Source organism: Streptomyces roseolus (assembly GCF_014649855.1).
GTDB classification, from domain to species: domain Bacteria; phylum Actinomycetota; class Actinomycetes; order Streptomycetales; family Streptomycetaceae; genus Streptomyces; species Streptomyces roseolus.
The window spans coordinates 17731-72657 of record NZ_BMTV01000025.1 but is presented as its reverse complement, the minus strand read 5'-3'; the positions used below and the strand labels follow the sequence as shown (position 1 = coordinate 72657).

General features: G+C 72.1%; 56 protein-coding genes and 1 pseudogene (1 of these 57 only partly in view). 29 read left to right on the top strand and 28 right to left on the bottom strand.

The window, feature by feature from the left end:
- The 6 genes from IE245_RS27095 to IE245_RS27070 form a co-directional block, all read right to left on the bottom strand.
- Positions 1 to 417: the start of an AMP-dependent synthetase/ligase gene (locus IE245_RS27095; protein WP_189952237.1), read on the bottom strand. The gene continues 1467 nt to the left of window position 1, outside the view; only the first 417 of its 1884 coding nucleotides appear in the window; it begins with the start codon at positions 415 to 417; the stop codon falls past the left edge of the window.
- 102 nt (positions 418 to 519) lie between these two features.
- The gene (locus tag IE245_RS27090) at positions 520 to 1137 is read right to left on the bottom strand and encodes a TetR/AcrR family transcriptional regulator (RefSeq protein WP_229851563.1); all 618 of its coding nucleotides are present in this window, start codon (positions 1135 to 1137) and stop codon (positions 520 to 522) included.
- Between the two features lie 89 nt (positions 1138 to 1226).
- Positions 1227 to 2720 carry an IS607 family element RNA-guided endonuclease TnpB gene (tnpB, locus tag IE245_RS27085; protein WP_229851549.1) on the bottom strand — a complete coding sequence of 498 codons (1494 nt, stop codon included), beginning with the start codon at positions 2718 to 2720 and terminating at the stop codon, positions 1227 to 1229.
- Between the two features lie 160 nt (positions 2721 to 2880).
- Positions 2881 to 4218 (bottom strand): dicarboxylate/amino acid:cation symporter, encoded by a 1338-nt coding sequence (locus tag IE245_RS27080; protein WP_189952143.1) that lies wholly within the window; start codon positions 4216 to 4218, stop codon positions 2881 to 2883.
- Between the two features lie 408 nt (positions 4219 to 4626).
- A complete protein-coding gene (locus tag IE245_RS27075) occupies positions 4627 to 5172 on the bottom strand; it encodes a GntR family transcriptional regulator (protein ID WP_189952142.1) in 546 nt (181 codons plus the stop codon).
- Between the two features lie 30 nt (positions 5173 to 5202).
- A complete protein-coding gene (locus tag IE245_RS27070) occupies positions 5203 to 5469 on the bottom strand; it encodes a DUF4229 domain-containing protein (RefSeq protein ID WP_189952140.1) in 267 nt (88 codons plus the stop codon).
- A gap of 195 nt (positions 5470 to 5664) precedes the next feature.
- Here IE245_RS27070 and IE245_RS27065 point away from each other — a divergent pair, with 195 nt between their 5' ends.
- Positions 5665 to 6198 (top strand): GNAT family N-acetyltransferase, encoded by a 534-nt coding sequence (locus IE245_RS27065; protein WP_189952138.1) that lies wholly within the window; start codon positions 5665 to 5667, stop codon positions 6196 to 6198.
- Between the two features lie 78 nt (positions 6199 to 6276).
- Positions 6277 to 7152, top strand: a complete 876-nt coding sequence (locus IE245_RS27060) for an AraC family transcriptional regulator (protein WP_189952136.1) — start codon at positions 6277 to 6279, stop codon at positions 7150 to 7152.
- A 48-nt stretch (positions 7153 to 7200) separates the two neighbouring features.
- On the opposite strand, the gene mqnE is transcribed toward IE245_RS27060, so the two are convergent.
- Positions 7201 to 8364 carry an aminofutalosine synthase MqnE gene (mqnE, locus tag IE245_RS27055; RefSeq protein ID WP_189952233.1) on the bottom strand — a complete coding sequence of 388 codons (1164 nt, stop codon included), beginning with the start codon at positions 8362 to 8364 and terminating at the stop codon, positions 7201 to 7203.
- A gap of 92 nt (positions 8365 to 8456) precedes the next feature.
- Positions 8457 to 8912, bottom strand: coding sequence for an Lrp/AsnC family transcriptional regulator (locus IE245_RS27050; RefSeq protein WP_128976305.1), 456 nt, complete (start codon positions 8910 to 8912; stop codon positions 8457 to 8459).
- 125 nt (positions 8913 to 9037) lie between these two features.
- Between IE245_RS27050 and IE245_RS37810 the strand changes: the two genes are divergently transcribed.
- A complete protein-coding gene (locus IE245_RS37810) occupies positions 9038 to 9163 on the top strand; it encodes a hypothetical protein (RefSeq protein WP_267883599.1) in 126 nt (41 codons plus the stop codon).
- Here the strand turns inward: IE245_RS37810 and IE245_RS27045 are convergent.
- Genes IE245_RS27045 through IE245_RS27035 form a run of 3 tightly spaced genes read right to left on the bottom strand, consistent with a single transcriptional unit; the run spans position 9160 to position 12216 of the window.
- Complete coding sequence (locus IE245_RS27045) at positions 9160 to 9849, bottom strand: UbiX family flavin prenyltransferase (protein WP_189952135.1); 690 nt, start codon at positions 9847 to 9849, stop codon at positions 9160 to 9162. The two genes, IE245_RS37810 and IE245_RS27045, sit on opposite strands and share 4 nt — an antisense overlap.
- 10 nt (positions 9850 to 9859) lie before the next feature.
- The gene (gene mqnP / locus IE245_RS27040; protein ID WP_189952133.1) at positions 9860 to 10762 is read right to left on the bottom strand and encodes a menaquinone biosynthesis prenyltransferase MqnP; all 903 of its coding nucleotides are present in this window, start codon (positions 10760 to 10762) and stop codon (positions 9860 to 9862) included.
- Entirely contained in the window at positions 10759 to 12216 is a 1458-nt protein-coding gene (locus IE245_RS27035; protein WP_189952131.1) for a menaquinone biosynthesis decarboxylase, read from the bottom strand. Before IE245_RS27035 ends, mqnP begins: the two co-directional genes overlap by 4 nt.
- A gap of 105 nt (positions 12217 to 12321) precedes the next feature.
- Between IE245_RS27035 and IE245_RS27030 the strand changes: the two genes are divergently transcribed.
- Together IE245_RS27030 and IE245_RS27025 are read left to right on the top strand one after the other, a co-directional pair.
- Positions 12322 to 12804 carry a PLD nuclease N-terminal domain-containing protein gene (locus IE245_RS27030; protein ID WP_373305406.1) on the top strand — a complete coding sequence of 161 codons (483 nt, stop codon included), beginning with the start codon at positions 12322 to 12324 and terminating at the stop codon, positions 12802 to 12804.
- A 64-nt stretch (positions 12805 to 12868) separates the two neighbouring features.
- Positions 12869 to 13750 (top strand): LysR family transcriptional regulator, encoded by an 882-nt coding sequence (locus tag IE245_RS27025; protein WP_189952127.1) that lies wholly within the window; start codon positions 12869 to 12871, stop codon positions 13748 to 13750.
- Here IE245_RS27025 and IE245_RS27020 read toward each other — a convergent pair.
- Complete coding sequence (locus IE245_RS27020) at positions 13662 to 14594, bottom strand: DMT family transporter (RefSeq protein ID WP_189952125.1); 933 nt, start codon at positions 14592 to 14594, stop codon at positions 13662 to 13664. The two genes, IE245_RS27025 and IE245_RS27020, sit on opposite strands and share 89 nt — an antisense overlap.
- A gap of 179 nt (positions 14595 to 14773) precedes the next feature.
- Here IE245_RS27020 and IE245_RS27015 point away from each other — a divergent pair, with 179 nt between their 5' ends.
- From IE245_RS27015 to IE245_RS26980, 9 genes and pseudogenes are all read left to right on the top strand, one after another.
- Entirely contained in the window at positions 14774 to 15394 is a 621-nt protein-coding gene (locus IE245_RS27015; protein WP_189952123.1) for a flavodoxin family protein, read from the top strand.
- 108 nt (positions 15395 to 15502) lie between these two features.
- Positions 15503 to 16243: a DUF6879 family protein gene (locus IE245_RS27010; RefSeq protein WP_189952121.1), complete on the top strand. Its 741-nt coding sequence runs from the start codon at positions 15503 to 15505 to the stop codon at positions 16241 to 16243.
- Entirely contained in the window at positions 16240 to 16872 is a 633-nt protein-coding gene (locus IE245_RS38140; RefSeq protein ID WP_373305405.1) for a helix-turn-helix domain-containing protein, read from the top strand. Before IE245_RS27010 ends, IE245_RS38140 begins: the two co-directional genes overlap by 4 nt.
- A 142-nt stretch (positions 16873 to 17014) precedes the next feature.
- Positions 17015 to 17224, top strand: a pseudogene (locus IE245_RS37270) (GntR family transcriptional regulator); the annotation flags it as partial.
- An 81-nt stretch (positions 17225 to 17305) separates the two neighbouring features.
- On the top strand, positions 17306 to 17758 hold the full coding sequence (locus IE245_RS37265; RefSeq protein ID WP_229851560.1) for a nucleoside deaminase: 453 nt from the start codon (positions 17306 to 17308) through the stop codon (positions 17756 to 17758).
- A 160-nt stretch (positions 17759 to 17918) separates the two neighbouring features.
- On the top strand, positions 17919 to 19979 hold the full coding sequence (locus IE245_RS26995; RefSeq protein ID WP_189952117.1) for a hypothetical protein: 2061 nt from the start codon (positions 17919 to 17921) through the stop codon (positions 19977 to 19979).
- A gap of 4 nt (positions 19980 to 19983) precedes the next feature.
- Positions 19984 to 21516: an ABC transporter substrate-binding protein gene (locus IE245_RS26990; protein WP_189952114.1), complete on the top strand. Its 1533-nt coding sequence runs from the start codon at positions 19984 to 19986 to the stop codon at positions 21514 to 21516.
- 181 nt (positions 21517 to 21697) lie between these two features.
- Entirely contained in the window at positions 21698 to 22852 is a 1155-nt protein-coding gene (locus tag IE245_RS26985; RefSeq protein WP_229851548.1) for an FUSC family protein, read from the top strand.
- Between the two features lie 73 nt (positions 22853 to 22925).
- A complete protein-coding gene (locus tag IE245_RS26980; RefSeq protein WP_189952111.1) occupies positions 22926 to 24404 on the top strand; it encodes an MFS transporter in 1479 nt (492 codons plus the stop codon).
- Here the strand turns inward: IE245_RS26980 and IE245_RS26975 are convergent.
- From IE245_RS26975 to hemL, 8 genes are all read right to left on the bottom strand, one after another.
- Entirely contained in the window at positions 24401 to 24928 is a 528-nt protein-coding gene (locus tag IE245_RS26975) for an SRPBCC domain-containing protein (RefSeq protein WP_189952108.1), read from the bottom strand. The genes IE245_RS26980 and IE245_RS26975 overlap by 4 nt on opposite strands.
- A gap of 37 nt (positions 24929 to 24965) precedes the next feature.
- Complete coding sequence (ccsB, locus tag IE245_RS26970) at positions 24966 to 26048, bottom strand: c-type cytochrome biogenesis protein CcsB (RefSeq protein WP_189952107.1); 1083 nt, start codon at positions 26046 to 26048, stop codon at positions 24966 to 24968.
- On the bottom strand, positions 26045 to 27796 hold the full coding sequence (gene resB / locus IE245_RS26965; RefSeq protein ID WP_189952104.1) for a cytochrome c biogenesis protein ResB: 1752 nt from the start codon (positions 27794 to 27796) through the stop codon (positions 26045 to 26047). Before resB ends, ccsB begins: the two co-directional genes overlap by 4 nt.
- Positions 27797 to 27799: 3 nt before the next feature.
- Positions 27800 to 28537, bottom strand: a complete 738-nt coding sequence (locus IE245_RS26960) for a cytochrome c biogenesis CcdA family protein (RefSeq protein ID WP_189952102.1) — start codon at positions 28535 to 28537, stop codon at positions 27800 to 27802.
- Positions 28538 to 28541: 4 nt separating this feature from the next.
- Complete coding sequence (locus IE245_RS26955) at positions 28542 to 29156, bottom strand: TlpA family protein disulfide reductase (protein ID WP_189952101.1); 615 nt, start codon at positions 29154 to 29156, stop codon at positions 28542 to 28544.
- Positions 29157 to 29233: 77 nt separating this feature from the next.
- On the bottom strand, positions 29234 to 30490 hold the full coding sequence (locus IE245_RS26950; RefSeq protein WP_189952099.1) for a polysaccharide deacetylase family protein: 1257 nt from the start codon (positions 30488 to 30490) through the stop codon (positions 29234 to 29236).
- A 195-nt stretch (positions 30491 to 30685) separates the two neighbouring features.
- Positions 30686 to 31387, bottom strand: a complete 702-nt coding sequence (locus tag IE245_RS26945; protein ID WP_189952097.1) for a histidine phosphatase family protein — start codon at positions 31385 to 31387, stop codon at positions 30686 to 30688.
- Positions 31384 to 32691: a glutamate-1-semialdehyde 2,1-aminomutase gene (hemL, locus tag IE245_RS26940; RefSeq protein WP_189952095.1), complete on the bottom strand. Its 1308-nt coding sequence runs from the start codon at positions 32689 to 32691 to the stop codon at positions 31384 to 31386. The genes IE245_RS26945 and hemL overlap by 4 nt, the downstream gene beginning before the upstream one ends.
- Positions 32692 to 32958: 267 nt before the next feature.
- Between hemL and IE245_RS26935 the strand changes: the two genes are divergently transcribed.
- A complete protein-coding gene (locus IE245_RS26935; RefSeq protein WP_189952093.1) occupies positions 32959 to 33558 on the top strand; it encodes a hypothetical protein in 600 nt (199 codons plus the stop codon).
- 207 nt (positions 33559 to 33765) lie between these two features.
- Positions 33766 to 34158: a MerR family transcriptional regulator gene (locus IE245_RS26930; RefSeq protein ID WP_189952231.1), complete on the top strand. Its 393-nt coding sequence runs from the start codon at positions 33766 to 33768 to the stop codon at positions 34156 to 34158.
- Positions 34159 to 34424: 266 nt separating this feature from the next.
- Here IE245_RS26930 and IE245_RS26925 read toward each other — a convergent pair whose 3' ends face one another.
- A complete protein-coding gene (locus tag IE245_RS26925; RefSeq protein WP_229851547.1) occupies positions 34425 to 35294 on the bottom strand; it encodes an ABC transporter substrate-binding protein in 870 nt (289 codons plus the stop codon).
- 266 nt (positions 35295 to 35560) lie between these two features.
- Here IE245_RS26925 and IE245_RS26920 point away from each other — a divergent pair, with 266 nt between their 5' ends.
- Both IE245_RS26920 and IE245_RS26915 read left to right on the top strand, forming a co-directional pair.
- Positions 35561 to 35803 (top strand): hypothetical protein, encoded by a 243-nt coding sequence (locus tag IE245_RS26920; protein ID WP_189952091.1) that lies wholly within the window; start codon positions 35561 to 35563, stop codon positions 35801 to 35803.
- A 266-nt stretch (positions 35804 to 36069) separates the two neighbouring features.
- Positions 36070 to 36663, top strand: a complete 594-nt coding sequence (locus tag IE245_RS26915) for a GNAT family N-acetyltransferase (RefSeq protein ID WP_189952089.1) — start codon at positions 36070 to 36072, stop codon at positions 36661 to 36663.
- On the opposite strand, the gene IE245_RS26910 is transcribed toward IE245_RS26915, so the two are convergent.
- The gene (locus IE245_RS26910; RefSeq protein ID WP_189952087.1) at positions 36647 to 37087 is read right to left on the bottom strand and encodes a GNAT family N-acetyltransferase; all 441 of its coding nucleotides are present in this window, start codon (positions 37085 to 37087) and stop codon (positions 36647 to 36649) included. The two genes, IE245_RS26915 and IE245_RS26910, sit on opposite strands and share 17 nt — an antisense overlap.
- Positions 37088 to 37218: 131 nt before the next feature.
- On the opposite strand from IE245_RS26910, the gene IE245_RS26905 reads away from it, so the two are divergent.
- On the top strand, positions 37219 to 37953 hold the full coding sequence (locus IE245_RS26905) for a Mut7-C RNAse domain-containing protein (protein WP_189952085.1): 735 nt from the start codon (positions 37219 to 37221) through the stop codon (positions 37951 to 37953).
- Between the two features lie 108 nt (positions 37954 to 38061).
- Here IE245_RS26905 and IE245_RS26900 read toward each other — a convergent pair whose 3' ends face one another.
- On the bottom strand, positions 38062 to 38622 hold the full coding sequence (locus IE245_RS26900) for a TetR/AcrR family transcriptional regulator (RefSeq protein ID WP_189952083.1): 561 nt from the start codon (positions 38620 to 38622) through the stop codon (positions 38062 to 38064).
- Between the two features lie 101 nt (positions 38623 to 38723).
- Here IE245_RS26900 and IE245_RS26895 point away from each other — a divergent pair, with 101 nt between their 5' ends.
- Entirely contained in the window at positions 38724 to 40175 is a 1452-nt protein-coding gene (locus tag IE245_RS26895) for an FAD-dependent oxidoreductase (RefSeq protein ID WP_189952081.1), read from the top strand.
- A 25-nt stretch (positions 40176 to 40200) separates the two neighbouring features.
- Here IE245_RS26895 and IE245_RS26890 read toward each other — a convergent pair whose 3' ends face one another.
- The gene (locus IE245_RS26890; RefSeq protein ID WP_189952079.1) at positions 40201 to 40731 is read right to left on the bottom strand and encodes a hypothetical protein; all 531 of its coding nucleotides are present in this window, start codon (positions 40729 to 40731) and stop codon (positions 40201 to 40203) included.
- Positions 40732 to 40815: 84 nt separating this feature from the next.
- Between IE245_RS26890 and IE245_RS26885 the strand changes: the two genes are divergently transcribed.
- The 3 genes from IE245_RS26885 to IE245_RS26875 all read left to right on the top strand — a co-directional run bounded on the left by IE245_RS26885 (position 40816) and on the right by IE245_RS26875 (position 42934).
- Complete coding sequence (locus IE245_RS26885; RefSeq protein WP_189952077.1) at positions 40816 to 41151, top strand: YnfA family protein; 336 nt, start codon at positions 40816 to 40818, stop codon at positions 41149 to 41151.
- Between the two features lie 57 nt (positions 41152 to 41208).
- Positions 41209 to 41964 carry an SDR family NAD(P)-dependent oxidoreductase gene (locus IE245_RS26880; RefSeq protein ID WP_189952075.1) on the top strand — a complete coding sequence of 252 codons (756 nt, stop codon included), beginning with the start codon at positions 41209 to 41211 and terminating at the stop codon, positions 41962 to 41964.
- A gap of 145 nt (positions 41965 to 42109) precedes the next feature.
- On the top strand, positions 42110 to 42934 hold the full coding sequence (locus IE245_RS26875; protein WP_189952074.1) for an LAGLIDADG family homing endonuclease: 825 nt from the start codon (positions 42110 to 42112) through the stop codon (positions 42932 to 42934).
- Between the two features lie 50 nt (positions 42935 to 42984).
- On the opposite strand, the gene IE245_RS26870 is transcribed toward IE245_RS26875, so the two are convergent.
- Positions 42985 to 44178: an RtcB family protein gene (locus IE245_RS26870; RefSeq protein ID WP_189952072.1), complete on the bottom strand. Its 1194-nt coding sequence runs from the start codon at positions 44176 to 44178 to the stop codon at positions 42985 to 42987.
- Positions 44179 to 44352: 174 nt separating this feature from the next.
- Between IE245_RS26870 and IE245_RS26865 the strand changes: the two genes are divergently transcribed.
- From IE245_RS26865 to IE245_RS26855, 3 genes are all read left to right on the top strand, one after another.
- On the top strand, positions 44353 to 45285 hold the full coding sequence (locus IE245_RS26865) for a DUF3558 domain-containing protein (protein ID WP_229851546.1): 933 nt from the start codon (positions 44353 to 44355) through the stop codon (positions 45283 to 45285).
- A gap of 163 nt (positions 45286 to 45448) precedes the next feature.
- Positions 45449 to 46186, top strand: a complete 738-nt coding sequence (locus IE245_RS26860) for a DUF3558 domain-containing protein (RefSeq protein ID WP_189952070.1) — start codon at positions 45449 to 45451, stop codon at positions 46184 to 46186.
- A 171-nt stretch (positions 46187 to 46357) separates the two neighbouring features.
- Entirely contained in the window at positions 46358 to 47686 is a 1329-nt protein-coding gene (locus tag IE245_RS26855; protein ID WP_189952068.1) for a DUF2637 domain-containing protein, read from the top strand.
- Between the two features lie 70 nt (positions 47687 to 47756).
- Here IE245_RS26855 and lysS read toward each other — a convergent pair whose 3' ends face one another.
- Positions 47757 to 49478 (bottom strand): lysine--tRNA ligase, encoded by a 1722-nt coding sequence (lysS, locus tag IE245_RS26850; protein WP_189952054.1) that lies wholly within the window; start codon positions 49476 to 49478, stop codon positions 47757 to 47759.
- Between the two features lie 243 nt (positions 49479 to 49721).
- Between lysS and argS the strand changes: the two genes are divergently transcribed.
- A complete protein-coding gene (gene argS, locus IE245_RS26845; protein ID WP_189952052.1) occupies positions 49722 to 51485 on the top strand; it encodes an arginine--tRNA ligase in 1764 nt (587 codons plus the stop codon).
- A 19-nt stretch (positions 51486 to 51504) separates the two neighbouring features.
- Here argS and IE245_RS26840 read toward each other — a convergent pair whose 3' ends face one another.
- Positions 51505 to 52731, bottom strand: coding sequence for a helix-turn-helix domain-containing protein (locus IE245_RS26840; RefSeq protein ID WP_189952050.1), 1227 nt, complete (start codon positions 52729 to 52731; stop codon positions 51505 to 51507).
- Positions 52732 to 53019: 288 nt separating this feature from the next.
- On the opposite strand from IE245_RS26840, the gene IE245_RS26835 reads away from it, so the two are divergent.
- Positions 53020 to 53715, top strand: a complete 696-nt coding sequence (locus tag IE245_RS26835; protein WP_189952048.1) for a DUF4232 domain-containing protein — start codon at positions 53020 to 53022, stop codon at positions 53713 to 53715.
- 18 nt (positions 53716 to 53733) lie between these two features.
- Here the strand turns inward: IE245_RS26835 and IE245_RS26830 are convergent, their stop codons facing one another.
- Positions 53734 to 54006: a DUF1876 domain-containing protein gene (locus IE245_RS26830; RefSeq protein ID WP_189952224.1), complete on the bottom strand. Its 273-nt coding sequence runs from the start codon at positions 54004 to 54006 to the stop codon at positions 53734 to 53736.
- A gap of 510 nt (positions 54007 to 54516) precedes the next feature.
- Here IE245_RS26830 and IE245_RS26825 point away from each other — a divergent pair.
- Entirely contained in the window at positions 54517 to 54759 is a 243-nt protein-coding gene (locus tag IE245_RS26825; RefSeq protein WP_189952046.1) for a hypothetical protein, read from the top strand.
- Positions 54760 to 54927 lie beyond the last annotated feature (168 nt).

The following is a 54927-nucleotide window of genomic DNA, read 5'->3' as shown; positions in this document are numbered from 1 at the left end:
GCCGGAGTCCTGGAGGATCCAGCGCGCCTGGAAGGCGGAGGAGGTCGGGTAGAGGGGGACGGTGACGAGCCCGGCGGCCCAGGCGGCGAAGTCGACGAGCGTCCACTCGTAGGTGGTGCGGGCCATCAGCGCGAGCCGGTCGCCGGGGCGCAGCCCGTGGGCGATGAGCCCCTTGGCGACGGAGTGCACGTCGGCGGCGAAGCGGCCGGCGGTGACGTCCCGCCAGTTCCCGTCCTCGTCCTTCCGGGAGAAGACGACGGCGTCGGGTTCCTGCCGGGCGTTGTCGTACGGAAGGTCGGCGAGCGAACCGCGCTCGACGCGGGGCACGAGCGCGGGCGCGGAGACCTCCCGCACCCGTCCGTCGACGCGGAGGAAGGCGAGCTCGGTCGACACGGGCGGCTCCTCGGTCTGCGCGATGGACGAAGGTCGTACGTCGTGGAGCAGAAGTGCGGGCCGTGCGGGGGCCGGGTCCGGGGACCCGAGGCGTGACTAGCCGGTAACCTTACTGTGCGGTAAGGCTCAACGGGGAGACCAGCGCTCGTTTTTCATGAGGTTCCCGAGCCCGGACCAGGCGAAGTTCATCAGGGTGGCCGCCGCCTCCCGGGCCGTCGCCCCCGGCGTCTCGTTGGCCCAGGTCGCCAGCGACTCGGCGGACCCCACCAGCGCCTGCGCCAGCGCCGCCACGTCCCGCTCGCCGATCTCGACCGGTCCGTGCGCGGCGCGCGCGGCCTCGCCGATGAGCCCGGTGACGAAGTCGGCGATCTCCTCCCGCATCCGCGCCGCCTCGGTCGCGAAGGGCTCGCCCTGGGTGCGGGCGTGCCGGCTGAGCACGGCCCACGCGTCGGGGTGGTCGGCGGCGTGCCCGAAGAAGGCGAGGAGTCCCGCCCACAGCCGCTCGTCCGGCGGCGCGGACCCGTCGGCCACGGCCTCGGCGACGGCCGCGAGCAGGGCCTGGGCCTCCCGCCGGATGCAGGCGGTGAAGAGCTCCTCCTTGGAGTTCAGGTACAGGTAGACGAGCGGCTTGGACACGCCCGCCAGCTCGGCGATCTCGTCCATCGAGGCCGCCTGGTACCCCTGCCGCGCGAAGCACGTCACGGCGGCGTCCATCATCTGCCGCTCGCGCACGGCCCGAGGCAGCCTCTTGGTCCCCGCCACGCGTCTCTCCGCCCCGCTTCCACGATCGATCGTCCGCCCGGGAAGCCTACGTGCTGTTGCCGGGGCCACCGTCAGGTCTCGGCATTCCGGGCATCACTGCCCGGAAGGTCCGTCTCGTCACCAGAGCGCGAGGGCTTCGGTTCGGGTACGGTCTCTCGTTTCCTTCCCGCACGCGGCAGGGATCGCGCCGCCTGCCCGCCCCGCCTCCGTCTTGCGACGGGGCGGGTGATGCGGGTCTTCTGGTCGGCTCCACGAGGCTTCGACACCGCTGGGGTGTCCCGGTCTCCGGCCACCCCGGTACCGTTCGTGCCAGTCGCCGCGAGGGCGACGAGATTGAGTCCGGCGTTGTCGTCCCGGTCGATGACCAGGCCGCACAGGTCGCACTCATAGGTCCGGATGTGCAGCGGCAGTTTGGCTTTCACCGCGCCGCAGCCGGAACAGGTCTTGGAGGACGGATACCAACGGTCGGCCATGATGAGGCGGGTGCCGTGCCGTCGCCGGGTCTTGTAGGTGAGCTGCCGTCGGATCTCGCCGAACCCGGCATCGGCGATCCGGCGGGCCAGGCGCCGGTTGCGGAGCATTCCGGCGACATTGAGGTCTTCGATCACGATGGTGCCGTACTCGGCCGCCAGCGCGCTGGTGAGCTTGTGCAGGGCATCGGCCCGGAGGTTCGCCACGCGGTGGTGCACCTTGTTGCGGGCCGCGTCGGCCCTCTCCCACCGCCTGGACGCCTTCCGGCCGGTACGGCGGTCCGGTCCCCGACGGCGGGACACCGCGGGGGAGGCCCTGCGCAGCAGCTTCAGCGCCTGGTCGTAGTGCCGGGGGTTGGGCACGGTGCGGATCTCGCCCGCACTGTCGGCCAGCACCGCCAGAAACCTCACCCCGAGGTCCACCCCTACAGCGGCTTCGGGGCGGGTGACACGGACCAGTTCCCGCTTCACCTCGGCCTGGAAGGAGACGAACCAGCGCCCGCGCTCGTGCCGCACGGTCGCGGACAGGACGCGCGCTGTCCCGGTCCGCACGCGCGCGAGAAGGTTGACGGTGGGCTCATGAGTGCGGATCGTGCCCAGCCTCGGCAGCGTCACATGCCGACCGTCCTCGACGCGGATCGTGCCGGTGGTGAACCGACAGGCCGGACGGGCCTTCCGCTTCGCCTTGAACCGGGGTGCGCCCATTCTCCTGCCGCGCCGCTTGCCGTTCTTCGACCCGGTGTAGTTGTCGAACGCGGCGGCGGCGTTCGACAGGCCGGTGCCGTACGCCTCCTTGGAGTTCTCCTCCCACCAGTCGGCGAACCTCGGGTCGGTCTTCTTGGCCTCGTTGAACGCCTTCCGGAGGGAGGGCAGCGACCACGGTCGCCATGGCGTCAGCTCCCCCTCGGGGATGCCGTACGTCTTCTCGGCCCCGCGCTGCCTCCATGACGCGGTCACCCACGCCACGGCCCAGTTGTACGCGGCACGGGCTGCGCCGCAGTGCGAGCGGAGCGCCTGTTCCTGGCCGGCGTTCGGGTCCAGCGCGAACCGGAACGCCTGCACCACGAACCCGGGTCGCTGCCGGAATTTGTTCACTCCACAGCCTCGCCGGTCCCGGCAGGACGCGCCCGCCCCGAAAGCGTCACGGGAAGCAGGATGACCGGCTGGAGGCGGCCGAGAACAGAGAGAACGCCTGTAGCAGCCGTCACCCTCGCCCGGACGGGACGAGGGTGACGAAGACTTCCGGAGAGACGGGTCAGGCCGCGACCGCGACCTTCTCCGGGGCCGCCTCGCGGGCGTCCTCGGGGCCGTCGATCGGGGACGCCGAGGCGTTCTCGTACGCGGTCAGGTCGAGGATCTTCTCGCGGGCGGAGACGATCACCGGGACGAGCGCCTGGCCGGCGACGTTGGTGGCGGTCCGGATCATGTCGAGGATCGGGTCGATCGCCATGAGCAGGCCGACGCCCTCCAGCGGGAGGCCCAGGGTGGAGAGGGTCAGCGTCAGCATGACCGTGGCGCCGGTGAGGCCGGCGGTGGCGGCGGAGCCGATCACCGAGACGAAGGCGATGAGCAGGTACTCCTTGACGCCGAGCTGCACGTCGAAGATCTGCGCGATGAAGATCGCGGCGAGCGCCGGGTAGATCGCGGCGCAGCCGTCCATCTTGGTGGTGGCGCCGAACGGGACGGCGAAGGAGGCGTACTCCTTCGGGACGCCGAGGCGCTCGGTGACGCGCTGGGTGACCGGCATGGTGCCGACCGAGGAGCGGGAGACGAAGGCCAGCTGGATGGCGGGCCAGGCGCCCTTGAAGAACTGGACCGGGTTCACCTTGGCGACGGTCGCGAGGAGCAGCGGGTAGACGCCGAAGAGGACCAGGGCGCAGCCGATGTAGACGTCGGCGGTGAAGGTCGCGTACTTGCCGAGGAGGTCCCAGCCGTAGTTGACGATCGCCTTGCCGATGAGGCCGGCGGTGCCGATCGGGGCGAGGCGGATGACCCACCACAGGGCCTTCTGGAGCAGCTCCAGGATCGACTCGGAGAGGGAGAGGATCGGCTGGGCCTTCTCGCCGAGCTTGAGGGCGGCGATGCCGGCGACGGCGGCCATGAAGACGATCTGGAGGACGTTCAGCTCGGTGAAGGGCGTGATGACGTCCGTCGGGATGATGCCGGTGAGGAAGTCGATCCAGCTGCCCTGGCCCTCGGGGGCCTTGCCGTCGGCGGGGGTGAGGCCGGTGCCGGCGCCGGGGTTGGTGACCAGGCCGATCGTGATGCCGATGGCGACCGCGACGAGCGAGGTGATCATGAACCAGAGGAGGGTCTGGGCGGCGAGGCGGGCCGCGTTGTTGACCTTCCGGAGGTTGGTGATCGAGACGAGGATCGCGAAGAACACGAGCGGGGCGACGGCCAGCTTCAGCAGCTGGACGAAGATGCCGCCGACCTGGATCAGGGTCTCCTTCAGCCAGGCGACGTCCTGGCTCCGGGCGATCCAGCCGAGCAGGACGCCGAGGACGAGACCGGCGACGATCTGGGCCCAGAAGGGGATCTTGGGTATCCGGGACGAGGGCTTGGCCTCGGTGGCGGACGCGGACGCGGACACGAACACACTCCACTGATGCGTATCGGGGAATACGGAATGGGGGGTGCGGCACACTCACGCGCTCTCGCGCGGGGCGCCGCTGCATGCTGCCGGGGAGGCCGGGGCCTCAGGACTCGCGGCGACAACAGGCCGCGGACATACAGCGGCAGAGATCGACGTGCAGGCGCGCCACGAGCGGGGTGCCCGCGGCGTCGAGGAGGCGCTCTGCTGTCGTCATGGTCGATACGTTAACACTTGAACTTTGAGAACCTCAAAGCCCTTCTTTGAGACGAAGAACCGGCCACCTCCGGCCGAAACGCCAACACCCCTGGTGAGAGCCGTCCGGCTCACACCAGGGGTGCCCGATCTGTGAGGTACCTTACGCGGCCCCTACATCTCCCCGCCCTCCACGGAGAGCCGGTACCGCCCTCACGCGTCCCGCCTCCCGAGCCGGTAGGTGAGGTGCCTGCCGTCCGGCATGACCATCAGGGCCGCTTCCATGGGCGTCCCGTCGGCGGTCCGCGTCAGCCGCAGCAGCCGGAGGACGGCACTCCCCTCGGCCAGCCCGAGGTGCTCGCGCTCCTCCCCGGCGGCCAGCCCGGCACTCACGTCCTCGACGACCTCCGCCCCGACGTACCCGAGCTCCTCGAGCAGGGTGACGGCACCGCCGGGCACCTTGCGCGGCTCGGCCAGGGAGGTGCCGGAGGCGACGGAGAGGGGGTAGTACGAATCGGCCAGCTCGACGGGCCGGTCGTCCAGCAGGATCAGCCGGCGCCGCACGACCGCCCGCTCACCGACGGACAGCCCGAGGGCCGCCCGCACGGCCTCGGGGGCCTCCACCTCACCCGCGTGGAGAAGCCGCTGCCCGCCCCGGCGCCCGCGGCGAGCGGCCTCGTCGGTCCACGCGTCACTCTGCCCGGCCTCGCGCGGGGCCAGGTACGGCGCGGCCTCGCCGATCCACGCATCGTCCGCCATGTACGTGCCTCCGGGCGGAGCCGGCTCGTCCTAGACCGCGTCCTCGCGGGTGCGGTTGTCGTGGAGGCGGTTCTTGGCGCGGTCGACCTTCTCGACGATCTCGGTGCTCAGGTCGTCGCGCTGCCTGCGGAGCAGGACGAAGCTCAGGGGGGCCGAGACGACGATGGAGAGGAGCAGGACCCACAGGAGGTTGGAGTCGCCGAGGCCGCGCGGGAGCGCGCCGACGTAGACGAGGCCCCACAGGGCGAGGAAACACCCGGCGAAGATGCCGAGGCGCATCAGCGAGTAGCGGAGCATGACCCACTCTTTCGTTCCGAGGTTCCGGGGTTCCGGGGTGCCGAACCTTCCCATTACGGGACGAGCGTCCCCCAGTGAAGCACGGGGAGGGGCGCCCGCCGGAGGCGGGGGCCGGTTACGCCCGCCCCGGCCGACGGGCGTCCGAGGGGCGGAATCCCCTTGAGGCACGCCGCGAGTAATAGATACAGTCCATTTATGACCCTTACTTTCGAGGCTGATCCGGCCGTCGACCCGGCCCTGACCGACGGCATCCTCGCCCTCTGGGCCGACGTCTCCAACGCCGGCGGCGCCGTCGGCTTCGTCCCGCCCGTCACCGCCGAGGAGATCCGTCCCGCCCTCCGCACCCACCTCGCCGCCATGGTCCAGGGCACCACCCGGCTCCTGGTCGGGCGCGACGAGGACGGGGAGGTCGCCGCCACCGCCTTCTTCACCTTCAACGCCCACCGCCTGATGACCCACTGGGTGTGGCTGTACACGGTGATGGTCCACCCGAAGCACCAGGGCAAGGGGTACGGTCGCGACCTGATGGCGGCCGTCGAGCACACCGCCCGCACCGCCCCCGGCTTCGAGGCGATCGAGGCCATCCGGCTCAGCGTCCGCGGTGGCACCGGCGTGGACGCCTTCTACGCGAAGGCCGGGTACAAGGAGGTCGGGCGCGTCCCCGGCGCCATCCGCGTGGCTCCCGGCGACGACCGCGACGACATCACCATGCTGCTGCCCCTGACCTGACCGGGCACGGATTGTCGGGTGCCGCCCCGCCGCCCGTTCCTACGGTGGGGGCATCGCAGGAAACAGGAAGGACCCACCGTGCTGGACGGACTGAACCGGGCTCTCGACCACATCGAGGAGCGCCTCGACGGCGACCTCGACCCGGCCGAGCTGGCCCGGATCGCCACGACGTCCGAGTACCACTTCCGGCGGCTCTTCTCCGCCCTCGCGGGGATGCCGCTGTCGGAGTACGTGCGGCGCAGGCGGCTCACCGTCGCCGGCGCCGAGGTGCTCGCCGGCGAGCGGACGCTCCTGGAGATCGCCGTCCGGTACGGCTACGGCTCCGGGGAGGCGTTCGCCCGCGCGTTCCGCGCCGTGCACGGCGTCGGGCCCGGCGAGGCCCGCCGCGCGGGCGCCGTGCTCACCGCCCAGCCGCGCATGTCCTTCCGCCTCGTCGTCGAAGGGAACAGCAGCATGAAGTACCGCGTCACGACCCGGGACGCCTTCCGGATCACCGGCAGCAGGGCCCGGGTCCCGCTCGTCCACGAGGGCGAGAACCCGGCGATCGCCGCGCAGATCCGGGGGCTCGGCCGGGAGACCCTGGACCGGCTCGCCGGCCTCTCGGCCGGAGCACCCCCCGGACTCGTCTCCGCCGTCGTCCACCTCACCGACAGCCGCGAGGAGGGCGTGGAGCTCGACCACTGGTACGGCGCGGTCACCGGCCCCGAGGAGACGGAGGCGTCGGAGGCGTACGAGAGCCTCCGCGTCCCCGCCGGCACCTGGGCCGTCTTCGAGAGCGAGGGCCCCTACCCGCAGGCGCTCCAGTACCTCTGGCGGGACGTCTTCACCGAGTGGTTCCCGTCGAACCCGTACCGGAGCCGCCCCGGCCCCGAGATCCTCTCGGTCCGCCCGGCGGAGGACTGGAAGACCGCGGCGGCGGAGCTGTGGATCCCGGTGGAGCACACCGGGGCATGAGAGAAGGGCCGGCGGGGATCCCGCCGGCCCTTCCTCCGTGGACGGACGTCAGACCCGCATCGCCTGCGGCGTCTCCCGCCGCCCCGCGTCCGGGCCCGGGTACTCGCGGATGATCTCGTACCGGGTGTTCCGCTCGACCGGCCGGAAGCCGGCGTCGCGGATCAGTTCCAGCAGGTCGTCGCGGGTGAGCTTGTTCGGCGTGCCGTAGTTGTCGGCGTCGTGCGTGATCTTGTACTCGACCACCGAGCCGTCCATGTCGTCGGCCCCGTGCTGGAGCGCGAGCTGGGCGGTCTGCACGCCGTGCATGACCCAGAAGACCTTGACGTGCGGCACGTTGTCGAAGAGGAGCCGGGAGACCGCGAAGGTCTTCAGGGCCTCCGCGCCGGTCGCCATCGTCGTCCGCGCCTGGAGCTTGTTGCGGACCTTGCCGTCCTGCATGTCCACGAAGTCGTGCTGGTAGCGCAGCGGGATGAAGACCTGGAAGCCGCCGGTCTCGTCCTGGAGTTCCCGCAGCCGCAGCACGTGGTCGACGCGGTGGCGCGGCTCCTCGATGTGCCCGTACAGCATCGTCGAGGGGGTCTTCAGGCCCTTCTCGTGGGCGAGGCGGTGGATCCGGGACCAGTCCTCCCAGTGGGTGCGGTGGTCCACGATGTGCTGCCGGACCTCCCAGTCGAAGATCTCGGCGCCGCCGCCGGTCAGCGACTCCAGGCCCGCCTCGATGAGCTCGTCGAGGATGTCGGAGGCCGACAGGCCCGAGATGGTCTCGAAGTGGTGGATCTCGGTGGCGGTGAAGGCCTTGAGGGAGACGTTCGGCAGCGCCTTCTTCAGCTCGCTCAGCGACCGGGGGTAGTACCGCCAGGGCAGGTTGGGGTGGAGCCCGTTGACGATGTGGAGCTCGGTGAGGTTCTCGTTCTCCATCGCCTTGGCGAGGCGGACGGCCTCCTCGATGCGCATCGTGTACGCGTCCTTCTCGCCCGGCTTGCGCTGGAAGGAGCAGTAGGCGCAGGAGGCGGTGCAGACGTTGGTCATGTTCAGATGCCGGTTGACATTGAAGTGGACCACGTCGCCGTTCTTGCGGGTCCTGACCTCGTGGGCCAGCCCGCCGAGCCAGGCGAGGTCGTCGGAGTCGTAGAGGGCGATGCCGTCCTCACGGCTCAGCCGCTCACCGGCGAGCACCTTCTGCTCCAGCTCCCGCTTGAGCCCCGCGTCCATGCGGCCGCCTCCCATGTATCCGACGAAATCAGGCTTCACCCACCGTACTCCCCCACCCTTCGGGCGGGAGGCACCCCCATTGCCGCTCCGCGTCAGGCCTCTTCGGGCAGGTCCCCGACCCGGTTCTCCCACTTGGTGGAGAGCACGATCGTCGTCCGGGTCCTCGACACGCCCTTGGTGCCGGAGAGGCGGCGGATGGTCTTCTCCAGGCCGTCGACGTCGTTGGCGCGGACCTTGAGCATGAAGGAGTCGTCGCCGGCGATGAACCAGCAGTCCTCGATCTCGGCGAGGTCCTTCAGGCGGCGGGCCACGTCCTCGTGGTCGGCGGCGTCGGAGAGGGAGATGCCGATGAGGGCGGTGACGCCGAGACCGAGCGAGGCGGCGTCGACGGTGGCGCGGTAGCCGGTGATGACCCCGGCCGCCTCCAGGCGGTTGATGCGGTCGGTGACGGAGGGCCCGGAGAGCCCCACGAGCCGGCCCAGCTCGGCGTACGAGGCGCGGCCGTTCTCGCGCAGGGCCTGGATGAGCTGCCTGTCCACGGCGTCCATAGGTATACGACCTTCCATTGTCCAGCGATACCGCAAGTTTAGGTGTAGAATCTAAGGCATGCAGGGGTTTTGAGCCTGCGAATCTTTCAACAGATCAAAGACGATCTTTCAGGAGTGAGAACACCGTGTACACGATCGAGATGGCCTACGCCCGTATGCGCGAGCTTCAGGACCTGGCCAACCGCTCGCGTGCCCACCAGACCGCCTCCGCCTCGAAGCGCGCCCCGAAGAAGGCCGCGAAGAAGCGCTAACCGGCACGGGGAACCCCCGGAGCTCCTCCTCCGAGTTCCCCCCGCCACCGGCGGTACAGCCCGTGCGGCACCCCTGCCGCGTCGAGCACCCGCCCGGCGACGAAGTCCACCAGGTCCTGGATGTGCGTCGCCCCCGCGTAGAACGCCGGAGAGGCGGGCAGCACCACGGCGCCCGCCTCGTCCAGCGCCACCATCTGCTTCAGCGTCTGCCCGCTCAGCGGGGTCTCCCGCACCGCGACGACCAGCGGACGCCGCTCCTTGAGCGTCACGCTCGCCACCCGCTGCAAGAGGTCCTTCGACAGACCGAGCGCCACTCCCGCCACCGCGGCGGTCGAGGCCGGCACGATCAGCATCCCCTTCGCCGGGTACGACCCCGAGGACGGCCCCGCCGCCAGGTCGCCGGCCGCCCAGTACCGCACGCCGTCCAGAGCGTCCACCGGCACGTCGTACGCGTCCGGCTTCCCGTCCGCGCCCCGCGCCAGCCACGCCGCCAGGTCCTCGCGCCAGTGCGCGTCCCGGAAGCCGATCCCCGTCTCGTCGAGCAGCGTCAGCCGCGAGGCCCGCGAGACGATCAGGTCGACGCCCTCCCCCGCGGCGAGCAGCCCCCTCAGCACGGAAGCCGCGTACGGCGTCCCCGACGCCCCGGAAACCCCCACGACCCACGGGGTGCGCTTGCCGTCGTCCATGTCCCGGAGCCTAGAGGGTGAGCCCGCGGACCAGCAGGTCGAGCAGGGCGCAGAGGAAGAGCGAGATCCCGATGAAACCGTTCGTCGTGAAGAACGCCCGGTTCAGCCGCGACAGGTCGTGCGGCTTCACGATCGAGTGCTCGTAGCAGAAGGCCGCGACGACGATCACCAGGCCGATCCAGAAGAACAGGCCCGCGTCCGTGGCCAGCGCGTACCAGACCAGCAGGCCCGTGGTGACGACCGCGGAGGCGCGGGCGCCCCACAGCGCCGCCGGGATCCCGAAGCGGGCCGGCACCGACATCACGCCGTGCGCCCGGTCCGCCTGCACGTCCTGGCAGGCGAAGATCAGGTCGAAGCCGCCGATCCAGACGCCGACCGCGAGGCCCAGGATCACCGCGTCCCAGGACCACTCCCCCGTCACCGCGAGCCAGGCCCCGAGGGGCCCTATGGCCTGGGCGAGGCCGAGGATCGCGTGCGGGAAGTTCGTGAACCGCTTGCCGTACGGGTAGACCACCATCGGGACGACGGCGAGCGGCGCGAGCGCCAGGCAGAGCGGGTTCAGCAGGGCGGCGGCGCCGAGGAAGACGACCACCGCGATCCCGGCCCCGGTCCACGCCGACCGCACCGACACCGCGCCCGTGACCAGCTCGCGGCCCGCCGTGCGCGGATTACGCGCGTCGATCTCGCGGTCGATGATCCGGTTGCAGGCCATGGCGAAGGTCCGGAGCCCCACCATGCAGACGGTGACGAGGAAGAGGGTCCACCAGTCGATCTTCCGGTCGAGCCGGTACATGGCCGTCAGCGAGGCGATGTAGGCGAAGGGCAGCGCGAAGACCGAGTGCTCGATCATCACGAGCCGCAGGAAAGCCCTCGTACGCCCTGGCTGCGCGCCCGGGACGGCGGCCGTGGTCACAGGCCGTACTCCTTCCAGCGGCGGTCCACCAGGGCCGCCGTCGCCGGGTCCGACTCCACCATGTCCGGCCAGCCGCCGTCCCGGGTGTAGCCCTCCTCCGGCAGCTTCCTCGTGGCGTCGATGCCCGCCTTGCCGCCCCAGAACTGCTGGTACGAGGCGTGGTCCAAGTGGTCCACCGGACCCTCGACGACCGTCAGGTCGCGGGCGTAGTCGGTGTTCCCGAGGGCGCGCCAGGAGACCTCGTGGAGGTCGTGCACGTCGCAGTCCTTGTCCACCACGACGATCAGCTTGGTCAGCGACATCATGTGGGCGCCCCAGATGGCGTGCATGACCTTCTGCGCGTGCTTCGGGTACTTCTTGTCGATCGAGACGATCGCGCAGTTGTGGAAGCCGCCCGACTCCGGCAGGTGGTAGTCGACGATGTCCGGAATGATGATCTTGAGGAGCGGCAGGAAGAAGCGCTCCGTCGCCCGCCCGAGCGGCCCGTCCTCGGTCGGCGGCCGGCCGACCACGATCGACTGGAGCAGCGGGCGCTTCCGCATGGTGACGCAGTCGATCTTCAGCGCGGGGAACGGTTCCTGCGGGGTGTAGAAGCCGGTGTGGTCGCCGAAGGGGCCCTCCGGCAGCATCTCGCCCGGCTCCAGCCAGCCCTCGACGACGACCTCGGCGTTCGCCGGGACCTGGAGCGGCACGGTCTTGCAGTCGACCATCTCGATCCGCTTGCCCTGCACGAAGCCGGCGAAGAGGTACTCGTCGATGTCGCCGGGGAGCGGGGCGGTGGAGGCGTACGTGACGGCCGGCGGGCAACCGAAGGCGATCGCGACCGGCAGCCGCTCGCCGCGCTCGGCGGCGACCGCGTAGTGGTTCCGGCTGTCCTTGTGGATCTGCCAGTGCATGCCGATGGTGCGCTTGTCGTGCCGCTGGAGCCGGTACAGGCCCAGGTTCCGCACGCCGGTCTCGGGGTGCTTGGTGTGGGTGAGGCCCAGGTTGAAGAAGGAGCCGCCGTCCTTGGGCCAGGTGAAGAGCGCGGGCAGCAGGTCGAGGTCGACGTCGTCGCCGGTGAGGACGACCTCCTGCACGGGCGCGTCCGAGGACTTCACCTTCTTCGGCGGCACGTGGACCATCGAGCCCAGCTTGCCGAAGGCCTCCCGGACGCCGATGAAGCCCTGCGGAAGCTCGGGCTTGAGCAGCCCGCCGATCTTCTCGCTGATCTCCCCGTACGACTTCAGGCCGAGCGCCTTGAGGAGCCTCCGGTCCGTGCCGAACACGTTCATCGCGAGCGGCATGGCGGAGCCCTTCACGTTCTCGAAGAGAAGCGCGGGCCCTCCTGCCTTGTTCACCCGGTCGACGATCTCCCCGACCTCCAGGTACGGGTCGACTTCGGCCTTGATGCGCTTGAGGTCGCCTTCACGCTCCAGGGCCCTGAGCAGCGAGCGGAGATCGTCGTAAGCCATACGGGCAAGTATCGGTCACCGGCTACGCTGGAGGTGTCACCGGGGCCGACTCGACGCGCCCCCGCCACCGCTTCCAGGGGGCTGCTCCACATGCTTCGGGCATTGATGTACATCCTGCCGCTGGCGCTGACGATCTATGCCTTCATCGACTGCCTGAACACCCCCGAGGACGAGGTCAAGCACCTGCCCAAGGTGGCCTGGGTCATCATCATCCTGCTGTTCTGGATCGTCGGCCCGATCGTCTGGATCTTCGCGGGCAAGGCCCGGCGGATCACGGCGGGCGACGGGCGCGGCGGCTGGGGAGGGCGCGGCGGCAGGGGCGGCTGGGTGGCGCCGGACGACAATCCCGAGTTCCTGAAGTCCCTGTCGGACGAGCGGTCGGCGGGGAAGCCCGCGGAGAAGCCCGCGGACAGGTCCCCGGAGAAGCCGGCGGACACGTCCCCTGAGGAGTCCTCGGAGAAGTCCCCGGAGAAGAAGGACCAGGACGACGCCCTGTTCGAGGACTGGGAGGCGGACCTGCGCCGCCGCGAGGACGAACCGAAGCGCCGCGAGGGCCGCGAAGAGGGCGACGGGGAGAAGGACGCGTGAGCCGCACCCGCGCCCGCTCCGGTTCCCGCTCCGGTTCCGGCTCCCGCCCGGGGAGGCCCGCCTGATGGAGCTGCGGCTCCTCGCGACCTTCGAGAAGGTCGCCGAAGTCCTCTCCTTCACCCGCGCCGCCGCCGAACTCGGCTACGCCCAGTCCAGCGTGACCTCGCAGGTCAAGGCGCTGGAGACGGCCCTCGGCACGGAGCTGTTCGAGCGGCTCGGCGGCCGCATCCGGCTGACCGGGGCCGGTGAGCGGCTGCTGCCGTACGCGCGCCGCATGGCCGAGCTCGCCGAGGAGGCGCGGGCCGCGGTCGCCGCCGGGGAGGCCGCCGGGACGATCACCATCGGGACGATGGAGTCGCTGACCACCTACCGGCTCCCGCCGCTCCTGGAGTACGTCCACCACCGGCACCCGGCCGTCCGCCTGTCCCTGCGGCCCACGCTCGGCGACGCGACGCGGCAGGCGCTGCGCCGGGGCACGTACGACCTGGGTTTCCTCATGGAGGCGGAGACCGCGCACGAGGGCCTGGAGACGGAGGTCCTGGCGCCGGAGCCGCTGGTCCTGGTGGCCGCCCCGGGCCACGCCCTCGCGGGCCGTACGGGACTGGCCGCGGCCGATCTCGCGGGCACCGCCCTGGTGGGCACCGAGCCGGGCTGCGCGTACCGCGACCTCTTCGAGGCGGAGCTGGCGGGGGCGGGCGGGTCGCGGCCGGAGTTCCTGGAGTTCGGGACGATCGAGGCGAGCAAGCGGGCGGTGGCGTCCGGGCTCGGGATCGCGCTGCTGCCCCGGATCACCGTCCAGGAGGAACTGGCGTCCGGGGCGCTGGTGGCGCTCGGCTGGAAACCGCCGTTCACGCTCTTCACGCAGCTCGCGTGGCGGCGGGGGAAGCGGCTTCCGGCGCACGTGCGGCTGTTCGTGGAGCAGGCGCGGCGGCTCGCGCGAGAGTGACCTTCAGGCTGGCGAGGACGATCAGCGGGACGCCGAGCGCCTGGACGAGCCCGATGTGGTGCCCGTAGACCGCCCAGTCGACGACCATCGCGACCGCCGGGTAGGTGAAGGCGAGCACGGCGATCTTCGGGGTGGGCAGCTTGGCGTAGGCGGCGTACATGAGGACGTACATAAGCCCGGTGTGGACGAGGCCGAGCCCGGCCAGCCATCCCCACCCGGCGCCGAGCCCGGCGACCGCCCCGAAGTCGGCGAACGGCAGCAGCAGCGGCACGCCGGCCACCACCTGCACGAGGGCGATCAGATGCGGCCGTACGCCGCCGATCCGCTTGGTCACGAAGGTGGCGAGCGCGTACAGCACGGCGGCGGCGAGCGCGTACCCGAGCCCCTCGAGGGAGGCGGTGTCCCCCGGCCGCACGCCGGAGACGAGGACGAGCCCGGCGAAGGCGACGGCGAGCCACCCCACCTTCCCCGCGGGGATCCGCTCCCGCAGGAAGAGGGCGCTGAGCAGCACGAGGAAGAACGGCTGCGTGTGGTAGACGACGGTGGCGAGCGAGATGGACGAGGCGGCATAGGCCTCGAAGAGGAACACCCAGTTGAAGACGATGAACACGCCGCCGAGGAGGGCGAGCCCGAAGGACCGCGCGGTGAAGCCGTGCCCGGTGAAGTGGCCCCGCGCCAGGCCGTACAGCCCGAGGGCGGCCGCCCCGAAGAGGCACCGGAAGAACACCACCTCGAAGGGCGAGGCGCCCGACTCCACGACGAAGACGCCGAGGGTGCCCGACAGCACCATGGCGAGGGTCAGTTCGAGGGTTCCCCTGGCTTCGTTCCCGGTCTCGTTTCTCATGCCGTCGACGCTACGAACGGGGGCGGGGGCGGGTCCACGGCCCACTGGGGCGTCCTTCCGATGGGCCCCATCGGAAAACGCGATGGGCGGGAGCGGAATACCCGCGTGCGAAGGCTAGTTGGCAGGGAGTACCGGCCCCGGCCGCCCCGCCCGTGCGCACCCACGAACCTGGAGCACCCATGTCCCCCGACGCGACCCCCGGCTCGGACCGCTCGTTCCTCTTCGTCCTCGGCAGCTCCCGCGCCGACGGCAACTCCGAGATCCTGGCCCGCGAGGCCGCCGCCCACCTGCCCGCCGGCACCCCGCAGCGCTGGGTGGACCTGAACGCCCTGGAGCTGCCGGACTTCCAGGACGGCCGCCACGAGACCGCCGCCCACCGCATGGGCGAGGTCGAGGCGGACCTGTGGAAGGCCACCCGGGAGGCCACGGACGTCGTCATCGTCTCCCCCCTGTACTGGTACACCTTCTCCGCCCAGACCAAGCGCTACCTGGACTACTGGTCCGGCTGGCTGAACCTCCCGGACTCCGACTTCAAGCAGCGCATGGCGGGCGGCACCCTGTGGGGCGTCACGGCCCTGTCCCACGAGCACCACGTGGTCGCGGACGGCCTCACCACCGCCCTCCACAACTCCGCCGCCTACCTCCGCATGCGCTTCGGCGGCGTCCTCCTGGGCACCGCCTCCCGCCCCGGCCGCGTCCGCGCCGACGAACAGGCCCTCATCCGCGCGAAGACCTTCTTCGCGACCGAGGCGCAGCCGGCCCTGTTCGCGTACGAGGAGGAGGCGGCGGACGCGATGTGACGCCCCCGAGGACGGACCGCCCGCGCAATCCGGCGCAATCCGGCCCCGCGCCGTCCCACGGCCACGCATCCTGGATGCCCCCCACCACCTGCCCAGGGAGGCCCGGACATGGCGCTCAGGTTCCTCGGTACGACCAGCGAGGACGGCGACTGCCCCACCCTGTACGAGGTCGAGTCCACCGGCGACATCCTCGTGCAGGGGGAGCGCGTCACCGACCCCGCCCAGCTGGCCGCGTTGCGTGACGTCAAGGAGTCCGAGACGTTCGTGACCGTGCCCCGCGAACTGTTGACGCGCTTCGCCCCGCGCGCCGAGGCCGGCGCCATGGTTCCGTTCACGGACGTGAGCGGCCTCTTCGCCGGGTTCGAGCACACGGCCTGGCGTCTGGAGACCCGGCGCGGCTACGCGACCGATCGCAACAGCCCGAAGTGGGCCCGTTGGAAGGCGGGCGCCGACATCTCCGCCGAACCACCCAACGCCTGGCGCGAGAACGTCCGGAGGCAAGTGGCCGCCGGAAAGCGCTTCGAGCGGGTGCGCCTGGTCGATGAACCGCTCACCGAGGGTCAGGAGTTCCTCCTGGCCACGGGGCTGGGGAACGTCGCGTCCGGCGAGGACATCCGGAACCTCACCCGCGCGAAGGCGGCACAACTGCGGCTCCCCGACTACGACTTCTGGCTCTTCGACTCCCGCACCCTCGTCCGTTTCGTCTTCGACGCGGACGACACCACTCTCGGCGTCGTCGTCTCGGAGGACCCGTCCGAGGTCGCCGCCGCCTGCCAGGTACGGGACGCCGCATGGCACCACGCCGTACCCACCGCCGACTACGCGAAGCGAGTACGTTCCTCGGCGTGAGCGGTACCGACTTCCAGTCCGGCCGGGAGGCCCTCGGCGCGCGACTGCGCGAACTGCGCGCCGAGGCAGGCCTGAACGGGAAGGAGCTCGCCCAGCGACTCGGTTGGGCCGCGTCCAAGGTGTCACGGCTCCAGGCGGGGAAGCAGACCCCGTCCGCCGACGATCTGGAGGCGTGGGCACACGCGGTGGGGCGGCCCGGAGTCGTCGTCGAACTCAAGGCACGCCTCGCCGGCCTTGAGACCACCTACCGATCATGGGGGCGGCAGCTCGTGGCGGGCCACCGCGCCCGCCAGGAGCAGGGCATCGCCGAGACCGCAGCGACCACCCTCACCCGCGCGGTCGCGGTGCAGGCCGTCGTGTCCGACGGCGAGGACGCGGACCGAGCCACCCCACACGGGGCGGACGACCTCCGCGACCGCGTACACGGACCGCCGGGCCCCGCAGCGGCTCATCGGGCGGCTCCGGCATGGATGTTCCGGCGGTCGAGGTCCACGCCGACGGTGGCCAGCCAGAGCGTCCACCGACGCCGCCGTGGCGCCGCCGGCGTGAGCAGCCGGAGGAGGAGAGGGAGGAAGGGGATCAGGGCATGCGCGATAAGGTTCCGCACGTCATCAACTCCGTTGGGTTAGTTGGTGGCCGCGCCCCGGGAGGTCTAGCCACCTCGCCGGGGTCTTCTGTGCGCCTCACCGTAGTGCGTACTACACCTTGCTACATCACTACATAGCTAGATCCATCCAAACGTGTCTTTGTATGACTACCTACTGTTGACGCATGAGCCTTGACTCGCAGTCGGGACGCCCGCTGTACAAGCAACTGGCAGACGCGATCGCGGCGAAGATCGCGAGCGGCGAGTACGCCCCCGACCGGATGGTCCCGGCACCGACCCGCCTCGCCGAGGAGTACGGCATCGCCGTACTGACCGCCCGCCGTGCCATACGGGAGCTCGCCGAGCACGGACTCGTCTACACCGTGCCCGGCAAGGGGTCCTACGTCACGCCCTCCGGGGACGCCGGCCACCGCGCCCCGGGTGGACCCGGCACCTCGCCGGGGAAGGCTCCCCGCATGGACCAGCAGCAGGCGCGCCGATGGCTCCGCACCGCCCTCGCGGAGGCCCGCGCCGGGCGGGAGGAGGGCGGGGTGCCGATCGGCGCCGCGCTCTTCGGGGCCGACGGGACGCCGCTCGGGCGGGGGCGGAACCGGCGGGTGCAGGACGGGGACCCGTCCGCGCACGCGGAGACCGCCGCGTTCCGGGACGCCGGGCGGCAGCGCTCGTACCGGGGGACGACGATGGTCACGACGCTGTCGCCGTGCTGGTACTGCTCCGGGCTCGTGCGGCAGTTCGGGATCTCGCGGGTGGTCGTCGGGGAGGACCGGACCTTCCGCGGCGGGCAGGAGTGGCTCGCCGCGCACGGGGTCGAGGTCCTCGTGCTCGACGATCCCGGCTGCGTGGAGCTGATGCGCGCCTTCATCGCCGACCGCCCCGCCCTGTGGAACGAGGACATCGGCCGGGACTGACACCGCGCGACTCCCCGCCCCGGCCTCCGATGCCGCGCGGCTCGACGCGATCGCCACGGACCGACGACGCTTCGGCAACAGTCCCGAAAAGGCGTTCCCGTTCCCTCCTGTTCCCAACACGCCGTCGTTATCCTGGAGTTCACTGCGACGGGGGTGGCGGGTGGACAGAGAGCTGTACGGCCGCGAGGCGGTCCTGGATCCTCGCGGACTGGCCGCGCGGCTCGTCGGGCTCGGACCGTACGGCCAGGGGCGGGTGCCCTTCGAGCACGGCGACGACCCGCCCGTCACCGTCTTCACCGGCGGGCGCGGCATGGGCAAGACCGTGCTGCTCAAGGAGATCCGCAACCGCTACCGCGACGTCACCCCGCTCGCCCTGCTCGACTGCGCCCGGATCGAGGAGCCGGCCGATCACGGGGCCGGCTGGTCGCCGGTGACGGGCGCGCTGGCGGAGCTCTCCGTGCAGCTGGGGCGGAAGACCGACGCCGTCAGGGCCGTCCCGTTTCCGCGGCTGGCGCTCGGACTCGTGGCCGTCACCTCGGTCGGCTGGACCCGGGAGGACGACGAGCGGGCCCGGCGCGACCTGTTACGCCTCGGGCCGCTGCTCGCCACCGTCGACGCCGGGCGCGCGGCCGCCGCCGCCTGGGTCGGCCGGGTGCTCGCCAAGCTCGCCGGCACCGCCGCCGAGGCCGGCGCGCCCTTCGCCGGGCTGGTCGCCGAGGCCACCGTCGAGACGGTCATCGAGGAGTTCTTCCACCGCTTCAGGAAGGCGCCCGAGGAGTGGTTCGGCGGCTACCGCAACGCGGGCGGACGCGGCCGCTCCGGGCTCCAGCAGCTCGCCGTCGACTTCGCGCAGGGCGGACCGCGCCGCGAGGAGGCCGAGGCCTTCCTCGTCCTCACCCTCACCGAGGACCTGCTCCGCGCCTACACCGGGCTGCGCCGCGGCAGCCGCGTCGGCCGGCCCCTGATCCTCCTCGACAACGCCCACGAGCTCGTGGGCCGCTCCCTGGTCGAACCGATTCTGCGGGCCCGTTCCGACGGCCGCCGCGACCACACCGTCGTCCTCGCCGCCTCCCGGCTGCGCGAGCACGAGGCGCTGCGCCACGCCACCCGCGTCCGGCTGCCCGAGACCGCCCACCAGGCGCCCTGCCCCCGCACCGGACGGGTCGGCTCCGGTCTCCTCGCCGTCGAGCTGACCCCGCTCACCCCCACCCAGACCCGCGCCGCCTTCGACCGCCACGACCCGGCCGGCACCGCCCCCGCCACGCTCTCCCGGGCCGTCCACCGGCTCACCGGCGGCCGTCCGCTCGGCGTCGACCTGCTCGCCCGCGCCGCCGGCGAGACCCCGCCCGCCGACCGGGCCCGCCTCACCCCCGGCGGGCTCCTCGACCGGACCGTGGAGCTCCGCGAGGACTCCGCGCCCGTGCCCGTCGCCCCCGCCCTCCTCGACGCCCTGCTTCCGGTGCCCAGACCGGGGCCGTACGCGGTCCTCGCCGCCGCCCACGACGAGGACTCGGCCCGCCGCCTCGCCCAGGCCCGGCTCGCCGCAGAGTCCCTCGACGGCGACGTCGCCCTCCGCGTCCGCGACCGGCTCCGCGCCGAGCACTGGGCCGAGCACCCCGGCCACTTCGTCGGCGACCCGCTGCTGCGCTCCCTGCTGCTGCACCGGCTCCGCTTCGAGGACGCCGACCACCCGCAGTACTCCGCCTGGCGGGCCGTCCACGAGACCCTCCGCCGGCACTACGGGCCCCAGCCGGGACCGCACCGGCTCCACCACGACCTGGCGCTCGGCGACACCGCCGAGGCCGTCGCCCACCTCCGCCTCACCTTCCCCGGCCCCGACGTCCTCGGCTGGCTCGGCCTGCTGCGGTTCGTCGCCGCCGCCCCCCACCCGCGCGAGCGGGGCAGCGCCGGGCCCGACCCGCGCCGGGCCGTCGCCCTCGGCCAGGAGGCCGCCCCGGCGCTGCCCGACGGCCTCGGCCCCGACGCCGCCGAACTGCACTTCTCCGTACGGCGGCTGCTGCACGCCGTATGGCTGCTCACCGATCCGCTCGCGCTGCCCGACGAGGAGGTCGCCGACCGGCTCGCGTACGAGCTGCGCCGGCTCTCCGGCCGTCACCTCACCGGCAGCGGTCCACTGTGGGACGCGGCCGGGCACTGGCCGCGGGACATCCGCGCCTGGCGGGAGCTGTCGCTGCCGCCGGGGCGCGAGGACGGAGTCTGACGCCATGTTCGACCGGCTGCGCCGCCGCTTCTTCTGGACGCCCCGGCAGAAGCTCCTCACCGTGCTCCTCGCGACCGCCCTCGTCGCCGGCCTCGGCGGCTGGGGCCTGGTGCGGATCCTCCAGCCGGAGGACCGTTCCTGTGCCGCCGGCGTGCAGCGGCCCTCCGGCAGCGGGGAGTGCGTCGGCGTGAACGGGGACGGCCACTCCTTCGGCGTCCCCGCCCTCGCCGCGGTCACCGGCGCCATCGGGCGCGAGAACGCCACCCTCAAGGCCGGCGAGTACGCCACCGTCGCCGTCCTGCTCCCGATCACCGCCACCGACCCCGGCACCCGGGAGAAGATCCTCCGCGAACTCCAGGGCGCGTACGCCTACCAGTACCGGGCCAACCACGAGTCCAACAGCGAGACCCCCAAGATCCGGCTCGTCCTCGCCAACACCGGCAACAAGAACGCCCACTGGCGCACGGTCGTCGACCGGCTCGTCGCCATGACCGGCGCCCCGGACCGGCTCCGCGCCGTCTCCGGCGTCGCCACCTCCTCCGCCGAGGTACGGGAGGCGGTCACCGCCCTCACCGGCGCGGGCATCGCCGTCGTCGGCACGACCATCACCGCCGACGACCTCGCCAACGGCCCCGGCCGCGACCCCTTCCCCGGCCTCGCCCGGGTCTCCCCCACCAACAGCGACGAGGCACGGGCCCTCGCCGACTTCGGCAGGGTCGACGCGGCCCGCGCGATCCTCGTCCAGGACTCCCGCACCGGCGACCACTACATCGACACGCTGCGGACCGCCTTCGCCGAGTCCCTCAAGGGCGCCCCGTACGAGCCGCAGCTCTACACCTCGCCGAAGGACAACACCGAGGAGGGCACCACCGCCAACACCTTCCGCCAGATCACCCACCTGATCTGCGACACCCGCGCCGAGACCGTCTTCTTCGCCGGCCGCCACACCCAGCTGCGCCAGTTCATCAACGCCCTCGGCTCCCGCGGCTGCGCCGACCGCGCCTTCACCGTCCTGACCGGCGACGAGGGCTCGTACCTGGGCGCCGACGAGAAGCTGAACCGCGCGGCCCTCGGCAAGAAGCTGACCGTCCGGTACGCGGCGCTCGCCCACCCCGACGCCTGGAAGCCCGCCCCGGGCCGGCGGGTGCCGACGACCGGCGGCTCGGTCGTCGCCTTCGAGACCTTCCTCACCGACATCGCCCGCGCCGACCCCGAGCCGATACCGCTCCGGGACGGGCAGGCGATCATCGCGTACGACGCGATGGCGACGGCCGTCCACGCGATCCGCCAGGCCACCCCCGCGAACGCCCCCTACCCGGAGCTCGCCGACGTCGGCACCCAGTGGCCGCAGGTCAAGGGCTCGCTGCGGGTCCAGGGCGCGAGCGGCTGGATCTGCCTCGACAACCACGGCAACCCGTACAACAAGGCCGTCCCCATCGTGGAGCTCGCCCCCGACGGAACCCAGCGCTTCGTCCAGACCGCCTGGCCGGAGGGCGAACCCCCGACGGCCTCGTGCCTGCCCCCGAAGCGGGGGTGATCCCGCGTCCGCCCGGCCGTATCCGCGCATGAGTCCGCGGCCGGCCGGGCAGGCGGTCGTCCAGAGAGCCCCCTCCGGGGCGGGCGAGGCCGACGGGACGAGGTGGGACGTGGCGCGCGGCGGAACGGGACGGGGCCGGGGGGAGGGCGCGGCGGCGCGGCTCCGCAGGGATCCGTTCGTCGTGCAGACCGTACGGTCCACGGCGGCGGCCACCCTCAGCTACGTCGTCGCCCTGCGGCTCAGCAGCGAACCGGTCCCGCTCACCGCGCCCCTGACCGCGCTCCTGGTCGTCCAGGTCACCCTGTACTCCACCCTGACCACCAGCCTCCGGCGGGTGAACTCCGTCGTCGTCGGCGTCCTCATCGCCATCGCGTTCAGCGTCGTCGTCGGCCTGTCCTGGTGGAGCCTCGCCCTGGTGATCCTGGCCTCCCTGCTCGTCGGCCGGCTCGTCCGGGTCGAGGAGTTCGTTCCCGAGGTCGCCATCAGCGCCATGCTCGTCCTCGGCGTCACCCAGGTCTCCGACACCGCGTGGGACCGCGTCCTGGAGACCCTCATCGGCGCCGTCGTCGGCATGCTCTTCAACCTGTTCCTCGCCCCGCCCGTCTGGGTCGACACCGCGGGCGAGTCCATCGAGGACCTCGCCCGGCGCATGCGCCTGCTGCTCCTGGACGTGGCGGACGAGTTCACCGGCGCGCCGCCCGTCGAGCGGGCCGCCGCCCGGCTCCACGAGGCCCGCCGCCTCGACAACGACGTCGCCGACGTCGACGCGGCCCTGCGCACCGCCGAGGACAGCCTGCGGTTCAACCCCCGCGTCAAGGAGGGCCTGCTCCACCGGGTGGTGCTCCGCACCGGCCTCGACACCCTGGAGATCAACGCCGTCGTCCTGCGGGTCCTCGCCCGCACCCTCACCGACCTGGCGAAGCGCCGCGACGGGCAGGAGCTCCTGCCGGACCGGGCGGCCCTCGCCGTCCGGGAGACCGCCCAGTACACCGCCGACTCCCTCGTCAGCTTCGCGGTCCTCGTCACCGCCCGGGGCAGCGAGGCCGCCGAGGCGGCGGAGAGCCGGCTTGCGGGCGAGCTGCGGGCGGCCAGGGCCTGCCGGGACGACGCGGCCGACCGGCTCCTCGCCCTCGCCCTCGCCGATCCCGGCACCTGGCAGCTGTACGGGGCGATGCTCGCCGAGATCGACCGGATCCTCGACGAGCTCGACCCCGAGCACCGGGGCCGGAGGCTGATGGAGGAGCTGGACCGGCAGGCCGCCGAGCGCCGGGCGCGCCGCGCCCGCCTCACCCGCCGCGACCGCCTGCGCCTGCGCCGGTCCCGCGCCGAGGGCTGACCGGACGGAGACCGCGCCGACGGCCCGCCGGAGGGGCGGAGGGGGCGTGCGAGACACCTACGAGAGGAGAACCATGAGCGCGCCGTCGTCTTCCGCGGGCGCCGGGACGGGAACGGTGACCACGGCCGTACCTGCCCGGCTGGACCGCCTTCCCTGGTCCCGCTGGCACTGGATGATCGTCATCGGTCTGGGGACCGTCTGGATCCTCGACGGTCTGGAGGTCACCATCGTCGGCAACGTCGCCGGCCGGCTGGCCGAGGAGGGCAGCGGCCTCGACATCACCGCCGCCCAGGTCACCGGGGTGGCCGCCGCGCTCTACGTGGCGGGCGCCTGCTCGGGCGCGCTGTTCTTCGGGTGGCTGACCGACCGCTACGGCCGCAAGAAGCTCTTCATGATCACCCTGGCCGTCTACCTCGGTGCCACGGCGATGACGGCGCTGTCCTTCGAGTCCTGGTGGTTCTTCCTCTTCCGCTTCCTCACCGGCTTCGGCATCGGCGGCGAGTACGCGGCCATCAACTCCGCGATCGACGAGCTGATCCCGTCCCTCTACCGGGGGCGCGTCGACCTGATCATCAACGGCAGCTACTGGCTGGGCGCCGTCGGCGGCGCCCTGCTGTCGGTGGTCATGCTCGACACCGACATCTTCCCGCAGGACCTCGGCTGGCGGCTCAGCTTCGCCCTCGGCGTCGTCCTCGGCCTGGTCATCCTGCTGGTGCGCCGGCACGTACCGGAGAGTCCGCGCTGGCAGTTCATCCACGGTCACGGCGAGGAGGCCGAGAAGCTGGTCTCCTCCGTCGAGCGGGAGATCGAGGCGGAGAAGGGCGCGGCGCTGCCGCAGCCGGCCGGCGAGATCACCATCCACCAGCGCAAGAGCATCGGCTTCGGCCTGATCGCGAAGACCGTCTTCGGCCGCTACCCCCGCCGCGCCGTCCTCGGCCTGGCGCTCTTCATCGGCCAGGCGTTCCTGTACAACGCGATCACCTTCGGCTTCGGCTCGATCCTCATCACCTTCTTCGACGTGCCGACCGGCAGCACCGGCTACTACTTCGCGGTGATCGCGGCGGGCAACTTCCTGGGGCCGCTGCTGCTCGGCCGGCTCTTCGACACCGTCGGCCGCCGGATCATGATCTCGGGCACGTACCTGCTCTCGGGCCTGCTGCTCTTCGGCACGGCGTGGCTCTTCGACCGGGGTTCGCTGTCGGCGACGACCCTGACGGCCTGCTGGTGCGTGGTGCTGTTCTTCGCCTCGGCCGGAGCGTCCAGCGCCTATCTGACCGTCTCCGAGATCTTCCCCATGGAGACCCGCGCCATGGCCATCGCCTTCTTCTACGCGCTCGGTACGGCGGCCGGCGGCATCAGCGGCCCGCTGATCTTCGCCGAGCTGACGGAGTCGGGCGTGGTCGGCGACACGGTGCTCGCCTTCCAGATCGGAGCGGGCCTGATGTGCGCGGCGGGCCTGGTGGCGGCCTTCCTCGCGGTGAACGCGGAGCGCCGCTCGCTGGAGGACATCGCCGAACCGCTCTCGGCGGTCCGGCCGGACAGGGCCCCCTAGGGCACCCACTTGGGCCAGCGCGCGGTGTCCTGGGCGTACAGCTCGCGCAGCTCGCTCCAGCGCTCGGTCGTCCACTGGCGCCAGTCCGTCGGACGGCCGTCCAGCGCGTCCCTGAGCCGCTCGAAGTGATCGTGCCAGCCGGCCAGGCAGTCGAGCAGCAGGTCCCGGTCGCCGCGGAACTCGTTGGTGAAACGCAGGACGGTCGACGCCCCGCCGGCGTCCGGTTCCAGATGGAACCGGATCCGTCCGTGCGGGGCGCCGACCGTGTACTCGGCGACGTGGTCCGGGTCCCAGGCGGTCACCCGCCCGGAGACCTCGGTCTCGCCGTTCAGCCAGCGGAGGGTGATCGCCCCGCCCAGTCTCGGCTCCAGCGGGTCCGCCGCGCAGAGCCAGGAGGGCAGCCCCTCCGGCGAGGCGACCTTCTCCCACACCACCGCCTGCGGGTGCGGGAGCTCGACCACGTACCGCAGCAGGTGCGTGTCGCCGTCGTGGGTCTCGCTCCTGCCCCGGGGTATCTCGCTCATACCTCCAGCGTGGCCCCGCGCGGGGGCCGGTGCCAGCTCAGACGCCCGCGTACGAGTGCTTGCTGCTGACGAAGATGTTCACGCCGTAGTAGTTGAAGAGGAAGCAGCCGAAGGCGATGAGCGCGATGTAGGCGGCCTTGCGGCCCTTCCAGCCGGCCGTGGCCCGGGCGTGCAGGTAGGCGGCGTAACCGACCCACGTGATGAAGGACCAGACCTCCTTGGCGTCCCAGCCCCAGTAGCGGCCCCACGCGTCGCCGGCCCAGATGGCGCCCGCGATGATCGTGAAGGTCCAGAGCGGGAAGATCGCCGCGTTGACCCGGTAGGCGAACTTGTCGAGGGTGGCGGCGGCGGGCAGCCGCTCCAGGACGGAGCGGGCGAAGCCGCTCGGCGTGCCGCCGTTCGCGAGCTTGTTCTCGTACGAGTCGCGGAAGAGGTACAGCAGGGTGGCGACGGCGCCCAGGTAGAGCACGGCACCGCAGAAGATCGCGGTGGAGACGTGGATCCACAGCCAGTACGAGTCGAGGGCGGGCACCAGCTGGTCGCTCTCGGTGTACAGCAGCGTGGTCGCCACGCCCAGGTCGAGCAGGACCGTCGTGACCAGCGGCAGGCCGATCCAGCGGACGTTCTTCCCGGCGAGCAGGAAGGCCAGGTACACGCCGACCGCCACCGTGGAGAAGGTGGTGGAGAACTCGTACATGTTGCCCCAGGGGGCGCGCTGCACGGAGATCGCGCGCACGACCACGCCGGCCGCCTCCAGGGCGAAGGCGAGGACGGTCAGCGAGACCGCGATCCGGCCGTAGAGGTCGCCCTTGACGGTGCCGCCGGCCGCGCCGGGGCCGTCGGGGACGTCACGGGCGCCGGCGGCGGCCCGGGTGACGACCTTCGGCCGGTCCAGGACGGTGGTGCCCCCGGCCCCCTTGACCTGCACGGACACGGCGGCGGCCGCGGCCTGCTTCTGCTCCGTCAGCGCGGCGGCGGTGCGGCCGACCTTGCTGCGGCTGCCGAACACCCACTCGGCGATGTGGGCGAGGAAGGCCAGGGTGTAGACGGCCATCGAGGAGTAGACGAGCGTGTTGCTCATCTGCGCCAGGCTCTCGTTGGTCTCGGCGGCGAGGATCACTTCTCGACCCCTTCTGATGCTTCGGCTTCTGCTTCGGCGGGTTCGGGTGCGGCGGACTCCGGATCGGCGGACTCCGGTGCGGCGGGTTCGGGCGCCGGGGGCGCCGTGGCGGTGAGCGCGACCGCGAGCTCGGCGAGCTCCTCGGGCAGCTTGGCGGACTCGCTGCGGCCGAGGCCCGCCATCTCGACGACGGTCGTGCCGTCCTCGCCGCGGACGGCGCGGACCCAGACCCGGCGCCGGTGGATGAAGAGCGAGCCGGTGAGCCCGGCGATCGCGGCGACCGCGCCGGCGAGGGCGAGGCCGTTGCCCGGCTGCTGGGAGACCTGGAAGCTCGCCCACTCCTTGATCTCCTTCTCGAAGGTGATCGAGCCGGCGCCGTCGGGCAGCGTCATGGTCTCGCCGGGCCGCATCCGCTGGGCGACGCCGGTGCCTCCCTCGACCTTGAACTGGGTCATCTTGGAGGTGTCGAGCTGGTACACGTTCTGCGGCAGGCCGGAGTTGACCCGCAGGTCGCCGTGGTAGCCGGTGAGGGCCATCACGGGGAAGTCGAGCGCGGGGAACTGGGAGAACATGTCACCCTGCCCCGCGCCCGCGAAGGTCGGCACGAAGAAGGCCTTGAAGCCGAGCTGCTCCGGCTTGCCGTTCTTGTCGCGGTAGCCGTCCATCACCTTGATCGCGCCGGTGGAGGTGATGTTGTTGTCGATCGGCAGCAGCGGGACCGCGCCGCGGTAGACGACCTTGCCCCTGCCGTCCTTGACGGTGACGACCGGCGCGTAGCCGTGGGCGATCAGATAGACCTTGGAGTCGCCGACCTCCAGCGGCTCGTTGACCCGGATGACCGCCTTCTCGTCCTTGCCGTCGCCCCGCGTGTAGGTGACGGCCGCCTCGAAGGTGCGGGGGGTGCCGCGCTGCGGGCCGCTCTTCTCGTACGTACCGGTGAAGGAGTCCAGGGTGAAGCTGAACGGTTCGAGCTCGTCGACGCCGAACTGGGAGCCGGACTTGAAGTCGTCGTACTGGGTGAGCGTGTTGGAGAAGCCGTCGCCCTCGACGACCAGCTTGCCGCCCTCGGACTTGAAGAGCTGGCCCCAGGCGAAGGCCACCAGCATGACGATGAGCGCGAGGTGGAAGAGGAGGTTGCCGGCCTCGCGGAGGTAGCCCTTCTCGGCGGCGACCGCGTCACCGGCGGCGCGGGCCCGGAAGCGGCGGCCCTTGAGGACGGCGAGGGCGGCCTCGCGGACCTCCTCGGGGCCCGCCTCGGTGCGCCAGGTGGTGTACGCGGGGAGGCGGGTGAGCCGCTTGGGGGCGCCCGGCGGCAGGCCGCGGAGCTGGCCGACGAACTGCCAGGTGCGCGGGACGATGCAGCCGATGAGGGAGACGAAGAGCAGGATGTAGATCGCGGAGAACCACACCGAGCTGTAGACGTCGAAGAGCTGGAGCTTCTCGTACAGCGGTGTGAGGGTCTCGTGCGCCTTCTTGAAGTCGGCGACCTTCATCTCGTCCGCGCTGGTCTGCGGGATGAGGGAGCCGGGGACGGCGCCGAGGGAGAGCAGGAAGAGCAGGATCAGCGCCACCCGCATGGAGGTGAGCTGGCGCCAGAACCAGCGGATCCAGCCGACGACCCCGAGGGTGGGGCCGCCGGTCGTCTCCTCGCGGGGTGCGGTGGAGAGGTCCGCGCCCGCCGCGTCGTCACCGGTCACCCGGTCCGTGTCCGCGGTGTCGGTCGCGTCCGTCGTTTCTGTCTTGCTCATGGATCAGATTCCCACCGTGAAACCGCTGGACCAGCCCTGCATCGTGGAGACCATGCTGTCCCAGACGCCTGTGAGGAGGAGGACACCGGTGACGATCATCATGCCGCCGCCGATCCGCATGACCCACACGTAGTGCTTCTTGACCCAGCCGAACGCGCCGAGCGCCTTGCGGAAGGCGATGGCGGCGAGGACGAAGGGGACGCCGAGGCCGAGGCAGTACGCGAGGGCCAGTATGGCCCCGCGGCCGGCGCTGGCCTGTTCGAGGGCGAGCGCGTTGACCGAGGCGAGGGTCGGGCCGATGCACGGGGTCCAGCCGATGCCGAAGAGCGCGCCGAGGACCGGGGCGCCGACGAGGCCGGCGACGGGCTTCCGGTGGAAGCGGAACTCGCGCTGGGTGAACCACGGCATCAGCCCGGCGAAGAAGAGCCCCATGAGGATCATGAAGACGCCGAGGATCGTGCTCAGCGTGGAGCTGTACTCCTGGAGCGTGGCGCCGAAGTAGCCGAAGAGGGCGCCGCCGGAGACGAAGACGGCGGTGAAGCCGAGGACGAAGAGGAGGGCGCCCGCGGTCATCCGGCCGCGGCGGCTGTCGGCGAGGTCGGTGCCGGAGACCCCGGTGACGTACGACAGGTAGCCGGGGACGAGCGGGAGCACGCACGGCGAGAAGAAGGAGACCAGGCCGGCCAGGAGGGCGACGGGGACGGCGAGCAGGAGGGCTCCGCTGGTGACGGTCTCGTTCACCGGCTCACTTCTCCTTGAGAAGCGGGTCGATCATGGAGCGCAGCTTGGTCTCGTCGACGGCCATGAGCGCGCGGGCGGCGATCTTGCCCTCCTTGTCGAGCACGACGGTGGAGGGGATGCCCTTGGGGCTGAGGGTGCCCTTGGGGAAACCGAAGAGGATCAGCTTGCCGTCGCGGTCGTAGAGGCTCGGGTAGGTGATCTTGTACTCGTCCTCGAAGGCGAGTGCCTGCTGCTTGTTGGCGTCGCGGGTGTTGAGGCCGACGAAGGCGACGTCCTCGCCCTTCAGGTCCTCGGCGGCCTTGGCGAAGTGCGGGGCCTCGGCGCGGCAGGGGCCGCACCAGGAGCCCCACACGTTGAGGACGACGACCTTGCCCTTGAGGTCGGCGACGTCGAGCTTCTCGCCTTCCAGGGTCTCGCCGGCGATCTCGTTGATCGCGGAGCGCTCGCCCTTGGGGACGGTGGAGATGCCGCCCTTGCTGGTGACGAAGTTGGTGTTGCCGCCGCCGGAGGTGCCGTTGTCGTCGCCACCGCAGGCGGAGAGCACGAGGGCGGCGGACAGCGCGCCGACGGCGGCGAGGGCGCGTCGGGGGGCAGGACGGAGGCCACGGCTAAGGCTCATGTGAAAAGTTTCGCATGGGCGTTTGGGGGATCTTGGGCACCCCCCTACGTGCCCGTAACGCCCCTTGTCAAGATCGCCTAAGCGGCTTTGAGATAGGTGCTCCACCCACCGGCCGGCTTCCGGCCCACGTCGAGGGTGCGCAGCCGGGCCAGGATCGCCGGGTCCTGGACGTCCATCCAGTCGGTGAACTGGCGGAACGACACCAGCCGGACGTCCTTCTTCCCGGCCATCGCCTTGAGCGCCTCCTCGACGGCGTCCATGTAGATGCCGCCGTTCCACTGCTCGAAGTGGTTGCCGACGAAGAAGGGGGCGCGGTTGGTCTCGTACGCGCGCGTGAAGCCGGCGATCAGCGCGTCGGTGGCCTGCTTGCGCCAGCCGGGATAGCGGGAGGGCATGCCCTTGGTCGAGTTCTTCGACTGGTTGGCGAGGATGTTGTAGTCCATGGAGAGGACCTCGAAGGAGTGCCCGGGGAAGGGCACGGCCTGGAGCGGGAAGTCCCAGATTCCCTTGCGCTTCACGGGCCAGACCTGGCGTCCGCCGGGGGAGCTGGCGTCGTAGCGCCAGCCGAGGCGCTTGGCGGTGGGCAGCAGGTTGTCCTGGCCGAGGAGGCAGGGGGTGCGGCCGCCGACGAGCTCCTTGGAGTAGTCGAAGGGCAGCGGGTCGAGGTCGGTCCAGCCGCTGTTGGTCTTCCACTCGGTGACGAACTTCACGGCCTGGTCGATCTCGCTCTGCCACTGGGCCGGGGTCCAGTTGCCGACGGAGCCGGAGCCGCCGCAGAAGTGGCCGTTGAAGTGGGTGCCGATCTCGTGTCCGTCGAGCCAGGCCTGGCGGACGTTCTTGAGGGTGTCCTTGATGTGCTCGTCGGTGAGGTAGCCGATGTCGGAGGCGCCGACGCGGTTGTTCGGCGGGCGGTAGAGGTTCTTCTTGGACTCGGGCAGGAGGTAGATGCCGGAGAGGAAGAAGGTCATGGCCGCGTCGTGGTTGCGGGCCAGTTCGAGGAAGCGGGGGAAGAGGCCGTTGCCGACCTCGCCGGCGCCGTCCCAGGAGAAGACCACGAACTGCGGCGGGGTCTGGCCGGGTTCGAGCGGGACGGGGGCGTCGGGCTGGTGGGGCTGCTCGCCGGTGTCGGCGGTGGAGCCGTCGCCGATGAGCCGGACGTCGTCCTTGGTCGGGGCGGGGGTGGTGGCGTCGCCGCCGGCCGCGGGGGCGCCGCCCTTGTCCGGTCCGGAACTTCCGGTGCCGCCCTGGCCCTTGTCGCTGCATCCGGCGACCCCGAGGGCGGCCGCCGCTCCGACACCCGCTCCGAGAAGACCCCTTCGACTGATCCCGCGCATGTCATCCCCATTCGCGCTGCTGTGTGAACGAAACATCATCCAAACCGACAATGAGTGAGATGCGGGGAGGAACACGGAGGTTCCGGTCACTCGCACAAAAATTTCAGGGCGACCGAAGAGGAACCTCTCTCTCCGGCCGCCCTGACCATGTCGCTTTGACGATGCCCAGTCAAGCAGCCCCGGGGTGGACGCGGGCTACGCCCCGAAGGCCTTCTGGCCGCCCTTCACCGGCTTGGCACCGGCCCGCAGGTGCACCGGCACCAGATCGATCGCCGGCTCGCTGTACCCGACCGAGACGATCTTGTCGCCCTTGTACGTGAACGAGGTCAGCGAGGCGAGCGTGCACTGCCGGCGTCGCGGGTCGTGCCACAGCCGGCGCCGCTCCACGAAGGACCGCACGATCCAGATCGGCAGCTGGTGGCTGACCAGCACCGCCTCGTGCCCGCGTGCCACGTCCTTCGCCGCGTCCAGCGCGCCCATCATCCGCACGACCTGCTCGATGTACGGCTCGCCCCAGGACGGCTGGAACGGGTTCGTGAGGTGCCTCCAGTTCGCCGGGCGGCGCAGGGCCCCGTCGCCGACGCCGAAGGTCTTGCCCTCGAAGACGTTCGCCGCCTCGATCAGCCGCTCGTCGGTGGCCAGGTCCAGGCCGTGCGACTTGGCGATCGGGGTGGCCGTCTCCTGCGCCCGCTCCAGCGGGGAGGCGACGACGTGGGTGATGTCCCGCTCGGCCAGCGACTCGGCGACCCGGTCGGCCATCCGCCGGCCCAGCTCGGAGAGGTGGTAACCGGCCCGGCGCCCGTACAGCACGCCGTCCGGGTTGTGCACCTCGCCGTGGCGCATGAGGTGGACGACGGTGATGTCCTCCGGCCCCCTCACGTCCTCGCCCGCGCTCATGCCGTGGCCTCCGCGGCGGCACGGGCGGCGGCGGGCAGCGCGGCGGCGATCCGCTCGATCGCGCGCTCGTCGTGCGCGGCGGAGACGAACCAGGACTCGAAGGCCGACGGCGGCAGGTAGACGCCGTCCGCGAGCATCGAGTGGAAGAAGGCGTTGAAGCGGAAGGCCTCCTGACGCTTCGCCTCGTCGTAGTTCCGGACCTCGTCGGCGGTGAAGAAGACCGAGAACATGTTGGACGCGGTCTGCAGCCGGTGCGCCACGCCCTCCTTGGCGAGCGCGCCGGTGACCAGGCCCTGGATCTCCTTCGAGACCGCGTTCACCTTCTCGTACGCGGCCTCGTCGAGCAGCCGCAGCTGCGCGAGCCCGGCGGCGGTGGCGATCGGGTTGCCGGAGAGCGTGCCCGCCTGGTAGACCGGGCCGGCCGGGGCGAGGTGCGCCATGACGTCGGCACGGCCGCCGAAGGCCGCGGCCGGGAAGCCGCCGCCCATGACCTTGCCGAAGGTCAGCAGGTCGGCCTTGACGCCGTCCACGCCGTACCAGCCGGCGCGGCTGGTACGGAAGCCGGTCATGACCTCGTCGGAGATGTACAGCGCGCCGTTCTCCCGGCACAGGTCCGCGAGCCCCTGGTTGAAGCCGGGCAGCGGCGGGACGACGCCCATGTTGCCGGGCGAGGCCTCGGTGATCACACAGGCGATCTCGCCCGGGTGCGCGGCGAACGCGGCCCGCACGGCCTCCAGGTCGTTGTACGGCAGCACGATCGTGTCACCGGCCTGCGCGCCGGTCACGCCGGACGTGTCGGGCAGGCCCAGGGTCGCGACGCCGGAGCCGGCCGCGGCCAGGAGCGCGTCCACGTGGCCGTGGTAGCAGCCGGCGAACTTGACGACCTTCGCGCGCCCCGTGAACCCGCGGGCGAGCCGGATCGCGGACATCGTCGCCTCGGTGCCGGAGGAGACCAGGCGCACCTGCTCGACCGGCTCCACGCGGGCCACGATCTCCTCGGCGAGCGCCACCTCGCCCTCGCCGGGCGTGCCGAAGGAGGTGCCACGGGCCACCGCGGCCTGCACGGCGGCGGTCACCTCGGGGTGCGCATGGCCGAGAATCATCGGTCCCCAGGAGCAGACGAGGTCGACGTACTCGCGACCGTCCGCATCCGTGAGGTACGGACCGGTGCCGGACACCATGAACCGGGGCGTACCGCCCACAGCCCGGAAGGCCCGCACCGGTGAGTTCACGCCGCCGGGCGTCACAAGGGACGCACGGTCGAAAAGCGTCTGTGAGACTGGGGCTTCGTATGAATACGACACAACGATCCTGACCTGCGAGTACGACGTCTGGTACGGAGGGACGGTGTGGGCACCCTGTGCATCACGCCGGGGCGGCCTGCCGCCGCGTCTGCGAAACTGTGGCGGCAGGGACCTCATGGGGTTGGCTCACGGGAACCATGGTGTCAGAGGCGGCGGCGTTTCTTGCGGACAGGTGTTTCACCGCAGTGACGCGGGGGAGGTCACTGACACGATGATCGGGTTGCGCGGCGGGGTCGTGTTGCCGAGAAAAAGCAGTCGGGTGGAGATATGCATCGCGGTGGCGGACCGGGCGAGGGGACGGACGACCTGGGTCCGGAGCCTGTCCGGCGGGGGAGGCACCGGCGCCGGCGGGCGGAGGACCCGGCCGCGCCGGACAATCGGGCGTCCCCCGAGCAGCCTCCGGCGGAGCCGCCCCTGGGGAGCCGCAGCTTGGCGGTGACCTACAAGTACTTCGGCGCGCCCGACAGCGGCACGGCGGCCCGCGTCCCGACCTCGATGCGCCCGGAGGAGCTCGGCGGCGACGAGCTGGGCATGGGCGGCATGTTCTCCAAGATCAAGCCCGAGACGATAGCGGCGATGGTCCTCACCGGCATCCAGGGCCTGCCGCTGCACAAGGTCCCCCCGCTGGAACTGGTCGTCCTGCACCCCGACTACGCCGTGGTGAAGCTCCCGACGACCGTGGTCGACCCGCTGCGCGCGATCGGCGAGGAGTCGGTCGGCGCCGCCGCCTTCATCTGGTCCACCGTCCCCGACCGCGGCGGCCCGCGCGACGCCTTCGACGTCTACCAGCTCCTCCACGAGTGGCAGGACTTCTCCGTCCGCCTCCACGAGGCCGGCCACCAGCCGTACTGCCTGGTGTGGCCCTGACGGCTGGCTCTCTCCGCGTTTCCGACCGTCATAGCGCCTGAAATTAGGACGAATCGGATCTAATGCATGGAGGTTGGTTCCCAGGCGCCGTACGAGGAGGACCCTGTCGTGACCCGAGTGACCGGCTTCACCGGAATGACCGGAGCGACCGGAGTGCGCCCGCCCGCGGCCCGGACGCCCGGGGCACGGGCCGCCGCGGGCGAGCCCATGCAGATCTCCGAGGTCGCCGCCCGCACCGAGCTCCCCCTGCGCACCATCCGGCAGTACGAGGACTGCGGCCTGGTCGTCCCCTCCGCCGCCTCCCCGGGCGGCTTCCCCCTCTACACGGACGCCGACGTGGCCCGGCTGATGGTGATCCGCCGCATGCAGCCGCTCGGCTTCGGCCTCGAAGAGACCCGCGAGCTGCTCACCTCGATCGACCGCCTCGCCGCCGACCTCCCCGGCACGGACGACGAACTCGAACCGGCCGAACGCGAGCTCCTGCTCGCCCGCGTCCGCCGCTACGAGGAGGCCGCCGCCGCCCGCGTCGCCGACCTCCGCCTCCAACTGACCCGCGCCGAGGAGTTCGCCGCCTCCCTCCGCTCCCGCCTGACCTCCTGAGACGGGCACGGGCACGAGCACGGGCACGGGCCCGGACGCGGATACGGATACGGATACGGGCGAGGGCACAGGGCCGCGCGAGCCGGGACGGGGGGCGGGCCGGGAGCGGCGCTCAGGGGCGCGACTCGGGAAACGGGGAAGGGGACGCGGGGAAGGGGACGGGGCGCGGCCCTGGGAGCGGCGCTCAGAGGCACCTGGCTCGGGTGGGGCGCGGAACGGGCGCGGAGTCCCGAGGGCGGCGCTCAGGGGCTCAAAGGCTTAACGACTCAGGGGCTCGGGGGCTCCGCGAGGGCCTGGGCCAGGGCGTGGAAGAAGCGGGCGTAGGCGGCCGGGCTCGGCGGGGTCTCCGGGTTCCACGGCAGCAGCCGCGCACCGGCCGGCAACCGCTCCGGCCCCTCGGGTCGGCTCGCGTGGGCCCGGCTGTCGTACAGGACCAGCGCCGGGGCGAGGTCCAGGGCCCGCTCCCAGCCGGTGGTCAGCCAGTTCGCGCCCGATCCCGGCCCCGGGTCGATCAGCCGGACCCCGAGCCAGGCCAGCCGCGCCAGCTCCGGCCAGGCCTCCGGACGTGCCAGGTGCACCTGCTCGACGCCGCCCCCGGAGAGCGCCAGCACCCCGCACCCGGCGCCGGCTGCCGCGGCCGCGTCCCGTACCGCCCGCTCCGCCTCCTCCGGCACCCCGGCCCCGCCCGGACCTTGCCCTGGCGCCCCCAGCGCCGCTCCCAGCTCCCCGAACCGCCCGATGATCGCCGGCAGACTCAGGTCGTTGCCGACGGAGAGCGCCACCAGCGGCACCCCCAGCCGCTCCAGGAGCTCCTCGTCCACGGCGTACGGGCTCTTCCCGTCGTACGTGACGTCCACCACCACCTCCGGCCGCAGCTCCCGCAGCCGCTCCTCCTCCAGCGCCCGCCCGGGCCCCAGGTACGGCACTCCCGCCGCCGCGAGACCGCCGTCCTTCGCCGGGTCCGGCTCCGCCCCGTCGTGCCCGGAGCCGTACACCGCGACCGGCGTCACCCCCAGGTCCAGAAGGGCCGCCCCGGCCCGTACGTAGGCGAGCACCCGCGTCGGCCTCGCCGCCGCCCCCGCCTCCACTCCCCTGTCGTCCGTGAAATCCCATCCGCGCACACCAGTTCCGGACATGCGGCTGCTCCCTCCCGGCCGGAATCTGCCTCCGCCGCCACCTTCGAACGGTTCCCCGTCCGGCACAAGAGGGCCTCCCGGAACGCGCTCCGCCCGTCCTCGCCTCCCGGGACTTCGGTCCCGGACCCCCTGCCGAAAGTCCCCCATCGTGGTGTTAACTGAACGGGTCGGGAGGAAGCAGCAGGAATCGTCTGTGCCGCCGTGCCCGCACGCCCCCTGCCGGCGCGTGCACCGTGCGCCGGCCTCCTCGCCCTGGAGTGAACGTCATGTCCGTACCCGGCCAGTTCTCCGACCCCCGTGTCCTCACCCTCTTCGCCGTGCTCGCGGTCGCGACGGGCGTGTGGCTGGCGGCGGGCCTGCGCGCCCGCGCCCGCCGGATCCGCTCGCTGACGCCGATGGAGCGCGTCTGGCACCCACAGGAGTCGGTGCCGCTGACCCCGGCGGAGGAGATCGCCTTCGGCCAGGTCGTCTCCCGCCTCTCCCTCACCTCCTCCGGCCGCCTGCGCTGACCGCGCCGCCCGCCGCGCCCGGACGGCGGGAGCGGGTCGCCGACGCGGGATCCACTGTTCTCGAAGGCAAGGTGCGTGTCGGCGTTCGCCGGAACTCGACGCTGAGAAATCTCCCCGGCCGCGTCTGGGAAAAACGCGTCGCGCCCCCTGACCCGCCCCGGACCCCGCCCCCTACGGGCAGCCCGGGCCAAAGCTCGCTCCGACGCCCGGCGGAAGCCCCGCTCCGCATCGGTCCGGCTGTCGGTGCCGCGCCGTACGGTGCGCCCATGACAGAACCCCGCGCACTCCCCGAGCCGCCCGCGCCCGCCGGGGCCACCACCGGGACCGCCGCGTCCGCGTCCGGGTCCGTACGCCTCGAAGCCTGGTCCGAGGGGGACGCCGGGCTGCTGCGGGCACTGAACGCACCGGAGCTGATGGGGCACCTGGGCGGGCCGGAGACCGAGGAGCAGCTGGTCCGCCGCCACCGTCGGTACGTGGACCTGAGCGCCGACGCCACGGGTGCGGGCCGGATGTTCCGGGTCGTGCTGCTGCCGGAGGAGCGGGTCGCGGGCAGCATCGGCTTCTGGACGTCACAGTGGCGGGGCGAGCCGGTGTACGAGACGGGCTGGGCGGTCCTGCCGGGCTTCCAGGGCCGTGGCGTCGCGACCCTGGCCACGCGCTCGGTGGCGGGACGGGCCCGGGCGGCGGGGCTCCACCGCCACCTGTTCGCCTTCCCGTCGGTGGCGAACGCCGCGTCGAACGCGGTGTGCCGCAAGGCCGGCTTCGAGTTGCTCGGCGAGGAGGACTTCGAGTACCCGCCGGGCCGCCCGATGCGCTGCAACGCCTGGCGGCTCGACCTGGGGGCTACCGGGGGTCGGTGAGCGGCCGGACGAAGTGGAAGGCCGCGATGTCGAAGCGCTCGCGCAGGTAGAAGCGATGGGCGCCGGTGCGCTGGGTGCCGGAGTCGAGGTTGAGCTCGTGGCAGCCGGCGGCGCGGGCGTGACCCTCCAGGTGGGCGATGAGCGCGTGGCCGACGCCGGTGGAGCGGACGGCGGAGGCGGTCACCAGGTCGTCGACGTACAGCTTGCTGATCGAGCTGGTGTTGTGGACGAGCCGCCAGCCGGCCGCGCCGACGCAGCGGCCCTCGTCGTCGTAGGCGGCCGTGAAGCGCAGGCCCTGCGCGTGGCCGCGCGCGTACGCCTCCCGGAAGAGGGCGGGGGTGAGGTGCGGGCGCAGTTCGAGGAGGACCGGCAGGAGGTCGCCCTCCAGGCGCGGGTCGCCGGGCTCGAGCTCGATGATCTTCATGCGGGGAAGGTAACCCAGCCCCCGACGCCCTGTCGCGGCCGTGGCCGTCCCGGTCGCGGCTCCGGTCGCCCCCGGCGCCACGGCCCGGAAATGCCTGGCCCGCCGTCCGCACCCGGTGCGATCCTGTCCCCGTGAACGGACCGGAGATCCAGATCAGTTTCGCGCCCGGCCTCGCCGTCTTCGTCGCCGCCGAGCGGCGCTCGGGGCGTACGGCCGTGGTGACCGACGGCGTCTCCTCGCTGGGTCATGTCGTCGAGTCCCTCGGCGTCCCGCTCACCGAGGCGGGCCGGCTCCTGGTCGACGGCCGTCCGGTGGCCCCCGCGCACGTGCCCGCGACCGGCGAGACCGTCGAGGTCGAGGACGTCGCCCGTCCTCAGGCGGTGCCCGGGGCGCCCCTTCGGTTCCTGCTCGACGTACACCTGGGCACCCTGGCCCGGCGGCTGCGGCTGCTGGGCGTCGACGCCGCGTACGAGAACGAGGACATCGGCGACCCGGCGCTCGCCGCCCTCTCCGCCCGGGAGCGGCGGGTCATGCTCTCCCGCGACCGGGGGCTGCTGCGCCGCCGCGAGCTGTGGGCCGGGGCGTACGTGTACAGCGACCGGCCCGACGACCAGCTCCGCGACGTCCTGGAGCGGTTCGCGCCGCCGCTGGCGCCGTGGACCCGCTGCACCGCCTGCAACGGGCGGCTCACCGACACCGGCAAGGACGAGGTGCGCGAGCGGCTGGAGCGCGGCACCGAGAAGACGTACGACGTCTTCGCGCGGTGCGAGGAGTGCGACCGGGTGTACTGGCGGGGTGCGCACCACGCCCGCCTGGAAGCGATCGTCGACGAGGCGGTACGCGAGTTCGGCGCCACCGCGTCGTAGGCGCCGCCCCGGTTCCACCGCCCTGGTTCCGCCGTCCCGGTCCAGTCGTGGGCGCCCGGGCCGGTCCGCTCGTGGGCACTGCCCCGGCGCGTCCGGCTCCCGGCGCCCTCAGGGGGCCTCGGCCGTGAGGTAGCGCTGCACCGTCGGCGCCAGCCAGGCCACCACCTCGTCCCGGCTCATCTCGACGGCCGGCGGGAAGCGGAGCACGTAGCGGGAGAGCGCCATGCCGAGGATCTGGGAGGCGACGAGCGCGGCGCGGGCCGGGGCCTCCTCGGGCTCCGGGCAGACGCCGAGGGTGACGGGGCCGAGCTGCGCCTCGAAGATCGCCTGCATGCGGGCGGCCCCGATCTCGTTGGTGACGCAGACCCTGAGCAGTCCGGTGAGGACGTCGTCGCGCTCCCAGCGGTCGAGGAAGTGGTTCACGAGGACGGCCCCGATGTGCCGGGAGGGCAGTGCGCCCAGGGCGGGCAGGGCCAGGTCGATCTCGGAGGCGGCGGCGAAGAGCCCCTCCTTGTTCCCGAAGTAGCGCATGACCATCGAGGGGTCGATCCCGGCGTCGCGGGCGATGGCCCGGATCGTGGCGCGCTCGTACCCGTCGGCGGCGAAGCGCTCGCGGGCGGCCTCCAGGATCGCGGCCCGAGTGGTGTCGGAGCGGCGTGCGGTCGTCATGCCCACAACTGTAGGCCAACAGGTGTTGACACGTCGCACGGGGTGACCGTACCGTTGCCAACAAGCGTAGGCCAACAAGCGTTGACCCATCGGAGGCAGCCATGCGCACCACCGAATCCCACCCGGCCGACCCCACCACCGAGCCCCTCGACGCCGACGTCCTCGTCATCGGCGCCGGCCCCACCGGACTGCTGCTCGCCGGCGACCTCGCCGCCGCCGGCCTCGCCGTCACCCTCGTCGAGCGCCGCCCCGCCGGCCGCTCCAACCTCACCCGCGCCTTCGGCGTGCACGCCCGCACGCTGGAACTGCTCGACACCCGGGGCCTCGCCGACGCCCTGGAGGCCACCGGCACCCCGCTGACCCGGATGCAGCTCTTCGGCCACCTCCCCCTCGACCTCGGCCGCCTCCCCTCCCGCTTCGGCCACATCCTCATCACCCCCCAGTACGAGGTCGAGCGCCTCCTCGAACAGCGCGCGGTCGACGCCGGCGTGACCTTCCGCCACGACACCGCCCTCACCGGCCTCCATCAGGACGACGACGGCGTCACCGCCGAACTCGCCGGCCCCGACGGCGCCCCCCTCACGCTCCGCGCCCGCCACCTCGTCGGCACCGACGGCCACCGCAGCGCCGTCCGCACCGCTCTCGGACTGCCCTTCCCGGGCACCAGCGTCATCCGCTCGATCGTCCTCGCCGACGTCCGCCTCACCGAGGAACCCGCCGCCTCCCTGACCGTCAACGGCAACGGGGACACCTTCGTCTTCATCGCCCCCTTCGGCGGCGGCTGGTACCGCGTCATGGGGTGGGACCGCACCCGCCAGGTCCCCGACAGCGAGCCGGTCGACCTCGACGAGGTCCGCGACCTCGCCCGCCGCGCCCTCGGCACCGACCACGGCATGCACGACGCCCGCTGGATCTCCCGCTTCCACAGCGACGAGCGCCAGGTCCCCGCCTACCGCGTCGGCCGCGTCTTCCTCGCCGGGGACGCCGCCCACGTCCACTCCCCCGCCGGCGGCCAGGGCATGAACACCGGCCTCCAGGACGCCGCCAACCTCTCCTGGAAGCTCGCCGCCGTCCACCGCGGCGAAGCCCCCGACCCCGAGGCCCTCCTCGACAGCTACCAGACCGAGCGCCACCCCGTCGGCACCATGGTCCTGCGCAGCAGCGGCGCCATCGTCCGCCTCGCCATGGCCCACACCCCGGCCACCCGCGCGCTGCGCGCCGTCGCCACCACCGCCCTCGGCGTCCTGCGCCCCGCCTCCGCCAAGGTCCTCGGCATGATCAGCGGCCTCGGCATCGCCTACGCCCCCGCCCCCGGCGGCGGGCGGGCCTCCGGCCGGCGCGCCCCCGACATCCCGCTCCGCGAGGGCCGTCTCCACGAACTGCTGCGCGCGGGCGAGTTCGTCCTCATCGCCCCCGAGGGCGCCGCCCCGGCCCTGCCGTCCTCCGCCCCGACCGGTGCGGCCCGCGTCGTACGGGCCACCTGGACGGACCCGGCCCGCCGCACCGCGGTCCTCGTCCGCCCCGACGGATACGTGCACTGGAGCAGTCGGTGACCGCCACAGCGTCCGTGGAGGGGGCTCAGAAGACGTACGGGTCCCCGGTGGCGAGGACCAGCACCCGGTGCCGGTCGTTGAAGGAGTTCCGGTCGACCCCGCCGGCCCGCCAGGCCGTGCTCACGTCGACCGTCAGTTCCTGCGGTGTGCCCACGGTCCTCAGGTCCAGCGCCAGCTCACCCGCCGCCCCTCCGCCGGTCAGCGCACCCGTCCGGCAGGACACCACCCGGGCGCTGCTCCACAGACACCCCGGGGGCAGCTCCTGGCCGCCCGCCATGGGCGCGGAGAAGGCCAGCCGGACGGTGGCGTCGGCGACATCGGACGGCCCGTGGTTCTCCGTCACCAGCCACACCCCGACCCGCCCGTCCCACAGGGAGACATGACCGTGGTGGGCGAGGTCCGCCTCCGCCGGGACGACACCGGCGACCGCCTCGGCGGCCGCGTCACCACCTGTGCCACCGGTCCCGTCGCCGGTCGCCCCGGCCGCCGTCCCGGCACCCAGCACCACGAGCGCCGCCAGCGCGGCCCCGAGCACACCCTTCGACATCACACGCATAAGGCAAAAGTACCTAGAGATCACCCCTTTTTCTGACAATCCGTCAGCCTGCGTGTCTCCCGGGCCACCTGCCACCCTGGAGCCATGCAGATCGCCCGCTCCGTCACCCTCTTCGTCGTCGCCGCGCTCTTCGAGATCGGTGGGGCCTGGCTCGTCTGGCAGGGGGTCCGCGAGCACCGCGGCTGGATCTGGATCGGCGGCGGAGTCCTCGCCCTCGGCCTCTACGGCTTCGTCGCCACCCTCCAGCCCGACGCCGACTTCGGTCGCGTCCTCGCCGCCTACGGAGGCGTCTTCGTCGCCGGCTCCCTCGCCTGGGGCATGGTCGCCGACGGCTACCGCCCCGACCGCTGGGACGTCGCCGGCGCCCTCGTCTGCCTCGCCGGCATGGCCGTGATCATGTACGCCCCCCGAGGCCGCTGACCCGCCGCCTATCCTGGCCACGACACCGACCGACCACCTGTGCGAGGAGCCTCCGCCATGTCCGCCCCCATCGCCGTCATCACCGGAGCGAGCAGCGGCATCGGCGCCGCCACGGCCCGGCAGCTGGCCGCCGCCGGCTACCGCGTGGTCCTCACCGCCCGCCGCAAGGACCGCATCGAGGCCCTCGCCGCCGAGATCAACGAGGCCGGTCACCAGGCCGCCGCGTACGCCCTCGACGTCACCGACCGCGCCGCCGTCGACGAGTTCGCCACCGCCTTCCGCACCCTCGCCGTCCTCGTCAACAACGCCGGCGGCGCCCTCGGCCTCGACCCCGTCGCCACCGGCGACCCCGAGGACTGGCGCCGCATGTACGACGTCAACGTCCTCGGCACCCTCCACATGACCCAGGCCCTGCTGCCCGCGCTCACCGCGAGCGGCGACGGCACCGTCGTCGTCCTCTCCTCCACCGCCGGCCACGGCACCTACGAGGGCGGCGCCGGCTACGTCGCCGCCAAGAACGGCGCCCGCGTCCTCGCCGAGACCCTCCGCCTGGAGATCGTCGGCACCCCGGTCCGTGTCATCGAGATCGCCCCCGGCCTGGTCAAGACCGAGGAGTTCGCCACCACCCGCTTCCGCGGGGACGCCGACCGTGCCGCCAAGGTCTACGCCGGCGTGGCCGAACCCCTCACCGCCGACGACGTCGCCGACACCATCACCTGGGCCTGCACCCGCCCGCCGCACGTCAACATCGACCTCCTGGTCGTCCGCCCCCGCGCCCAGGCCTCCAACACCAAGCTCCACCGCGAGCCCTGACACGAACGGGTGATCCCACTCGGTCACCCGGACGGCACCCGCGCACCCGACCTACGGTCGGAGACAACTCCATACAGCACGACGGCCCTCGGTCGGGACGGCAATCCCGACCGAGGGCCTCACCATCAGGAAGGCGCAACTTCCCATGGCTGGACAGGACTCCAGCGCGCCCACGCGGCGTTTCATGGACCTCGAAGACCCCGAGTACGCGTACATGTTCGGCTTCCTCCAAGCCGACGGCCACCTGTCGGAGGGGACGCGACAACGTGGTCGCCTCACCGTGGAGATCAGCGCGAGGGACGCGCACATCCTCCGCGAGTTCCAGCGACTGACCCCGTACAACAGCACTCTCACCGAACGCGCCCGCGCGACGAATTTCTCGGCCGGCCATCACTCCGTCATCTGGTCCCTGTGTTCCCTGGCGGCGCGGACCACGCTCAACCGACTCGGCCTGCCCCCCGGAAAGAAGTCCACGAAGATCAAGCCGCCCCGCGTCCCGTTCTCCCGCCGCGACTACCTCCGCGGCATCATCGACGCGGACGGCTCGGTCGGCTTCACCGGCCAGGGCCTCCCCTTCATCTCCCTCGCCACATCGAGCGCGGGCATCGGCGCGTACCTCTGTCACTACGTGAAGAAGGTCACCGGTACCGAGCGGCGCCTGTACCGCCGCAACACTCGGGACGGCATCTACAACGTCATGTACCAGAAGGAAGCAGCCCGGGAGGTATGCGCCCACCTCTACTACCCGGGCTGCCTCAGTCTGGACCGGAAGCACGTCGCCGCCGCGGCCCTGGCCTCGTGGACGCGCCCCCCGGGCATGAAAATCCGGCCGCCGAGGCGCCCCTGGACCCCCGAGGACGACCGGTTGCTCATGGCGTCCCCCACACTCGCCGCGGCCGCGGCCGAACTCGGGCGGTCCCAAAGTTCCTGCCAGGTCCGCCGTTGGCGCCTGGTGAACGGCATCACCTGAGACCCCGTGGGCCCCTGGCGCGCGCCGGGGGCCCCACGGCCCAGGGGGCGTCAGCCCTTGACGTTGACGACCTGCTTCAGCTGCGCGACGACCTCGACCAGGTCCCGCTGCTGCTCCATGACCTTCTCGATCGGCTTGTAGGCACCAGGGATCTCGTCCAGGACGCCGGAGTCCTTGCGGCACTCCACACCCCGCGTCTGCTCCTCCAGATCACGCACGGTGAAACGCTTCTTCGCGGCGCTCCGGCTCATCTTCCGGCCGGCACCGTGCGACGCCGAGTTGAAGGCAGCCTCGTTCCCCAGGCCCTTCACGATGAACGAGCTGGTGCCCATCGAGCCAGGGATGATCCCGAACTCTCCGGAGCCGGCCCTAATCGCGCCCTTGCGGGTCACAAGCAGGTCCATCCCGTCGTACCGCTCCTCGGCCACGTAGTTGTGGTGGCAGGAGATGACCGGATCGAACGTCACCCTCGCCTTCCGGAACTCCTTACGGATGACCTCCTGGAAGAGCGCCATCATGACCGCGCGGTTGTACTTCGCGTACTCCTGCGCCCAGAAGAGGTCGCTACGGTACTCCCTCATCTGCGGGGTGTCCGCCACGAAGACCGCGAGGTCGCGATCGACGAGCCCCTGATTGTGGGGCAGCTTCTGCGCGATGCCGATGTGGTGCTCAGCCAGTTCCTTGCCGATGTTGCGCGACCCGGAGTGCAGCATCAGCCACACCGACCCTTGGCCATCGATGCAAACTTCGCAGTAGTGATTTCCTGATCCAAGCGTTCCCATCTGCAGCGCCGCCCGCTCCCGGCGGAACTTCACCGCGTCCGCCACGCCGTCGAAGCGGGACCAGAAGTCGTCCCAGCCCGACGTCGGGAACTGGTACAGACGCTTCGGGTCGACCTCCTCACGGTGCATGCCCCGGCCGACCGGGATCGCCTGCTCGATCTTCGAGCGGAGGCGGGAGAGGTCACCCGGGAGGTCGTCGGCCGTCAGGGAGGTCTTCACGGCCGACATCCCGCAGCCGATGTCCACACCGACCGCCGCCGGGCAGACCGCGTCCTTCATGGCGATCACCGAACCGACCGTCGCGCCCTTGCCGTAATGCACGTCCGGCATGACCGCGAGGCCCTTGATCCACGGCAGCGTCGCCACGTTCCGCAGCTGCTGCATCGCGCCGCCCTCCACCGTGGAAGGATCGGCCCACATCCGGATGGGCACCTGCGCACCCGGTACCTCTACATACGACATACTTCCTCGATTCCCCCGAAAAGTCCGATAACGCAAAAACCGGAGCCAAAGCCCGTACAGGTGACGGCGGACCGGCATCAACGGCTGCGCGTGCGATAGACATTGTGTCCATCCGCCTTCAGGGGGCGGCAAACAGTTTTCGGGAAAGACCTCGGCCGAAGGGAGCCTGGGACGGTGCAGCGAAAGAGGTACTCACCCGGCCGTGTCCCCGGCACCCTCCTCGGCCTGGGCGCCGGTCTCGGCGTCGCGCTCGGCGCCCTGACCGGCTGCTCGGCGGCCGGGACGGCCGAGGACGTCACCGTCGACGCGAAGGCCGGCTCCGCCGCCGCGCCCGTCGCGCCCCCCGGCCGCTACCGCACCCTCTTCGAACCGTGCGGCGCCGTCCCCCAGACCGCCCTGCGCGAGCTGCTCCCCGGGACCGTCGCGCTGTCCGACGTCGAGCGGGCCAAGGCGCTGCGCGGCACGGCCGCCGTCACGTACGACACCGACCGCCGCGTCGGCTGCACCTGGACCGCGGACACCGTGGACGGCGGTTCGCACCGCCTGGTGCTCGACGTGGAGCGGGTGGTCTCGTACGACCCGACGGTGAGCGACGCCACGCGGGCGCAGGAGGTCTACACCCGCAAGCAGCTCGCGGCCGGGATCGCCGTACCGGTGGCCCCGACGCCCACCCCCACCGCGCCGGCCACCGGACCGACGACCGCCCCGACCTCGGGCACGACCGCCTCGGGCACGGCGGGCACCTCGGGCGCCGCCACCACGGCCCCGCCCACCATCACGGCCTCGGCGACCCCCACCGGAGCCGCCTCCTCCGCAGCCACCGGGGCCACCGCCTCAGGCGCCCCCTCCGCGCCGGCGACGACCGGCCTGGAGCCCCGGCTGCTCGGCGGACTCGGCGACATCGCCTTCGTCGGCGACACCCTCGGTCCGGCCGGCGGGGCCGGCCGCCAGCGGGTCGTGAGCGTGGTGTTCCGCACATCGAACGTCGTCGTCACGGTCGAGTACCGGCAGCGCACGACGGGCACGGCCCCGGCCCCGGACAGCAAGGAACTGCAGGACAGGGCGCAGAATCTGGCCCGTCTGCTGGCGGACCGGCTGGAGGAGTAGCCGGCCGCCCGCTGCCCCGCGCGGCCCCCCGGGCGGCAGGGGGACCACGTAACGTGTCGGCGTACCCAGGGCCGCCAGGCCGCCAGGGCCGCCGACCGGCACCGACACCGGCCCGGCACCGGCACCGGCACCACCGGCCGTACGACAAGCGACTGAAGGAACCATGCAGCGATCAGCTCCGCGACTCACCCGCATCCTCGCCGCCGCAGCCGTCCCCGTGATGCTCGTCGTCGCCGGCTGTTCCTCGGACTCGGGAAGCGACGGCGACGGAGCCGCCAAGACGGGCGGGGAGAAGGCGACGGCGACCGCGACCGCTTCGGCGACCCCGTCCCCGACGCCGACCGTCGAGCCCGCGAAGTTCGCGAAGCTGCCCACCGCGTGCAAGGCGATCGCGGCGAAGACCACCGCCGCGCTGGTGCCGAAGGCGAAGAACGAGAACGGCACCGCCGCGCCCTCCTCGGACCTCGCCCTCCGCGGCGGCTGCTCGTGGAACGGCCTGGAGGACAAGGGCGTCAAGGGCTCGCAGTACCGCTGGCTCGACGTGTCGTTCTACCGCTACGAATCCGAGGTCTCCCTCGGCAGCGGCCAGGCGCGCGCCCGGGAGAACTTCGCCAAGGAGCTGGGGAAGATCCAGGCCACCACGGGCGCGAAGAAGATGAGCACCACGGCGACGTCGGGCCTCGGCGACGAGGCGAAGACCGTCACGTACACCGTGAACAAGACGGACGAGGACTTCGTCTACGCGTCGATCGTGGTGCGCACCGGCAATGTGCTGGTGCTGCTGTCCTACAACGGCGCCGGGTACGCGGGCGCGCCGACCCCGGAGGCGAAGGCGATCGTCGAGGGCGCGACGAAGGCGGCGAAGGAAGCGGTCGCCTCGGTCGCTGCCGCGAACAAGTAGTCGTACCCGCCGGCCGGCCCGGCCAACCCCCGTCGGCCACCCAGGTACTGACACAAATCAACACAGACAGGCGTGTCCGAGCGGAGCCCGTCCCTCCCCAGGGGGTCGGGCTTCGTTCATGTGTGCCACCCTGGGGCCCGCGAGACGTCGAATCACGGGAGGGGATCGCGGGTGGCCGCGATGGAGCTGACACGCACACACCGCATACTCATCGGGCTCGTCATCGGCGGCGCGGTGATCATCGCGGGGATCGGTTTCGCGGGTTCGTACGCGGCCGTGCGCGAGCTTGCCGTGCACAAGGGATTCGGTACGTTCTCGTACTTCTTCCCGATCGGCATCGACGCGGGCATCTGTGTGCTGCTCGCCCTGGACCTGCTGCTGACCTGGCTCCGGATCCCGTTCCCGTTGCTGCGGCAGACGGCGTGGCTCCTGACGGCGGCGACCATCGCGTTCAACGGCGCGGCGGCCTGGCCGGACCCGCTGGGCGTCGGCATGCACGCGGTCATCCCGATGCTGTTCGTGGTCGCGGTCGAGGCGGCGCGGCACGCGGTGGGCCGGATCGCGGACATCACCGCGGACAAGCACATGGAGGGCGTCCGGCTGACCCGCTGGCTGCTGTCGCCGGTACCGACGTTCCGGCTGTGGCGGCGGATGAAGCTGTGGGAGCTGCGCTCGTACGACCAGGTGATCAAGCTGGAGCAGGAGCGGCTGATCTACCAGGCCCGGCTCCAGGCCCGTTTCGGCCGCGGCTGGCGGCGCAAGGCTCCGGTGGAGGCGCTGATGCCGCTGCGGCTCGCCCGGTACGGCGTCCCGCTCGCGGAGACGGCCCCGGCGGGCCTCGCGGCGGCGGGCATCGAGCCCGTCCTCCTGCCGCCGAACCCGAACGCGGCGCCCCCCACGCAGCCGGCCTCGGCCCAGGTCCCCGTCGCGGTCGCCGCGGCCCCGGCCCCAGCCCCGCAGCTGCCGGCGGTGCCGCACCAGGCACAGGCTCCGCAGGCGCAGCCGTTCCCCCCGCAGACACAGACCACCCAGCCTCAGGCCCAGGCCCAGCCGCAGGCCCCCCAGCCTCCCCAGGAGCCGCACCACCCGAACCACGAGAGCCCCTGGTTCGACACCCCGCAGGTCACGCCGGAGGCGTACGGGGGCACGTACACCGCGCAGACCGCGGAGGGCCTCCCGGGGCAGGTCCAGCCGCCGGTCACCGACCCGTCGGCTCCCGAGCTCCTGGCTCCCGAGCTGTTCGGGGAGCCGCAGCAGCCCGACCCGAACCAGCAGCCGGACCCGCAGCTGGAGGAGCTCCGGGAGGCCGTCTACAAGGTGATGTACGGCTTCGTGCAGGAGAACGACCGCTTCCCCACGACGTTCGAGCTGGACCAGCTGATGGCGGAGTCGTACGCCGCCCACGAACTCGCGGCTCCGCCGACGGACCTGCTCCGGTGGGTGACGCCGGAGGTGCAGCGGCGCATCCAGCAGAACATGGTGGAGTACGACCCTTCCTGACCACCACCGCGCCCACGGCGAAGGGCCGCCCCCGTGACGGGGGCGGCCCTTCGCCGTGGACCGGGCCGGCTTACGCGCCGAGCAGCTTGCGCACCCGGTCCGCGCCGACGGCGAGGAGCAGGGTGGGCAGGCGGGGGCCCGTCTCGCGGCTCACGAGGAGCTTGTAGAGGAGGGCGAAGAAGGAGCGCTGGGCGACCTTCAGCTCGGGGGTGGGCTTGGCCTCGGGGGTGAGACCGGCCATGACCTTCGGGACGCCGTAGACGAGCGTGGTGAGCCCGTCGAGCGACCAGTGGCTGTCGAGACCCTCCAGGAGCAGCCGGAGCGACTCCCGGCCCTCGCCGTCCAGGGAGCCGAGGAGCTCGGCGTCGGGCTCCTCGCGGACGATGGTGCGCTGGTCGGCCGGGACCTGGGTGGTGATCCAGTTCTCGGCGCGGTCGAGGCGCGGCCGGACCTCGTCGAGCGAGGTGACCGGGTTCTCCGGGTCGAGGTCGGTGAGGATCCGGAGGGTCTGCTCGTCGTGGCCGGCGGTGATGTCGGCGACGGAGGCCAGCGTGCGGTACGGGAGCGGACGCGGGGTGCGGGGCAGCTCGCCGGCCGCGGTGCGGGCGGCACGCGCATGTGCGGCGGCGTCGGCGGGCAGCACGGTGCCGTCGGCGACCTTGGCCTCCAGCTTGTCCCACTCGTCGTAGAGCCGCTGGATCTCCTGGTCGAAGGCGATCTTGAAGGACTGGTTGGGCTTGCGGCGGGCGTAGAGCCAGCGGAGCAGCTGCGGCTCCATGATCTCCAGGGCGTCGGCCGCGGTGGGCACGCCGCCCTTCGAGGAGGACATCTTGGCCATGCCGCTGATGCCGACGAAGGCGTACATGGGTCCGATGGGCTGGACGCCGTCGAAGAGGGTGACGATCTGGCCGCCGACCTGGAAGGAGGACCCGGGCGAGGAGTGGTCGACGCCGGAGGGCTCGAAGATGACGCCCTCGTAGGCCCAGCGCATGGGCCAGTCGACCTTCCACACCAGCTTGCCGCGGTTGAACTCGCTGAGCTTGACGGTCTCGGCGAAGCCGCAGGCGGAGCAGGTGTAGCTCAGCTCGGTGGTGTCGTCGTCGTAGGCGGTGACGGTGGTGAAGTCCTTCTCGCACTGCCCGCAGTAGGGCTTGTACGGGAAGTACCCGGCGCCACCGCCGGAGCCGTCGTCCTCGCCGGCCGCGCCGGAGCCCTCGGCGGCCTCCAGCTCGGCCTCGTCGACCGGCTTCTGGGACTGCTTCTTCGGCGCCTTCTTCGTCCGGTACTGGTCGAGGATGGCGTCGATGTCGCCGCGGCGGCGCATGGCGTGCAGGATCTGCTCGCGGTAGACGCCGGAGGTGTACTGCTCGGTCTGGCTGATCGGGTCGTACTCGACGCCGAGCTCGGCCAGGGCCTCGACCATGGCGGCCTTGAAGTGCTCGGCCCAGTTGGCGTGGGGCGAGCCGGCGGGGGCGGGGACGGACGTCAGGGGCTTGCCGATGTGCTCGGCCCAGGACTCGTCGATGCCCTCGACGCCGTTCGGCACCTTGCGGTAGCGGTCGTAGTCGTCCCACGAGATGAGGTGGCGGACGGTGTACCCGCGGCGGCGGATCTCGTCGGCGACCAGGTGCGGGGTCATGACCTCGCGGAGGTTGCCGAGGTGGATCGGGCCGGAGGGGGAGAGGCCGGAGGCGACGACGACCGGTTTGCCAGGCGCACGTCGCTCCGACTCGGTGATGACCTCGTCCGCGAAACGGGAGACCCAGTCGGTCTCGGTGCTGCTCTGAGCCACGGTCGGTACGTCCTTCTTTCCGGAATCCTTGCGGGAATGCCTGGGAGCCTTCAAGGCCCTACGCCTGTCATTGTCCCAGACGGAACCGGCCGCCCCGAGGTTGTCCACAGGCGGGATCCCGCTCGGGCGGGTTGTCCACAGACGGGGGCGGGCGGGAAAAACACGTTGCCCGCCCATGGGACACTTGACAAGCGAAATAGACCACCGGGACACCCGGACCCGACACAACAGGAACGGAAGCTCATGGCCTCGGTCCCTTCCCTCGCTTCGACCGTGCAGCAGCGCCTCGCGGAAGGCCTCTCGGCAGCCCTGCCGGAGGCCGGTTCCGCCGACCCGCTGCTGCGACGAAGCGACCGGGCCGACTTCCAGGCCAACGGCATCCTGGCGCTGGCCAAGCAGCTCAAGGGCAATCCGCGTGAGCTGGCGACGAAGGTCGTCGAGTCGATCCCCGCGAACGACGTGCTGAAGGAGATCGAGGTCTCCGGCCCCGGCTTCCTCAACATCACCGTCTCGGACGCGGCGATCGTGGAGACCCTCGCGGCCCGCGCCGCCGACGCGCGCCTCGGCGTGCCGCTGAACGAGGCGGCGGGCACGACGGTCATCGACTACGCCCAGCCGAACGTGGCGAAGGAGATGCACGTCGGTCACCTCCGGTCCGCGGTGATCGGCGCGGCGATGGTCGAGATCCTGGAGTTCACGGGCGAGACCGTGGTCCGCCGGCACCACATCGGCGACTGGGGCACCCAGTTCGGCATGCTCATCCAGTACCTGATCGAGCACCCGCACGAGCTGGACCACAAGGACGAGGGCGCGGAGGTCTCCGGCGAGGAGGCCATGTCGAACCTGAACCGGCTGTACAAGGCGTCCCGCGCGCTCTTCGACGCGGACGAGGAGTTCAAGACGCGGGCGCGCGCCCGCGTGGTGGACCTCCAGGCCGGTGACGAGGAGACCCTCGCCCTGTGGCAGCGGTTCGTCGACGAGTCGAAGATCTACTTCTACTCGGTCTTCGAGAAGCTCGACATGGACGTCCGGGACCCCGACATCGTCGGCGAGTCCGGGTACAACGACATGCTCCAGGAGACCTGCCGGATCCTTGAGGAGTCGGGCGTCGCGGTCCGCTCCGAGGGTGCGCTGTGCGTCTTCTTCGACGACATCAAGGGCCCGGACGGCAGCCCGGTCCCGCTGATCGTCCAGAAGTCCGACGGCGGCTTCGGCTACGCGGCGACGGACCTGTCCGCCATCCGCGACCGGGTGCAGAACCTGAAGGCGACCTCGCTGCTGTACGTGGTCGACGCCCGCCAGTCCCTGCACTTCAAGATGGTCTTCGAGACCGCCCGCCGGGCCGGCTGGCTGAACGACGAGGTGAAGGCCGTCCAGCTGGCCTTCGGCACGGTCCTCGGCAAGGACGGCAAGCCCTTCAAGACCCGTGAGGGCGAGACGGTCCGGCTGGTGGACCTGCTGGACGAGGCGATCGACCGGGCCTCGGCCGTGGTCCGCGAGAAGGCCCAGGACCTCACGGAGGAGGAGATCGCCGAGCGGGGCGCCCAGGTGGGCATCGGCGCGGTGAAGTACGCGGACCTGTCGACCTCGGCGGCCCGCGACTACAAGTTCGACCTCGACCAGATGGTCTCGCTCAACGGCGACACGTCCGTGTACCTCCAGTACGCGTACGCCCGTATCCAGTCGATCCTGCGGAAGGCCGGGGACGCCAAGCCGGCCGCCCGCCCCGAGCTGGAGCTGGCGCCGTCCGAGCGGGCCCTCGGCCTCCACCTCGACGGCTTCGGCGAGACGATCGCCGAGACCGCAACGGAGTACGCACCGCACAAGCTGGCCGCGTACCTGTACCAGCTGGCCTCGCTGTACACGACGTTCTACTCGGAGTGCCCCGTCCTCAAGGCGGACACCCCGGAGCAGGTCAAGAACCGTCTCTTCCTGTGCGACCTGACCGCCCGCACGCTCCACCAGGGCATGGCCCTGCTGGGCATCCGGACGCCCGAGCGCCTCTGACGCTCCCGGGGCGGGTGGGTCACTCCTGAGCGACCCACTCGCCCTTGTCGGGCCAGTAGCCGTAGACCGTACGGCCCTTGATGGCCTGCGTACGGAACGGCTCCCCGCCGTCGTCGATCCGTACGGTCCCCTTCCGGTCCCCGGTGCTCCACTCCAGCTCCAGGTACCAGGCGACGGCGTGCTCCTCGGTGTGGACGTCGAGGTTCAGCACCTGCGGGTCCCCGGTGGCGACCTTGTACGGGAAGTCCTTCGCCGGCACGACCCGGTCGCCGTCCTGTCCGGCGACCGGCTTCACGTACGGCCGGGAGGCGTCGAGGTCGACGTCGAAGGTCTGCGGGGTGATCCCGCTGCCGCAGCCGTCGCCCATGGAGTACGCCGTCCCGCCCGGCGGCCGGTCCCGCTCGACGACCCGGACGCTGAGCCGCGACAGCACGACGGGCTCCTGGGTGCGGCCGGTGACGGTGACCTGGAGCTGCATGTGCCCGCCGTCGACGCCGCCGAGCGCGCGGGCCCACGGGCGGGTGTCCTGCGGCGGGGGCGGCGGCGGCACGTGCTGCGGCTTCTGGTCGAGGACGTAGTACTGCCCGCAGGGTTCGGCCCAGTTGTACGAGCTGATGCCGGCGTTGAGCGGGGCCGGCACCGGCGGCGCGGCGGCTCCCCCGCGCGGCTCCTTCTCCCCGTCCCGCACCACCAGATACGTCCCCGGCACGACGAGGGCCACGACGGCGACGGCGGCCAGCGCCCCCGTGAACCGCGCCCGGGACGGCGGCTTCGGGGAAGCGCCCACGACCACGACCTCCGCCTCGTCGGCACCGGAGGACGCGGAGGAGTCGGAGGACGCGGAGGACGCGGCGGGCGCAGCGGGCGCGACAGGCACAGCGGGCGCAGCGGGTACGACAGACTCGGCCGGTTCCGAGGGCGCAGCCGGTTCGGAAGGCGCGGCAGGTTCCAAGGGCGCGGCAGGTTCCGAGGGCGGGGTGGGTGCCGCCGCCTCTCCGCTCCGTCCCCGGTACGCGTCGGCGACGATCCACGCGCGATGGAGCTCGACGAGCTCGTCCCGGGTGGCCCCGCACAGCCGGCCGAGCCGGTCCACGGGGGCGAAGTCGGTCGGGACGGCGTCGCCGTTGCAGTACCGGTGGAGGGTGGAGGTGCTGACGTGGAGCCGCTTGGCGAGTGCTCCGTAGCTCAGCCCCGACCGCTCCTTCAGCCCTCGCAGCAGCCCGGCGAGCCGGTCCCCCGTGTCCATGCGTCGCTCCCCCGTCTCTGGTCGGCGTCCCAGGAACGCGTTCCGGGCGACGTATGTCTCCCCAGGTCAGAGGGGGTGGAAGCGTTCCAGCGTCCCTCATTGTCCCGCGTCGATCGACATCGGGTCACACCGGCTCGCAGCATGGAGCCATGCCGAACAGCCGCGTCGCCGACGCCCTGGCAGTGACGGTGCTGATCATCTGCACCGCGATCGTGATCGCCCTGCTCGACGGCCGCTGAGCGACCGACCCACCGACCGAACCGCCCATCCGCACACGGGGGAACCACCATGCGCACATCCATCCGTACCCTCACCCTGCCCGCTGCCGCGCTCATCGCGGCCCTCGCCCTCACCGCCTGCCAGTCGACCGGCCAGGACGCGGCGGCATCGGCTCCCGCGAAGCCCGCCCCGACCTCGGCGGCTCCCACGGCGAGCACCGCACCCACGGCCGGGCAGCCGGCGACGGCCCCGCAGAAGACCACGGCACCGCCCACCGAGTCCGCGCCCAAGCCGACGTCCACGTCCACGTCCAAGCCGAAGCCCGTCGCCGAGGCCCCTGAGGGCGCGGACGGGAACCCGTCCCTCCGCCCCTGCACCGCCGCCGACGTGAAGGTCGTGGCGAGCAAGGTGAGCCGGCCGATCAACCACCTCGCCCTCACGATCACGAACACCGGAGACCGCACCTGCCACGCCCTGAACGCGCCCCTGGTCGGCTTCGAGCACAGCCAGGCGCCGATCGCGATCGTGGAGGACAGCAAGCCGCAGGCCGTGGTGAGCCTGGCCCCCGGGGCCTCGGCCTACGCCTCCCTGATCCTCACCGGGGAGCCGGGCGAGGACACGCACGGCACGACCGTCCGCACGATCAAGGTCAGCCTGACCGCGGACAGCATGGTGACGCTGAAGGCCCCGGAGGGCACGTACGTGGACGACGGCGCCGCCGTCTCCTACTGGCAGCAGGACCTGGAGGACGCCCTCCAGTACTGACCGCCCTCGGGTCGGGTACTACCGGTTGATCGGGTGCGACGTCCGCCCGGACGCCTCGTCGATCTCCGCGTGCGCCTTCTGGAGGAGCTGCGAGGCGAGGTCCATCAGGGCCCGGGCGCCCGCGATCTCCTCGCCGACCCTGAGCTGGTCGGGATCGGAGGGATGCCGGTGGGCGGTGCCGTGGGCCCGGAACTCGGTGCCGTCCGAGAGACGGACCATGGCCGCCGCCCTCGTCCGGTCGCCCTCCTCCTTGAACTCCATGTCGACGTGCCATCCGACGAGCGTGTGCATCATGAGGACCACCTCCGGGGAGGTACCTGTCGGGTACCTCTCCAGGGTGCGCCGTACCGCGCGCCCCCACCACTCGCCCGGGCACCGCCCGCCGGCGCACCGCCCACCCCGGCACCGCCCGCCGGCGCACCGCCCACCCCGGCCCTCCTCGTCCGGGCACCACTCGCCCCGGCAACCACTCACCCCGACAACCACTCATCCCGGCAACGGCTCGCCCACCCGCCCGGGACGCACGGGGCGTCGTCGGCGCCGCCCCTCCGTTTCGGTCACGGCGATGATCCCGAACCCGTTGCCCCGGCTCGCGCCCGACCCGTCCGGGCGTTCCCTCGGCCTCGATCTGCCGCCCGGCACCCTCACCGCCCGGCAGGCGACCCGTACCTCCGGTCGGGACACGGCCCCGGCGCCGGCGCCTGGTCGGCCCTGCGCCCGGCGGCCCGCGCGGCCGGCCTGCTGCCGGTACCGCTGGGCGGGGAGCGCGGCCCGGAGGACCGGGAGCTGGAGCCGGAGCTGATGAGCGACCCGGCGGAACACGACGCCGAGGCCGTGCTCGCCGGGTTCTGGGAGGACCACCGGGCCTCCGGGGTGCCCGAGGAGGAGCGGGACCCCCGGGTGACCGCCGCCGTCGAGGAGCTCTTCGGCGAGCGGCCCGGACACGCGGAGACGCTGGCCCCCTCCGCGGCCGGCCGGGTCTGGGCCCGGCGCTGCCGCCGCGCACGGACCCCGGCCGGGCGGCGGGCCTCGCCGAGGCGCTGACCGCGCCGCACTCCTGGCCGGCGGAGGCCCGCCCGGCCCTCGTCCGGGCGCGGCGCAGCGCCGACATACCGGCGGTCATCGGCTGGACGGGGCCGCTGAACCACGAGAGCGACGTGGCCCGGCTGTCCGCCGTCCCGCGCCCTCGCGCTCCCGCGCTCCTGCGCTCCT

Bases quoted from the DNA above. Each gene is read 5' to 3' on its own strand.
- IE245_RS27075 (WP_189952142.1), bottom strand. From the start codon at position 5,172: ATGGCGGACGATGCGTGGATCGGCGAGGCCGCGCCGTACCTGGCCCCG.
- IE245_RS27070 (WP_189952140.1), bottom strand. From the start codon at position 5,469: ATGCTCCGCTACTCGCTGATGCGCCTCGGCATCTTCGCCGGGTGTTTC.
- IE245_RS27065 (WP_189952138.1), top strand. From the start codon at position 5,665: ATGACCCTTACTTTCGAGGCTGATCCGGCCGTCGACCCGGCCCTGACC.
- mqnE (WP_189952233.1), bottom strand. From the start codon at position 8,364: ATGGACGCGGGGCTCAAGCGGGAGCTGGAGCAGAAGGTGCTCGCCGGT.
- IE245_RS27050 (WP_128976305.1), bottom strand. From the start codon at position 8,912: ATGGACGCCGTGGACAGGCAGCTCATCCAGGCCCTGCGCGAGAACGGC.
- IE245_RS27045 (WP_189952135.1), bottom strand. From the start codon at position 9,849: ATGGACGACGGCAAGCGCACCCCGTGGGTCGTGGGGGTTTCCGGGGCG.
- IE245_RS27035 (WP_189952131.1), bottom strand. From the start codon at position 12,216: ATGGCTTACGACGATCTCCGCTCGCTGCTCAGGGCCCTGGAGCGTGAA.
- IE245_RS27030 (WP_373305406.1), top strand. From the start codon at position 12,322: ATGTACATCCTGCCGCTGGCGCTGACGATCTATGCCTTCATCGACTGC.
- IE245_RS27025 (WP_189952127.1), top strand. From the start codon at position 12,869: ATGGAGCTGCGGCTCCTCGCGACCTTCGAGAAGGTCGCCGAAGTCCTC.
- IE245_RS27020 (WP_189952125.1), bottom strand. From the start codon at position 14,594: ATGAGAAACGAGACCGGGAACGAAGCCAGGGGAACCCTCGAACTGACC.
- IE245_RS27015 (WP_189952123.1), top strand. From the start codon at position 14,774: ATGTCCCCCGACGCGACCCCCGGCTCGGACCGCTCGTTCCTCTTCGTC.
- IE245_RS27010 (WP_189952121.1), top strand. From the start codon at position 15,503: ATGGCGCTCAGGTTCCTCGGTACGACCAGCGAGGACGGCGACTGCCCC.
- IE245_RS37265 (WP_229851560.1), top strand. From the start codon at position 17,306: ATGGACCAGCAGCAGGCGCGCCGATGGCTCCGCACCGCCCTCGCGGAG.
- IE245_RS26990 (WP_189952114.1), top strand. From the start codon at position 19,984: ATGTTCGACCGGCTGCGCCGCCGCTTCTTCTGGACGCCCCGGCAGAAG.
- IE245_RS26980 (WP_189952111.1), top strand. From the start codon at position 22,926: ATGAGCGCGCCGTCGTCTTCCGCGGGCGCCGGGACGGGAACGGTGACC.
- IE245_RS26975 (WP_189952108.1), bottom strand. From the start codon at position 24,928: ATGAGCGAGATACCCCGGGGCAGGAGCGAGACCCACGACGGCGACACG.
- resB (WP_189952104.1), bottom strand. From the start codon at position 27,796: ATGAGCAAGACAGAAACGACGGACGCGACCGACACCGCGGACACGGAC.
- IE245_RS26955 (WP_189952101.1), bottom strand. From the start codon at position 29,156: ATGAGCCTTAGCCGTGGCCTCCGTCCTGCCCCCCGACGCGCCCTCGCC.
- IE245_RS26950 (WP_189952099.1), bottom strand. From the start codon at position 30,490: ATGCGCGGGATCAGTCGAAGGGGTCTTCTCGGAGCGGGTGTCGGAGCG.
- IE245_RS26945 (WP_189952097.1), bottom strand. From the start codon at position 31,387: ATGAGCGCGGGCGAGGACGTGAGGGGGCCGGAGGACATCACCGTCGTC.
- IE245_RS26935 (WP_189952093.1), top strand. From the start codon at position 32,959: ATGCATCGCGGTGGCGGACCGGGCGAGGGGACGGACGACCTGGGTCCG.
- IE245_RS26930 (WP_189952231.1), top strand. From the start codon at position 33,766: ATGCAGATCTCCGAGGTCGCCGCCCGCACCGAGCTCCCCCTGCGCACC.
- IE245_RS26925 (WP_229851547.1), bottom strand. From the start codon at position 35,294: ATGTCCGGAACTGGTGTGCGCGGATGGGATTTCACGGACGACAGGGGA.
- IE245_RS26920 (WP_189952091.1), top strand. From the start codon at position 35,561: ATGTCCGTACCCGGCCAGTTCTCCGACCCCCGTGTCCTCACCCTCTTC.
- IE245_RS26915 (WP_189952089.1), top strand. From the start codon at position 36,070: ATGACAGAACCCCGCGCACTCCCCGAGCCGCCCGCGCCCGCCGGGGCC.
- IE245_RS26910 (WP_189952087.1), bottom strand. From the start codon at position 37,087: ATGAAGATCATCGAGCTCGAGCCCGGCGACCCGCGCCTGGAGGGCGAC.
- IE245_RS26900 (WP_189952083.1), bottom strand. From the start codon at position 38,622: ATGACGACCGCACGCCGCTCCGACACCACTCGGGCCGCGATCCTGGAG.
- IE245_RS26895 (WP_189952081.1), top strand. From the start codon at position 38,724: ATGCGCACCACCGAATCCCACCCGGCCGACCCCACCACCGAGCCCCTC.
- IE245_RS26890 (WP_189952079.1), bottom strand. From the start codon at position 40,731: ATGCGTGTGATGTCGAAGGGTGTGCTCGGGGCCGCGCTGGCGGCGCTC.
- IE245_RS26885 (WP_189952077.1), top strand. From the start codon at position 40,816: ATGCAGATCGCCCGCTCCGTCACCCTCTTCGTCGTCGCCGCGCTCTTC.
- IE245_RS26880 (WP_189952075.1), top strand. From the start codon at position 41,209: ATGTCCGCCCCCATCGCCGTCATCACCGGAGCGAGCAGCGGCATCGGC.
- IE245_RS26875 (WP_189952074.1), top strand. From the start codon at position 42,110: ATGGCTGGACAGGACTCCAGCGCGCCCACGCGGCGTTTCATGGACCTC.
- IE245_RS26870 (WP_189952072.1), bottom strand. From the start codon at position 44,178: ATGTCGTATGTAGAGGTACCGGGTGCGCAGGTGCCCATCCGGATGTGG.
- IE245_RS26860 (WP_189952070.1), top strand. From the start codon at position 45,449: ATGCAGCGATCAGCTCCGCGACTCACCCGCATCCTCGCCGCCGCAGCC.
- argS (WP_189952052.1), top strand. From the start codon at position 49,722: ATGGCCTCGGTCCCTTCCCTCGCTTCGACCGTGCAGCAGCGCCTCGCG.
- IE245_RS26840 (WP_189952050.1), bottom strand. From the start codon at position 52,731: ATGGACACGGGGGACCGGCTCGCCGGGCTGCTGCGAGGGCTGAAGGAG.
- IE245_RS26835 (WP_189952048.1), top strand. From the start codon at position 53,020: ATGCGCACATCCATCCGTACCCTCACCCTGCCCGCTGCCGCGCTCATC.
- IE245_RS26830 (WP_189952224.1), bottom strand. From the start codon at position 54,006: ATGCACACGCTCGTCGGATGGCACGTCGACATGGAGTTCAAGGAGGAG.
- IE245_RS26825 (WP_189952046.1), top strand. From the start codon at position 54,517: ATGAGCGACCCGGCGGAACACGACGCCGAGGCCGTGCTCGCCGGGTTC.